Here is a 56233-nt window from a genome sequence, read left to right on the forward strand (position 1 = left end):
AAACGCAAGAACACAAACCACACGATAAAAGCTCATCACAAATACAATCACACACAAAAACACAAACGCCCCGTGCCAGAAATGACACGGGGCGTTTGTACGTTCTGGGGCATAGCGAGGCGGGAGAGGGGCGAGGACGCGCCACAAGCCGCCGCCCCAGGTCCAGGCCATACCTGAATGATGCCCGCGCGGCTTGGCAGGACGCGTCAGCTCTGTCCGACCTCCCCGAAGAGGGATCATGCCGAATGTCATTGAAAATGACTCTCGGCATCCCGCCTTCGAATTTCTCATGTCCTTGATGCAGATGAGAAATTCGAAATATCTTCAATGATCCGATGCGTCTGCATCTTGGGCAGAATTGGTATCACTCGGGCAGCGAGACGTTCACGAAGTCATCGTAGATCTCGACATAGATGATCGGCGTGCCGTTGACGATGGCAGAACGGGCGGCCGGCGTGACGGTGCCGGAGCGCAGCATGGCCTCGAGGTTGGCGCGGTTGGCCTTGGAGGCAAAGAACTTGTCGCTCTGGTCGTCGGCGTCGCGGATGCCGTAAGCGTGGAAATTGGCACGGTCCTGGCGAATGATCGCGGCGACGTCAGTGAGACGCTTGCCGTTGGAGTTGAAGTGATCGGCCGAGGACAGGCGGGCGAAATAGGTTTCAAGCAATTCGGACGCCGAAGCGGGGTAGGCGGCAAGCGCGATCCCGGCAGCGAGCAGATAGCGGAACATTTCAAACTCCCAGTTCTTGAAAATGCAAATGAGCTTCAACGTGAAGACCCCGGAGCTTAGATGCTGGCGGGCGATTTGTCCAAGCCTCGCGGCAGAGGGGGCGGCTCGCCCGCATTGGACTCGGTCGCGCGCAACGAGATCCCCGAGAACCGGACGGGGCGATCGCCTCCCCGCGAGGGGCACGGTGGAGGCTTCCCAGCGATGCAAGAATGCACCTTCTCCTCAGGGCATTCTCGCTTTATGGACATTTTGCGCATAGCGGAAAGCTCGGTCGAAAAGACAGGCGATGTCTTGCGCAGGCCAACGGGTTTCCTGAATTGGCAGAGATGGGACGCAGGGGCAGATATCGACGCGCTCTCTGGTGGTTGACGCCCTTGATTGGGCATCTATGTCAGTAACAACATAATCAATATTGTTGCCTATGCCTCGATGTCGTAATCAGCGACAGTTCAAACCTTTGAAATACTCAGTGTTGCAAATTGCGTCAGTGCAAATCAATTTAAGATGTTGATGATAATACGCATTTTCGGCTCTTGAGTTCTCGGGTATTACTAAGCCTACGGTGAATTGCTGGCGGGCTCGGGACATGACATCGGGAAACCACATATCAGAGCTGATGGACAGGGTGTTGGCGCGTACGGCGCATGCGCGGGCCTTCCAGCGGTTCCTCCCGGCTGGCCAACTCGTCTATGGCATGGACGAGGAGGAGAGCGAGGGCGTGATCGTGGTCCGCTCCGGGCGACTGCGTTGCTTCTCGTCCTTCGAAGGCAAGGAACTCACCCTCTTCATGCTGGACGCCGGCGAGGCCGTGCTGTTTCACGACGCCTCGATGTTCGAGGTGAAGTGGGATTGCGAACTGGTGGTGATCGGCATGAGCGCGCTGCGGCGCATTTGCCAGACCGATCCCGAGCTGAGTCTTGCCCTGCTGCCGGCGGTGGACCGCCTGTTGCAGCGGTCCATCCGCATGATCGAGGACATGGCCTTCCATGGCGTGAAGCACAGGCTGATCCGGGCGCTGTGCGACACGGCCGAACGGGAGGGACGCTTCGAGGGACGCAGCATCGTGCTCGACCGCCCGCCCAATGCCGAGGACTTCGCCATGCAGATCGGCGCGACGCGGCAGACGGTGTCGACGGTGATGGCCGAGCTGGTGCGCTCGGGCATCCTGCATCGCTTCGGCGGGTCGTCCATGGTGATTTCGGATATGCCGCGCCTCAGACAGGAACTGTCCGGCGTGCGTTGAGATGAGGAGTTGACGGCAATGTGCACGGCCTGTGGCTGCGGCGATCACGGACATTCGAAGACGGTGCCCGTGGTGCAGAACCTGCTCGACGAGAACGACCGGCTCGCCGCCCATGTGCGCGAACACCTCGATGCTCACGGTGTCCTCTGCATCAACCTCATGAGTTCGCCCGGCTCGGGCAAGACCCGGCTCCTGGAAGCGACCATTGCAGCGCTGCCGCCGTCGATCCGGCTGGCCGTGATCGAGGGCGATCTTGAAACCGAAAATGACGCCGAGCGCATCCGTCGCCACGGTATCCCCGCCGTTCAGATCACCACCGGCGTCACCTGCCACCTCGACGCCGTGATGGTGCATGACGCGCTGTCGCTGATCGACCTCGACGCGGTGGACATCCTGATCATCGAGAATGTGGGCAATCTGGTGTGCCCCGCCGACTTCGACGTCGGCCAGCACCGGGATGTGGTGCTGCTGTCGGTGACCGAAGGTGACGACAAGCCGGACAAATATCCGGTGATCTTCCGCGGCGCCGATCTCGTGATGCTGACCAAGGCCGACCTGCTGCCGGCCATCGAGGAGTTCAGCACGGAGCGCGCCCGCGCGTCCGTCGCCCGCGTCCGTGGCCCGGGACCGATCGAAGAGGTCTCCGCCAAGACCGGCCAGGGCGTCGACGCCTGGGTCGGATGGCTGATGGCCTGCCTGAGGTCGCACCGGGCGCTGCATGGAGAGCCGGAAGGCTCGGTGGCCGGAGCCAGCTGACTTGGGTTGGCAGGGTCATTCCTCGTAGTAGACAGCTCTCAGCTCCGACAAGTTTTGTCCGTGTTTCCTGGGTAGATCGCATTGAACGGTATAGGTGCTGAAAGGGCGCGGCGGTGGAACTTCAAGAGACATAGCGGTGATATGGCCTGAGACGCCGTTGATGGAACTACGGGCACCCAGTGTCGAGGTCCCATCCAGATGCGCCTCAAAGATGCGGCATTTCAAAGTGCCTCCGATGCCTGCGGTTGGATTTGTATCCTGAACCAAAACTTTGACATTGAAGGGCGCCGTTTCCGGCGAGTGCCTTGGCAATGGGCATGCAACTGTAATCAGGAAATCCGAATTATTCCAAATCGTTGCACGGGTGCTGGAAATAAGAGATCCAGAAGGAAGAACGCAACTGACAGCGGCCGGCAACAAGGTCGGGAGCCCCCCTTGGTTCGGGATGTCGATGGCATGGGCGGCGCTTGAGGCGGCGAGGGTGAACAAGAAGCTGGTTGCGAGTTTGAAGAACATTTTGTCTCTCCGTTGACTGGGGCTGAAGGGAGATTGCCTTGCTACGACGGCGGCCGCTGTTCCTTACGGAACCAGGGCGGTGCGGATTGCGCAAATCTGCCTTGCAGTGAAGAAGCCAAGACTTTGCATCCCTTGTCGGAGAGAGTTCACTCCTCGAAGTAGATGCCGACCAAGGCGGAGACGCTGGCGCCGTATTTGCGCGGCAAGTAGCAACTTACGCCGTAGGTGGCGTAGGCCTTGGCCGGCGGGACTTCCAGAACCAGCTCCTTTGCGTCAGCGGACGCGCCACTCACAGAGTTGGTGTGACCCGTGACAAAGCTGCCGTCGGGCAGGGATTGGACGGCATTGCATTTCAGCGTGCCGTAGATGCCGGCGGTGGGATTTTGGTCGCGGACGATGACTTTCAAATTGAGGGGGGCCGCATCGACCGAATGCATGGGCAAATGGCAGTTGGTGATCATGAGGCCGGTCGAGTTGTTCCTGATCTCGCCGACAAGGCCGGTTTGCACCTGGCAAGCGACGGCGGCCGGGAGATAGGTCGGCAGATTGCCTTCGGTCTGGGTATCTGCGGCGTGGCCGATGCCGGTGGTGGCGAGGATGACGAGCAGGGTGAGGGCGATCTTGCGGAACATTTTGGTCTCTCCGTGAGTGTCTGTTGAAGAGACATTGCCCGAAGCCCCGGTTGGCCGCTGTTCCGCGGGAAACACCGCGCGATCCTTTCCAGTTGCAGGTCAAAACAAAAGCGCCGAATCCCTTTAAGGATCCGGCGCTTTTTTTTCCAAAACTGACGCTGTTCACGCGCTCGGCTGGGGTTCCACGCCACTGCCGGGCTCTTCCTTGGAGCGCGGCTTGGTGGAGGGGACAGCGGAGCCGCGCGGCGGCGTCGTGTCGTCGAAGGTGTCGCGCGTCGGCATCTTGCCTTCCATGATGTTGCGCAGCTCCTCGCCGGTCAGCGTCTCGAACTCGAGCAGCGACTCGGCGATGGCGATGAACTTGTCACGGTTGTCGGTGATGATGCGGCGGGCGGACTGTTCGCCTTCCTCGATCAGTCGGCGGACTTCCTCGTCGATCAGCTTGGCGGTCTCGTCGGCCATGTTGGTCGACTGGCTGACGGAATGGCCGAGGAAGACTTCCTGCTCGTTGGAGCGGTAGCGGACGCGGCCGAGCTTTTCGCTCATGCCCCATTCCATCACCATCGAACGGGCGAGGCTGGTGGCCATCTGGATGTCGCCGGACGCACCGGTGGTGACCTTTTCCGGACCGAAGGTCTGGATCTCCGCCTCGCGGCCGCCGAACAGCATGGTCAGGCGCGAGATGGCCTTCTCATAGGTCCAGTTGTAGCGATCGCTCTCGGGCAGGGTCATGACCATGCCCAGCGCCCGGCCTCGGGGGATGATGGTGGCCTTGTGGATCGGGTCGATGGTCTTGTTGAGCACCAGCGCGATGATGGCGTGACCGGCCTCGTGATAGGCGGTGTTCTTCTTCTCATCGGCGGTCATGGCCAGCGACTTGCGCTCGGCGCCCATCATGACCTTGTCCTTGGCGTCCTCGAACTCGGCCATGGTGACGATTCGCTTGTTGCGACGGGCGGCCAGCAGGGCAGCTTCGTTGACAAGGTTCATCAGGTCGGCGCCCGAGAAGCCGGGGGTGCCGCGGGCAAGGGTCTTGAGATCGACGTCGGGAGCCATGGGCACCTTGCGCACATGGACCTTGAGGATCTTCTCGCGGCCGTTGACGTCCGGATTGGGGACGGTGATCTGGCGGTCGAAACGGCCCGGGCGCAGCAGCGCGGGGTCGAGCACGTCGGGACGGTTGGTGGCGGCGATGATGATGACGCCTTCGTTCTGCTCGAAGCCGTCCATCTCGACCAGCAGCTGGTTCAGCGTCTGCTCGCGTTCGTCGTTACCGCCGCCGAGACCAGCGCCACGATGGCGACCGACAGCGTCGATTTCGTCGATGAAGATGATGCAGGGGGCGTTCTTCTTGGCCTGTTCGAACATGTCACGGACGCGGCTGGCGCCCACGCCGACGAACATTTCCACGAAGTCGGAACCGGAAATGGTGAAGAAGGGCACGTTGGCCTCGCCGGCGACGGCGCGGGCCGTCAGCGTCTTGCCGGTACCCGGAGGGCCGACCAGCAGCACGCCGCGGGGAATACGGCCACCGAGGCGCTGGAACTTCTGCGGATCGCGGAGGAACTCGACGACTTCCTGCAGGTCTTCCTTGGCCTCATCGATGCCGGCGACGTCCTCGAAGGTGACGCGGCCGTGGGCTTCGGTGAGCAGCTTGGCCTTGGACTTGCCGAAGCCCATGGCCTTGCCGCCAGCACCACCCTGCATCTGGCGCATAAAGAAGATCCACAGGCCGAGCAGGATCAGCATCGGCAGCCAGTTGAGCAGCGTGCCGATCAGCGAGATGCCCTCGGTGGGCGGACGGGCGACGACGGTCACGTTGTTCTTGGTGAGCTCGCCGATATAGTCCGCGTTATAGGGCGCGAAGGTCTGGAAAGCCGCGTTGTTGGCGTTGAGGTGACCGCTGATCGACTGGTTGACGATGGTCACGTCCTTCACATTGCCCTGCTCCACATTCTTGATGAACTCGGAGAAGGCCATGTCGTTGCTGGGCTGGCGAGACCCGGTGTCCTGGAAGAGCTGGAACAGCGCCACCAACAGCAACAGGATGATGACCCAGAGAGCAAAATTGCGAAAATTAGCGTTCATCGTCGACCTTTGCAGCGCATCCGCGATGCGTGAGAATAGTCAGTTGAGCAGAGCCCAGATCCTGCAACACCCTAGCTCATGGATGATAAAGATAGGTTGTCACCCCCGGCTTGCCAAGGAGCAAGCCGTTCGCCGTGCGTATCAATATGGAACGGGGTAACGCGGCGGCGCGGCTTTCTCAAGGCGAAAGAGGAAATTTCGTTGCCGGGGCGATAACCACGCTTGCAGATAAGCCGGGAAAATCTCAGTTGGTTCCGACGATTGCGGGGGCGAGCGGGCGGACGAGCAGGCCCAAGGACGGCGGAGCGTCGCCAAGGATGCAGGGCAGTGAGGCGGCGGCGGCCTTGGGCAGGTCACTGCGCCGGTGCTCGCCGGTGGCCGGGCCGATTGCGACAGGGGCGTCAGGGCGGGCGGAGAGGGTGACCTCCAGGCGACCATCCCAGACATGCGGGCCGGGCGTCGCCACCAGCAAGACCTCGAAGCCGATGCGACCGGCCTCGGCATAGAACCAGATGCGATCCGTCGCGGCAGTGACGGTGACGCCGGCCATGGTGGCGCGCTTGGGCAGCTCGCCCGTGCGGAGGGCTGCGTGCCAGCGCTCAAGCGCCTCGGCGCGCGGCGGATAGGGCGCGGGACGGACCGCGCGCAGGCAGCGGACCATCAGGCGCAGGGCGATCTCGTCGGGGGCGGCGGACAGGGCGGCGCGGTCGACGGAGATGACGCCGCCGTGGTCGGTGGCGGCGAGATGGGCGAGCTGATCGGTTGCGCTCTCGAGGGCGGCGTCGGCGCGGGCCATGCGGGCGGCTGTCGCAGCAAGGGTCTCGGCATCAAGGCCGGCGGCGGCGAGATCGGGCAGCAGCTGGCGCAGGCGCACGCGCAGGAAGCGGTCGCGCCGGTTGGACGGGTCGTCGATGGCGGTGAGGCCGCGGCTGGCGAGGAAGGCAAGAAGACGGGATTTCGGCACGCCGAGGAGCGGGCGCAGGAAGCGGATGCCGTCGACGCGGCGCTCGGCGGGCATGGCCGACAGGCCGGCGACGCCGGAGCCGCGCTGCAGGCGCATCAGGAAGGTTTCGGCCTGGTCATCGAGCGTGTGGGCGAGGGCGACGGCGGGGATGGCGAGGCGATGCGCCTCGGCGGCAATCAGGGCGTAGCGGGCGGCGCGGGCGCGGGCCTGGATGTCCGAGGCCGGCGGCGGCCCGTCGTGCTGCCAGGTGAGCGCGGAGGCGGTCAGGCCGAGCGCCTCAGCCTGGGCGACAACCGTTTGCGCTTCGGAAGCGGATTCGGGGCGCAGGCCATGATCGACGGTGAAGACGTGCAGCCGGGGGCCACCCACCTGGCGGCGGGCCCAATCGGCCAGGAGGGTCATGAGGGCGGTTGAATCCGGACCGCCTGAAACGGCGATCCCGAGGGCGGAAAGCCCTGAGAAGGCAGAGAATAACTGATCGGTCTCGGCGACCGTGAATGCGGTGTCAGATGTCGGGCGGCGAGCCATGTCCGTCACTGGCAGGCGAGCTTGCTGCGCTCCCGGTCGACGCGGCTGAGCAAGGTCGGCTGGGCCTTTGGGAACTTCTTGGTGAGTTCGCCGAAGGTGGCGCAAGCGGCAGAGGTTTCGCCGAGCCCTTCAAGGGACAGGCCGAGCTTGTAGAGGCTGTCTGGCGCCTTCAGGCTCTTGGGATAGTCCTTGTAGGTGGTCAGGAAGCTGGAGGCGGCGTCGCGATACTGGCTGCGGGCATAATAGCTCTCGCCGAGCCAGTAGTTGGCATTGCCGGCCTGGGCGTCCTTGGGGAAGTCGGCGAGGAACTTCTTGAAGCTCTTCTCGGCCGTGGCGTAGTCGCCGGCGACAATGAAGGAATAGGCGCGCTCATAGGCGGCGCGCGGATCGGTGCTGCCGGCGTCGAGCGAGGCCACTTGCGTGTTGGCGACAGGGGCCGGCGTGCCAACTGTCGGCGGCGGGGCCAGTTCGGTGCCGGTGGAGACCGGCTCGGGCAGGGCGGAGGCCACCGGCGCGGCGAGGCCGCCGCCAGAGCTGACGCCCGGCAGTCCGCCGCCGATATCGGCCGGCGGAACGGTCGGCTGGTCGCCGCGCGCAATGGCGGACAGATCGAGCGGGCCGCTGACGGAGTTGTCGACGCTGGGGCCGGCGTCCGCCGACATGGCCCCCGGCAGGGTACCGAGGTTCTGCGGCGGTGCGCCCATGGAGGCGCTGCTGAGATCGCCGCCGCCGTCCATGGGGGCATCAACGGTGAAGCCGCTGCCGGAAAGGGTGGCGTCGGCAGTTGCGTCCATCTGCGGGGCGCTATTCGTTCCCACGGGATCGATCGGCGCGGCTTCAGAGCGCTTCTGCGGCTTGCCGCCTTCGAGCTGCTGGAAACGGAACTCGTTGTCTTCCTGGGCGCGCTTGAGCAGGTTTTCGAGAACCTGGATCTGATGGGTCATCTCGTCGAGACGGCCGTTCAGCTGGCGCATCTGTTCTTCCAGATTGCCGATGCGGACCGCCTGGCTGGCCGGGTCCATGGCTTGCGCCGTCTGCATGCCGGCATTGGGAATGTCCTGCGGCGGACTGGGGTCCTGGCTGAAGAAGCCGGCGGCAGCCGGCTGGGCAAAGCCGAGGCCGGCGGCAAGAAGCAGCGAGGCGGCAGCCATGCGGAGGGAAATGCGGTCCTGAAGACTATGACGATGGGCCATCGGTCAAGAAAATCCGTCTTTCATGCGAGGGAAGGCGGACACCGCCATGGCGTCCGGCTGCCGCAATTCACTAGCATAAACGCGCGGACTTCGGCGTATTTTTGGCTGCAAAGACAAAAATCCCGGAATCTTGCCGATTCCGGGATTTTTGCGCCTGGGGTGGTCGGCCTGGAGTGATCGAATGGACCAGGTCGAGGCTATGTTGTGAGGTCAGCTGCCGGTGTTGAGCACGGTGACAGCGCGGCGGTTCTGCGCCCAGCAGCTGTCGGCGTCGCAGAGGGCGACCGGACGTTCCTTGCCGTAGGAGATCGACTTGATGCGGGTCGAGGTGACGCCACGGGCCACGAGGAAGTCGACGGCGGCCTTGGCGCGGCGGGCGCCGAGGGCGAGGTTATACTCGCGGGTGCCGCGCTCGTCGGCATGGCCTTCGATGGTGACGGTGTAGCGCGGATAGAGCGACAGCCACTGGGCCTGACGGCCGAGGATGTTCTGCGCTTCGGTGTTGAGCGAGGAGGAGTCGGTGTCGAAGAACACGCGGTCGCCGACGTTCACCACGAAGTCCTGAGCGGAACCGGGCGTGGCAGCGCCGGCACCACCGGCACCGCCGGCCAACTGGCTGTCAAGCTCGCTCGGGCTCTTGGCGCAAGCGGCAGAAAGGAGGGCGAGAGCGAGGACAAGTGCCCCGCGGCGGCTGAACATGTTTGTCATGGTGGTCATGATTCCGGTTACCCTTGGTGACTATCAGACCGGAGGTCTCGGGGATTCTTGGTAAACGCATTTGGTTAAGCGTCAGTTCAAGGACATGGTTAATCGAAGGTAAACTTGCGATTTATTTCGATTCCCGCATGGCTGGTGCGATGGCATTGGCCAGATATGCAGCCATTACAGGCCAGTTCTTTCCGCTTCCGAGACTCCGTCGTGCGTGCCCGGAATGGGCGCAGCAACGTTGGTCGGGAGGAAATGCCGGAAATCCGGCAATTTTGAGGGGAAAAGCCGACGGTGAAAAAGATAAGGGCCCTGTGGCACACATGCCGCAGGGCCCTTGTCGGATCATGTCACGCTTTTTGGGTCGTCCGGTGGCCCGGACGGCACCAGAGATTACTTCAGCAGCGGCGACCAGGCGGGGTCGGAGGCGAAGTTCGGCGTGGGGACGCGCTGTTCGTTGCGACCGGTCAGGTCGACTGACCACAGCTGCGGACCGCCGCTCTCACCGCCCGAATCGCGGAAGAACATGATGACGCGGCCGTTGGGCGCCCAGGTCGGGCCTTCGTTGTGGAAGCCTTCGGTGAGGATGCGTTCCCCCGAGCCATCGGGCTTCATCACGCCGATGGCGAAGCGGCCGCCGATCTGCTTGGTGAAGGCGATGAGGTCGCCGCGCGGGCTCCAGACCGGGGTGGAATAGCGACCCTGGCCGAAGGAGATGCGCTGGGCTCCGCCGCCGCCGGCGCTCATGACATAGAGCTGCTGGTTGCCGCCGCGGTCGCTTTCGAAGACGATCTGCGAGCCATCGGGCGAATAGGAGGGGGAGGTGTCGATCGCCTGGGTATCGGTCAGGCGCGTGACGCCGCCGCCGCCGAGGCCCATGGAGTAGATGTTGGCGTTGCCGTTGTCCTCAAGACTCATGACGACGCGGCCGCCATCGGGCGAGAAGCGCGGCGAGAAGGTCATGTTCGGAAAGTTGCCGACCAGCTGACGCGATCCGCTGCCGATATCGAGCAGATAGACGCGCGGATCGGCGACGCCGAAGGACATGTAGGTGACCTGCTGGCTGGTGGGCGAGAAGCGCGGGGTCAGCACCAGGTCCTTGCCGTTGGTCAGATAGCGGACGTTGGCGCCATCCTGGTCCATGATGGCGAGGCGCTTGACGCGATTGCCCTTGGGGCCGCTCTCGTCGACGAAGACGATGCGGGTGTCGAAGTAGCCCGATTCACCGGTCAGCCGCTGGTAGATGGCGTCGGCGATGATATGGGCGATGCGGCGCCAGTTGTCGGGCGTCGTGGAGAACTGCTGGCCCGTCAGCTGGGTGGAGCCGAAGACGTCCCAGAGGCGGAAGTCGGCCTGCAGGCCGCCGTTGGCGCCAGCGGAGATGCCGCCGGAGACGAGCGCCTGTGCATTGATGGTGCGCCAGCTCTGGAAGTTGGGCATGGCGTTGGGATCGGTGATGCGATCGATGTAGGACGCCTTGTCGAGCACGTTGAACAGGCCGGAGCGCTGCAGGTCGGCGGCGATGACGCCGGCGATCTGCTGGCCCATGGCCGCGGCCGGGCCCTGACCGACGAAGTCGGGGATGGCGATCGGCAGCGGCTGCACGTTGCCGCCGTTGATGTTGATGGTGATTTCGGCGCTGGCCGGCGCTGCGGCCGCAAGGCTCGCCACTGCCGTCAGGGCAAAGACGATATTCCTGATCTTTTCGAGCATGCCTTCTGGCTCCCAATGAATGTTCGATGACGGCAGAAAGCCAGGCCATCGCTTGTCAGATTGCGGTCATCCTGCCGTGCTGTCGTGTCAATAAGACGGCGGCGGGCTGAAGTTCATGTTCACGACCTGCCAGCTGTCGTATTTCTCGGGCGGCAGGAAGCTGTAGGGTGCGCAGCGCTGAACCGCGCGCACGGCGGCGTCCGCCACGGCCTGTCCGGCCGGGCCGGGCGGAATGGACTTGACCTGCGGCGGACCGGCGAGATCGCCGTCCGGGGTGAATTCGACGCGCAGCGGCACCACCATGTTTTCGACGCCTTCCGCACCGACCGGCGGGTTGAAGCAGGCGGTGATCGCCGCCGTCAGGGCGTCAAGCTCGCTCTGCGTCATGTTGGCGACCGGGCCGGTCTTGTTCTCCGAGCCGAGCGAGGCTTCCTGGTCGGAGGCCTTGCCGCCACCACCGGACGGGTCGACCTTGTTGAGCAGGGCGGCCAGCTGGTTGGGGTCGAACTTCTCGGACTTGTCGTCGGTCGGCTTGGTGGGCGTCTCCGGCGTCGGCTTGGTATTCTTCTTGGGCGGCTTCTGCGGTTCGGTATCCGGCGTGGTGTCGGCGGTTTCCGTGGGCTTCGGCGGCTTGGGCTTGGAGGGCGGCAGCGTCGAGGGCGCCGGCGGGGCCGGCTTGGGCTGATCGTCCGCCGGCTTGTCGACGGGCTTGTCGGGCTTGGGGGCGATCTCGCCGGTGTCGGCCTTGGGCGGCGGGGCGTCGGGGACCTTCGGCGGCGGCGCCTTCTCGGCCGGCTTTTCGGGCGCGGGCGGCGGCGTCTCGGCCTTGGGCGGGGCGGGCGTCGGGGCCTTCTCGGGCGGCTTTTCCTGTGCCTTCGGCGGAGGCGGCGGTGTCGCTTCCTTGGCGGCGGCGGTGTCCGAGGCCTTCTCGGTGATCGGCGTGTTCTGATCGGTCGGCGCGGCGCCGACCTTCTGGGAGTCCGGTCGCGGCTTGGGCGGGGTCACCTTGGCCTGCGAGGCGGTGTTCTTCTTGGGCGCGGTCTTGGAGCCCTCGGAGATATTGCTGACGTCGGCGATCGGCACGAGGTCGACCGGCAGCGCATCGATCGCTTCCACGTCAAAGGGCTTCGCGCTCGGCAGGGCGATCAGCCCCCAGAGCAGCAAAGCCGCATGTGCCAGGACGGAAGTGGTGAAGCCTGCTTTCATCGATCAACCGGACGGCGTGGGGGCCGCTTGCCTGTCCTCTTGGGTGATGAGGCCGATTTTCTTGAAACCTGCCGCGGAGATGCGCGCCATGATGCGCATGACCGTGCCGTAGTCGGCTGCCTTGTCGCCACGGACGTAGATGCGTTCTTCGACGCCATTCTTGGCGATGGCCGTCAGCTTGGGCACGAGATCGTCATAGGAAATCTCGGCCTCCTGGATGAAGATCTTGCCGTCGGCGCTGACGGAGATGTTGATGGGATCGGTCTGGCCTTCCATGGGCTTGGCCGCCGTTTCCGGCAGATCGATCGGCACACCGACGGTGAGCAGCGGGGCGGCCACCATGAAGATGATCAAGAGCACGAGCATGACGTCGACCATGGGGGTGACGTTGATCTCGCTCATCACGGCGTGACCGCGCTTGCGGCCGCGCCTGCGCCCGCTTGATGCTCCGCCGCCTGGAACTCCCATGCCCATGGGTCAGCTCCTGTCGTCGATCTGGCGGGACAGGATCGCGGCGAACTCGTCGGCGAACCCATCCATGCGCGAGCCGAGCTTGGCGGCGTCGGTGGAAAGCTTGTTGTAGGCGAGCACCGCGGGAATGGCGGCGGCAAGGCCCATGGCGGTCGCCAGCAGCGCTTCGGAGATCGAAGGGGCGACGACGGCAAGGTTGGTGTTCTTGGAGGCGGCGATGGCCTGGAAGGAGGACATGATGCCCCAGACCGTGCCGAAGAGGCCGATGAAGGGACCGGCGGAACCGACGGTGGCGAGGAAGACGAGGCGCCCCTCGAGCCGTTCCATCTCGCGGGAGATGGTGACGTCGATCACCTTCTCGATGCGGTCGGTGATGCCGTGGAAGGAGATGCGGCCAGCCTCGTGACTGCGCTTCCATTCGCGCATGGCGGCGACGAAGACGGCAGCGAGACCTTCATTGGAGCGCGTGGTCAGCGAGCGGTAGAGCTCTTCCAGCGACTGGCCCGACCAGAACACTTTTTCGAAGCGATCCATGGAGGTCTTGGCGCGGCGGAAGGCGATGACCTTGTCGACGATGATGGCCCAGCACCAGATCGAGGCGCCGAGCAGGCCGAGCATGACCAGCTTGACGACGAAGCTCGCTTGCCAGAATAGGGCCCAGACGGATACTTCCACTGCAGGGGAGGCGAGGGCAGTCTGGGTCAGTTCGGCCGGGTTCATGGTCGGGTCCGTTATTCCTCTTGATGGAGCGCCGAGGGACGGCGGCGGGCGGGTGTCGCCCGAGCGAGGCGTTCGTTGCGAAGGTTCTACGCACCGAATGTCGCCCAAATTTGGCGAAAGCTGGACTTTTCAGCCTGATGATCCAGGGAATCGCAGGCCCAACGCCCTTTGGACGCGTGCAACGCACCCTAAGGGCAATAATCCTGACCCAGTCATCGTATGGTATGGTTAAGGAAGGGTTATTCCGCACCTGTCAAGCGGGCGCTGATCGCATCCGGTATGCGTTTTGGGCGCCCGTGACCGCCGACGGCCACCACAACGACGATGGCGGAGGCGATCAGCTCCTCGCCGCGCAGGAGTTTCTGCTCGAGATCGAGACGGGACCGACCGACCTTGAGAACGTGAGTCTCGACGGTGAGCAGGTCGTCGAGATGGGCGGGCTTGAGATAGTCGACCTCAAGACGCCGCACGGTGAACAGCAGGGCGTCCGGCGCCGACCGGTCAGCGGTGGCCGACTGGTGGATGCCGACGTGGCGCAGGAACTCGGTGCGGCCGCGCTCGAAGAAGCGGATGTGGCTGGCGTGATAGACGATGCCGCCCGCGTCGGTGTCTTCCCAGTAGACGCGGACTGGATGGATGTGGACGGCCGAGCTCAAAAGACGATGTCTCCGGAGTTGCGCAGCGTGACGTTGGCGTCGAAGGTGGACCAGACATGGCCGTGGTGGCGGACGATGGAGGCGGCATCGAGATGCGGCCGGTCGGACGCCGTATGGCCGTCGGCGATCACGGTGGTTTGGATGTCGCGGCTGGCGGCGGCGCGGACGGTGGTGTCGACGCAATAGTCGGAGGCGTAGCCGCCGACGATCAGCTCATCGGCGCCGAGGCGGGCGAGGACCGCGGTCAGATCGGTGTCGCGGAAACTGTCGCAATAGCGCTTGGCCACCACGCTGTCGCCGGCGCGCGGGGCAAGGCTGGGATGAAACTCCCAGCCGGGCGTGCCGCGCTCCCACTCGCAGCCGTCTTCCTCATGCTGGACGAAGATCACCGGCACGCCGGCGGCGCGGGCCTTGTCGGCCATGCCGGAGAGAAGGGTGGCGACTTCGTCGATGCGGTGGGCCTTCGGCGCGTCGAAGAGATTGGCTTGCACATCGATGATCACAAGGGCTTTGCTCATGTCTCGTCTCCGTTGGCGAAGAGGGTGAACTGGGCTTCCTGCGCGGTCTGCGGAACGGCGAGACCCATGTGGCGGAAGGCGTGGGGCGTCAGCACGCGGCCGCGCGGGGTGCGCTGCACGAAGCCGCGCTGGATCAGATAAGGCTCGACGATGTCCTCGATGGCGTCGCGTGGCTCGGCGATGGCGGCGGCGATGGTTTCGATGCCGACGGGGCCGCCGCTGAAGGAATGGGCGATGGTGGTGAGATAGCGCAGGTCGAGCGCGTCGAGGCCGATGGGGTCGACGTCAAGGCGGGTGAGGGCGGCGTCGGCGATCTGGGCGGTGATCTTCTCGGCGCCGGCGACAATGGCGAAATCGCGCACGCGGCGCAGCAGGCGACCGGCGATGCGCGGGGTGCCGCGCGAGCGCTTGGCGATCTCGTTGGCGCCGTCATCGGTCATGCCGATGCCGAAAATGCGGGCACCGCGCCGGACGATCAGCTCAAGCTCCTCGGTGGTGTAGAACTCGAGGCGGATGGGGATGCCGAAGCGGTCGCGCAACGGTGTCGTCAGCAGGCCGAGGCGGGTGGTAGCACCGACAAGGGTGAACTTGGCCAGATCGATGCGCACCGAGCGGGCGGCCGGGCCCTCGCCGATGATCAGGTCGAGCTGGTAGTCCTCCATGGCCGGGTAGAGGATTTCCTCGACCGCCGGGCTCATGCGGTGGATCTCGTCGATGAAGAGCACGTCGCGCTCTTCGAGATTGGTGAGCAGCGCGGCGAGATCGCCGGCCTTGGCGATGACCGGACCGGAGGTGGCGCGGAAGTTGACCCCGAGTTCGCGGGAGACGATCTGCGCCAGCGTGGTCTTGCCGAGGCCGGGCGGGCCGACGAAGAGTACGTGATCGAGCGCTTCCTTGCGCTGCTTGGCCGCTTCGATGAACACCTGCAGATTGGCGCGCGCCGCCGCCTGCCCGACGAACTCGGCCAGCGCACTCGGACGGATCGACTGATCGAGGTCTTCGGTGCGCTTCTCGCCGGAGACGATACGGGTGGACTCACTCATGGATCAGGGGCCCTAGGAGCGCATCTTGCGCAAGCAATGGATCTTGGAAACTCACCAGATCGGTCGGGATTGCCGTCCGATCGGGAAAGGCTCCGGCGCCGGCGAATCGAGGCGCGGCGGATTTTGTTCGCTTTTCGTTTTGCACGATTTCGGGGCGGAATCAAAGCGGCATCGCTTGCCGGACGGCTTTCGCGGGCGACATCCGCGGCGCAAGGGGGGACGGCAGGTTGCCTCGCCAAGGGAGATTGCCACTTGGATAAGCACGTTTGCTCGCGAACTGATCACAGTGCCGTGATGATGTGATTTGACTGTGATCACGGTCTGGTTATCTTTCTTAACAGGCAGAAAGATAATACCGCTGTCAGACGGGGACCGACATGATGTGTGAGTCTGTGACCGCTACTCTGGTTCGCTTGGTGCAAGCTGCTTTCCTTGTTCTTCTCGTCTCCCTGACCTCACTCATCCCGGCCAGAGCCGGGGATCTCTCCGCTTTCACCGACGCGCAGCTGATTGCCGGCTTTCGCAAGACCGTATTCGGTGCCGAGTTCGGCTCCGCGCAGTATGAGCGGATCGTGAAGAAGTTCGCCGGTCCTGTGCGCATGCGGGTTGTCGATTATTCGGGAACAAATCGTCATCGGCAGATCTCGGCCTTCGTGGCGTCGCTCCACTCCAAGGTGGACGGGCTCGACATCCGCATCGTCAACAGCAAAGCGCGAGCGAATTTCACGCTCTATGTGGTGGACCGTGCGTCCTATCTGGCAACGGTGCAGTCCAATGTGCTGGGGCTGCATTCCGGTGCGGCGCCGGGCCAATGCCTCGTCCGGCTGGTGCCGTCAGCGAGCAGCATCGGGTCCTCCACGGCGGTCATCGTGGCCGACGAAGGGGAGAGCGAGTTCCGCCGCTGCATGGTCGAGGAGATCCTGCAAGGGTTGGGGCCGATGAACGACAACTCCTCCCTGACCTACAGCGTGTTCAACGACAGCTCGAAGCACGCCGATTTCATGCCCTTCGATCGGGCGATCGTGTCCATGCTCTATGACCGCCGCATCCGTCCGGGCATGAATGTCCGCGAGGCTGAAGCGGTGCTGCCCGACGTCATCGCCGATGTGCGCAAGCGCATCCGCTGAGCGGGGCTTGCCGGCTTGCGACAGGTGAGCGGGATTGTGGCCTGATCGAGAGGTTTGTCAGTTTGTCAGCGGCTGCGGGGCAGGCTGACGGGCTGCGGCAGCCGCCTTGATGTCATAGAAGAGCCGGTTCTGGACATCGGCGGGCAGGGTCTCGGCGATGGACGTGATGCGATCGCGCAGCTCCGGCTTGCCGACGTAATAGTCGGCGAGGAACTTCGAGCCCTTTGCGCTCTGGACGAGAACGGCCAGATCGGCGTCGAACATCTGTTCGATGTCTGCGGCATGCTGGCCGGACTGGCGTTCGACGATCTTGAAGCGTTCGGCCGCCAGGGACTGCTGGGCCGGACCCGTCTCATGGCTGCGCAACAGGGCGGTCCACATCAGCTGCGTATCGCCGGCAGCTTCCGAGGTGACGGCCAGGCCGAGCCAGGCTTCCGACTTGGCCGGGGCGGCCGAGACGATCGACTTCATGCGCGTGTGGCAGTCGGCAATCAGCTTCTGAAAGCCCTCATCGCCGAGTTCGAGACCGGCGAAGCCGCCGGCAAGCTCCTTGCAGTCGTCGATATAGAGATCCAGCGCCGTGGAGCTCGAAAACCGGGGAACGGCGGGGGACTCGGCGATCCGCTCGGCTCGCGCGGCAATATCGCCGTTGGTTTCGAAAAAGGGGCGCGCTTCGGTCCAAAGGCCCTGAACGGCGAGTACAACAAGCAAACCCGACACACTGGCAATGAACGGCGTGGAAATCTTCAGTGGCTTCATCTTCTGGATCCGTACGGTCACAGCGAGCGGACCGAAAGTTGCCCCATGGCACTTTGCATAATGGAAAATACTCTTTGGTGAAACAATCGGGACTGTCAATGGTCGCAAGGTCGCGACCCCTAGGGCTGTCCCGATGGCCCTCCCGGGGCAAGCTGGCCAGGATCCAAGATAGCGCATGTGGCAGGCGCGCGGCAGGTTCCCTAAAATGATAAGCAAATTAACGTAAAATTTACATTTTGCCGCCGGTTGCACCTTTTGTTCCGAATTCCCATGTCATCATGGTAGTGGAAATTGTTGAATGCCTCGAAATGCAAAATGGCATGAGGGCGCAATGCCGTTGCGGGCATATTGGTTCGTTTGACAATCGTCCCGTAAGTTGCAGCGTGCAGCAAGGTAGTGAGTGGGAGACGAGATTTGGTCATCGGTGCCATCCGCAACCTCTTTGGCCGGAAAAGTCGTCCGGTCCAGGCGGACAACCGCCGGGAGCGTCTGGCCCTCCATAGCAAGACGACGCCGACGATCTATGCGATCGGCGACGTCCACGGTTGCTATGATCAGCTCATCGATGCCCAGCGGCGCATTCTGGCGGACGCCGCCAAGCACAAGCCCGGTCGGAGACTGATCGTCATGCTCGGCGATTACGTCGATCGCGGGCCGCGCTCCGCCGATGTGATCGAGCACCTGGCCCTGCCGCCGCCGGAAGGGTTCCTGCGGATCAGCCTGTGCGGCAACCACGACGACAGCTTCCTCAAGTTCATCGCCAACCCCATGGAAAACATGGAGTGGCTGGAATTCGGCGGCGATACGACGCTCGAGTCCTATGGCATCGACGTGGTGCGTCTGTTGCGTCACAACATGGGGCTGCGCAGTCTGGCGGGGTTGGTATCGGAGGCGGTTCCTGCCCATCATGTGGCGCTGCTGAAGCGTCTGCCCGTGGCGGTGTCGCTCGGCGACTATATCTTTGCCCATGCCGGAATCCGGCCCGGCCTGCCGGTCGACAACCAAAGCGAAGAGGACCTGATGTGGATCCGGGAGCCCTTCCTGTCACAGGGGTCGGGCCTGCCGCAGACCGTCGTGCACGGGCACACGGCGGCGAAGGAACCCGTGTTCGGCAAGAACCGCATCTGCATCGATACCGGCGCCTATGCCACCGGTCGGCTGACCGTGCTCAAGGTGCACGGCGAAGAGCGGCAAATCCTGGACTGACGTGCTTGATGCCCCCCGGCCGCGTGACACCGCCGGCCGGACATGGCTTGCCGGGGTTGATTACTTGCGCCCGGCGCGGCTCGGTTCCAGGTTCGAGAACCAGGCAAGGATCACGGCGAAGGCGATGGCCATCGGCCAGAGGGCCGACCATGAGACGGCGCGGGCCACGGGCATGACGCCGGCGCGACCTGTTTCGGACAGTTCAAACAACGACAGAAGGCAGAAGCCAACGGCTATGCCGACATAGGCGATGATGGCCAAAATCATCACGATCAACATGGAACTATTCCGCCTAACAGTGCCTGCCCACCACCCGATGCTGAACAAAGCATAGCAAATTTTGTGTCTGTCGTCCGCGTGAAAAACGTTTCTTGCATGTTATGCGTGTAAGCCTCTTCAGAAAACGTTCAGCAGGTTGACCATTCGACAGAGGATTTCTTGCGGGTAACGGCAGAAAAACGATGCGAATCTCTGCCACTATAATCCCAATTGCGGGAGAGTGTGCGGGTGTTTACCAAATCCGTCAAGAATCTGGACCGGACGATCGGAGCTTCCGCTCCGAAAAAGACGAGTGCATATGTGACCGGCTCTGGCGATCGCCGTTGCGCCGGATAGGCGCGGCAAGCGGCTGCGTCGATCCCAAGGTGTCCATGCGCGATCAACACCAGACGAAGCTCAGACGTCACTGATCACACGGGCCGCACGATCCTGCGCGCCCGGGCAATGCATGTTGTGGTCTTGGGGAAAGCGTCAGTTCGCCTCGCGTCAGCGGGAGGCGAACTGGTTGTCGGGCAGGAACTCGACGATGTCGTTGGGCGGCGTCACCTTGCCGGCGAAATGGGTCGCGGTCATGTCGCCATAGGGACGGGCGCCAAAGGAGGCGCTGGCGACCATGACAGGAGCGGCAAACAAGGGTGCCAGGTTCCGCTGGTTGGGGTGAGCCAACCGCGCGAAGGCGCCCCAATAGACCGACTGGCTGCCATCGAGCAGCGACGGGCTGCCGTCGCTGGTGGCGAGCGGGGCTTCGATATTGCCACCGAACATATCGGCCTTGCTGTCTGCCAGGGCCGACAGGGAGGCGGGACCGCCGGCGTCGAGACCGCGAACCAGCGGCTGCGGAGCCGCGGCCGGGCCGGTGAGGGAGGCCATCTGGACCGGAAGCCTGGGCTTGACCGGTGCAGGCTTCGGAGCGGCCACCGGGTCGGCGAAGGACAGCGCCGTTGCAGGCGACTGTGCCTCGGGGGCGGGCGCGGTGTCATGCGCCACTTCGGCCAGCGCCATCTGTGCGGCGATGGCGTCATTGCGCGGGTTGACCAGCGGACGCGGAGCCGGAGCCTCGGCAGAGGCGAGCGTCACCTCGGGCATGTCAGGCTTTTGCGGCGGCAGCACCGGCGGGACGGCGAGGGCAACTGTTGTTGCCACGTCGGCGTCGCCGAGCGAATCCGGACGGGCGAGCGGCAGCGGCGGAATATCGGCGCTGGCCATCTGGAAGGGCACCGACTGCGCGGCGGAGGCCGGCAAGGTGGCGTCGGCCAGCGATGTGACATTCTGCTGCGGCCGTTCCGGCGCAGGCAGCGGCCGAGGCGCGAAGGCGGCGACAAGGACGGGCTGTGCAGCCGGAGCTGCTGCGGGGGCGGCGGCGATCGCCGGAGCCGGCGTGTTGACCTGCGGCGCTGCGGCCACCGCGACCGGAGCCGCGGGCTTGGCCGGCTTGGCGCTCACCGGAACGCTATCGTCATCGGCCGCGCCGATTTCGGCGGAATCGTCTTCATTGCCGCCGAAGAGCATGGCGAGCAGGCCGCCGCTGCGCTTGCCAGAACCGCTGTCGGCCATCATCGTTGTCGACTGGCCGCCGCGCTTCTTCTGAATTTCTGCGAGCGCCTGCTGATAGCCGGGGAGCGGCTTGCCGTCGGCGGGGATGTGAGCGGTCTTGCCGTCCGGGAACAGGCTGACGAGCTGGGTCCGGGTCATGCGCGGCCAGGCACGCACATTGCCGACGTCGATATGGACGAAGGGGCTGTTGGCGTTGGGATACCAGCCGACACCGCCATTCTGCAGCTTGATGCCGATGGCGCGGATGGTGTTGACCGACACGCCGGGAATGTTGAGGTCCATGGCACGGCCGAGCGTGTGCTGGCTGTGCTCGGCCACGGCCGATGAACGCGACCGCAGCATGTTGTTGGTGGCCAGCGAACGGTAGCCGCAGACGACGTGCAGCGGCTGGCGCGCACCGGTCTTCTGGTAGACTTCCCATACCGCATCGAACAGGCGCGGATCCATCTTGATCACTTCATTGCGACGCCAGTCGCGCAGGAAGCGATTGAGCTCGGCCAAGGCCGAGGGAATGTAGCGACCATCCTTCTTGAAGGTGATGGTCAGCCGTTCCTTGGTGTGAATGTTGTAAAGGTCGAGCGTACGGGTCTCTGCTGCGGCGACCGAGGTCATGGCGGCGAAGATGCAGGCAGCACCAAAGGCGGCACCGATAATCCTGTTGCCCAGAGTACGCGGGCCGAACGCAACGTTATCCGTGCGCATCACCGGAACCGAAGACGGCTCACCGGTGCCTGTGGCGCGGATTCGAAGGGAATTCTTGGAAGAACGAAACTGTGTCAAGCGAGTCTGCCTGGAAATGGGGTTAAGCCCAGCCTTTCGGCATTATTGCGACCAACCATTAAGCAACGGTTTACCGTAACCGTCGCAACCGCGTCCAAATTCCTCTGCTCATGCTGCCCTGAAGCACGTCCCCCGAGCGTGGCGCCACAATACAGGCGTTGCCCGAAAACGCCAAGTGCGTAGTTTGGGAGATGCAAAACGCGAAAAATCCGGCCTCGTCACGCAGGGCGACCCGCGGGCAAAGCCAGATTCATCGAGCATTATGAGGGATTTACCTGATCAGGTGTCGGAGATCCCAAGCGCGGCCTTGATCTTGCGGACGTGGCCGTAGATGTCGTCCCAGGTTTTCACATTGCCCTGGTCATCCACAGCGACGGTGAAATAGGCAATGTGAACCTGAAGGTGGGTGGCGATGTCCACGCGCTGCTCAGGCCCGCCAAACAGGGACTCGAGCCTGGGCACATTCCAGTTGGGATCGCCCTCGAGGACTGCGCTGGCAAAGGACATGGGGTCGTCAACGCGGACGCAGCCGTGGCTGAAGGCGCGAACGTCGCGGCCGAACAATTTGCGCGACGGCGTGTCGTGCAGGTAGACGGCGTGCTGATTGGGGAACATGAACTTGATGTGGCCGAGCGCGTTGGCTTCGCCGGGCACCTGGCGGATGCCGACCGCCTTCACCGCATTCTCGTCCCAGATCACGGTGGCCGGATCGATCACCTGACCGTTCCAGGTGGCCTCATAGCCGTGGCGGGCGAAATAGCCGGCCGGATCGGCCTGGATGTCCGGCAGCATTTCCTTGATCTTGATGGACTGCGGCACGTTCCAGTAGGGATTGACCACGAGATACTGCATCTCGCCCGAGAAGATCGGCGTCTGGTTGGTGACCTTGCCGACGACGACGCGGGCTTCATGCACCTGCGTGCCATGACGGAACACGCGGACCATGAACTCGGGCACGTTGACGAAGACATAGTCGCGGCTCAGATCGCGCGGCATCCAGCGCCACATCTCCATGTTGGCGATGATGTCGCTTTCGATGTTCTGGCTGGCGGCGTTGATGATGCCGAGTGTGCGCGGTCCGACAACGCCGTCCGGCGTGAGATTGTTCTCGGTCTGGAAGGCCTCGACCGCCTGCACAAGCGCGTCGTCGTAGACGAGCACCTGGGTCGGGTCGGTCTGGTCGGGCAGCCTGAAGCGGGTGCGCAGGGCGGGCACGCCGACGTCGGACATGCCGGGCTTGATGGTCTTGGCAAGCGCAACCGGCGGCGGGGGCGTCGCGTGGTCAGCGGCACGCCATTCGGCGAGCTTGGCCTTGAGGCGCTTGAACTGCGGATTGGGTGGGTTGAAGCCGTCGAGTGCGGTGTCGACATCGGCGGCGTTCAGCGCGGCATAGAGCGCGTCCTGCGCCTTGATGCGCTGCGGCTTGCGGGTGATGTCCTTGTAGATCTGCGAGGGGACGATCTGGCCACCGGACGCCTGCTCGGCGAAAGTGACGAGGGCGAGCGACAGCTTGGCTTCCTCGGTGGCGAGCGCGGTGGCGTCGCTGCCGGCAGCCGCCTTGAAGGCCGGGTCGGGCAGCGTGAAGCTTGCCGGGTTCAGGCCGTCTTCCGCGGCGCGGCCGATGCGGGCGATGATCGCCTGGGCCTTGGTGGAGAAATGATCCCCTTCGACCCAGAGCGGCAGGTTGCCGCGGTCCTGGTAGAACCTGGCAATGGCCTCATAGCGGCGCTTGGTGTCTCCGGTCGCCTTGGCCTGATCGGTGCTGAGCAGGGCTGCAATGGCTTCGGGCACGGTGGCCGGCTGGGCCTGCTCGACGGGGGCAGCCTGATCGATGATCGTCTCGACGGCCGGGGCAGGCGCGGTCGGCGCCTGGGCCAGAGCGGCAATCGGCAGGCTGGCGCAGAGGGCGGCCAGAGCCAGGGAAGACAGCAGGGACTTTTTCAGCGAAGGCTTCATATTGCTCACCGGAGGCATTCCGAGAGCAGCTCGACGCCGCTCCCCGTCCGGAATGCGTTAATCAAACCTGTTGTCGGTTGGCGACTCGCCCTTTGGCAAGTGTCAACCGCGTGAGAGGGGCTTTTCCACTGCCGTTGTTACTCGGCAGCAACACCCGAGTCGTCGAGCTCCGCCAGCCCATATTCCTTGAGCTTGCGATAGAGCGTCGAGCGACCGATGCCGAGGCGGCGGGCGACCTCCGCCATGCGGCCACCGTAGTGGTCGATGGCCAGGCGAATCATTTCTTCCTCGACCTCGGTCAGGCTGCGCACATGACCGTCATCGGCGAGCGAGCGCATGAAGCCGAAGGGCGCCGGCTCGTGGCGACTGGGCTGGGTGACGGCGACGCCGATCATGTCGCCGGCGTGCGACGCGGCCGTATCGAAGGATTCGGTTGCGGCGAGGTCCTGCGGCGGCTGGGCCGTGCGGCTGTCCGGCTGGGCCACGTCGCCATCCTCGACGCGCCGAAGCGCCGAGACATGACCGACCTGAGCGGCGATCTGCGGGAACTCTCCGACGGTCAGCTCGTGGCCGTCGCACAGGATCATGGCGCGGAAGATGGTGTTTTCCAGCTGGCGGATGTTGCCGGGCCAGTTATAGGCCGACAGCATGGCGAGCGCGTCGGAGCGAATGCCGGTGACGCGGCGCTTGCCTTCTTCGGCACCGATGCGGGCGATGAAGTGATCGACCAGGGCCGGGATGTCCTCGCGACGGTCGCGCAGCGGCGGCACGAAGATCGGGTAGACGTTGAGGCGATAGTAGAGGTCTTCGCGGAAGCGGCCTTCCTTGACCATGTCGAGCAGGCGCCGGTTGGTGGCCGAGATCAGGCGGAAGTCCACCTTCTGGCTGCGGCGGGCGCCGACGGGCTCGATCTCGCCCTCCTGGATGGCGCGCAGGAGCTGGACCTGCATGTCGAGCGGCAGCTCGCCGACCTCATCGAGGAAAAGCGTGCCGGTGTGGGCTTCCTGGAACTTGCCGACGTGGCGGTCGACGGCGCCGGTGAAGGCGCCCTTCTCGTGGCCGAACAGGGTGCTCTGGACGAGGTTTTCCGGGATGGCGCCGCAGTTGACGGTGACGAAGGGCTTGGACTTGCGGTCGGAGGTGCCCTGGATGGCGCGGGCCACCAGTTCCTTGCCGACGCCGGACTCGCCCTCGATCAGGATGGGAATGCCGGAGTTGGCGGCGCGTTCGCCGAGGCGCAGCACGCGGGCCATCTCGGGACTGCGGGTGACGATATCCTTGAAGGTGAGCGTGCCGCCGGTGGGCTTGCGCGTGCGGCGGATCTCGCCCTCGAGGGCGGTGACCTTCAGGGCGTTCTGGATCGAGACGGCGAGGCGCTCATGGCTGACCGGCTTGACGATGAAATCGAAGGCGCCGGCGCGCATGGCGCCGACCACGGTGTCGATGCCGCCGCGCGAGGTTTGCACGATCACGGGAAGGGCGATGCCTGAACGGGAGAGGCGTTCGAGCACGCCCATGCCGTCGATGTCGGGCATGACCAGATCGAGGATCACGAGATCGAAATCGTCCCGCGCGCTCAGCATCTTGAGCGCCTGTTCACCGCCGTCGACCGTCTGGGCTTCGTAGCCAAGCCGCTTCACGGCTTCTTCCAGAAGCCGTCGCTGGATCGGGTCGTCGTCAACGATGAGGATGCGGCCTGCCATTGCGACTGCCTTGATTTGTTTAAGGTTGTGTATCAATTCGGGGCAGTGTGCGGCGCGATCGGTTAAGGCAAGGTTAGTAACGCGCCTTTTTCCGGATTTGGGTTGATTGCTCCACAGGGAACCCAATATTGACAGGTCACGGCCCGGGCCTGCAGGCTTGGGCGGACCAGTTGAGCGGACGGCCTGTCCGCGCATCCCGGAGTTTCTGCATGTATCGCGCCACCGATCTGCCCGCCTTCCTCGCCTCGCCTGCCGAACCTGCTGCTGCTGTTGCGGGCGAAAATCTGCCGGAATGGGACCTCAGCGCGCTCTATGCGTCGCAGGATGCGCCGGAGATCGCGGCCGATATCGAGCAGGCGGCCAAGCTGGCAGAAGCCTTCTCGGCCGACTGCAAGGGGCGGCTGGCGGCGATCGTCGGCAGTGCGAATGGCGGTGCGGCGCTGGCCGATATCGTTCGCCGCTATGAGGCGCTGCAGGACCTGATGGGCCGGCTGATGTCCTATGCGGGGCTGCGCTATTCGGGCGACACCACCGATCCGGCGCGCGCCAAGTTCTATGGCGACGTGCAGGAGAAGATCACGGCGATCTCCTCGGGCCTGCTGTTCTTCGAGCTGGAGCTCAACCGCATCGACGACGCCCTGCTCGATGCCGGCTTTGCCGATCCGGCGCTGGCCCATTACAAGCCCTGGCTCACCGACATCCGTCTCGAGAAGCCCTATCAGCTGGAAGACCGGGTGGAGGAGCTGTTCCACGAGAAGTCGATCACGTCCTACTCGGCTTGGAACCGGCTGTTCGACGAGACGATCGCCTCGCTGCGCTTCATCGTGGATGGCGAAGAGCTGACCATCGAGCCGACCTTGCATCTTCTGCAGGAGAGCGATCCGGCCAAGCGGCAGGCGGCGGCGGAAGCGCTGGGCAAGACCTTCGGCGCCAATATCCGCGTCTTCGCGCGCATCACCAACACGCTGGCCAAGGACAAGGAGATTTCCGACCGCTGGCGCGGCTTCAAGGATCTCGCCGACGCGCGGCATCTGTCCAACCGGGTCGAGCGCGAGGTGGTGGATGCCCTGGTCTCGGCCGTCCAGGCGGCCTATCCGCGGCTCAGCCATCGCTATTACAAGCTGAAGGCCAAGTGGATGGGCAAGGAAGTGATGCCCTATTGGGATCGCAACGCGCCGCTGCCCGGTGCCGTCAACCGCACGGTTCCCTGGGATGAGGCCAAGTCGACGGTGCTCGACGCCTATGGCCGCTTCAGCCCGCGCATGGCCGACATCGCCCGGCGCTTCTTTGACGAGAACTGGATCGATGCGCCGGTGCGCCCCGGCAAGGCGCCGGGTGCCTTTGCCCATCCGACGGTGCCGTCGGCGCATCCCTTCGTGCTGGTCAACTATCTCGGCCGGACGCGGGACGTGATGACGCTGGCCCATGAGCTCGGCCACGGCGTGCATCAGGTGCTGGCCGGCCAGCAGGGGGCGCTGATGTCGCAGACGCCGCTGACGCTGGCGGAAACGGCCTCGGTGTTCGGCGAGATGCTGACCTTCCAGTCGCTGCTGGCCAAGGCGGAAACCAAGGACGAGCGTCGCACCATGCTGGCCTCCAAGGTGGAGGACATGATCAATACCGTGGTGCGCCAGATCGCCTTCTATTCCTTCGAGCGCAAGGTGCATGCGGCCCGCCGCGAGGGCGAGCTGACGGCCGAGGACATCAACGCCATGTGGTTGAGCGTGCAGGGCGAGAGCCTCGGGCCGGCCATTTCCTTCGGCCCGGGATACGAGACCTTCTGGACTTATATCCCGCACTTCATCCATTCGCCCTTCTATGTCTACGCCTATGCCTTCGGCGACTGCCTGGTGAACTCGCTCTATGCGGTGTTCGAAAAGGCCGAGCCGGGCTTCCAGGACAAGTATTTCGCGCTGCTGGAAGCCGGCGGCACCAAGCATCACAAGGAGCTGCTGGCACCCTTCGGCCTCGATGCCACCGATCCGTCCTTCTGGCAGATGGGCCTCGGCGTCATCGAACGGATGATCGGCGAGCTTGAGGCGATGGAAGACTGAGCGCCTGAGCGGAGGGCATCGTGGCGTGGACAGGGGATTTCCGATCCGCTGTCCAGCTGTTGGACGAAACGTTCAACAGGATGTTGAATGCCGGGGTCTGGCTTGTTATACTGAATGTATAACGAAGCCAGACCCCGCAGGTGCGCCATGAAGCTCGAAGTCAAGAAGATCGGCAACTCCACCGGCTTGATCCTGCCGAAGGAGCTGATGAACCGGCTCAATCTGCAGCAGGGGGACTGGCTGCATGTCTCGGAACTGCCTGATCGTACGCTGCAGATAACGCCCTATGACCCTGATCATGAGGCCGCACTCAAGATCGCGCGCGATCTCTTCAAGGAGTACCAGGACACCTTCAAGGCGCTCGCCAAATGAGTGAGCCCAAATGGATATCTCGGGAACTTGCCCTGATGATCCACGGCGAGCAGCTTGCGATATTCGGCGGCGCCCCCGGACTGCGCGACGCTGGATTGCTTGAGTCGGCATTGGACCGTCCAAGGAACAAGTGGGCCTATGGCGTCGAGGAGCTGCCTGAGCTTGCAGGCGCCTATGCCTTCGGGCTTGCGCGCAATCATCCGTTCATTGATGGCAACAAGCGTGCGGCCTTTGCCTGCATGATGGTGTTCCTGCGCTGGAACGGCATTCAGTTTCGTCCATCGCCGCTGGAGGCAACCGCGGCAATCATGGCCCTTGCAGCCGGTGAGGTGGATGAGGACGGACTGGTTCGCTGGCTTCAGGATCGCCTTGCGGCGCAAGGCTAGCTGCGGCGGCTTGTACGCATTGTCCCTCATATGATTTTGCGCTACACAGGAGGCATCGGTGCGACCGTTTCCTGGAGGAGGGGATCATGGCTGCCAAAGAATCGAACGCGATGGACTATGCCGAGCATGAGCGGACCTATGCCGGCTTCGTCAATCTTTTCAAATATGGCACGATCAGCGTGGTCGTCCTTCTGGTGCTGATGGCGCTGTTCCTGCTTTGAGGGCTGGACACTTCGGGCTTTGGCTTCGCAGATCTTTCAAAGGCGTCGGACCTGCCGGTCCGGCGCCTTTGGTTCATTTGACTCCCGATAGCGCGGACATTTGGCACGCGATATCCGTGTGGGCGCTTGCCAGGCCGGTGAGTGACGCGGCGGATTGTGCGCGGGCGACCTCAGAATGCTGGTGGCGGAGGGGATCGCTCTTGAGACAACTGCCTTGCGTCTGGCGCAAGAGCTGCCCTTTTTCGAGGCACTTTTTCGAGCTTTTCCTGAGTGCTAACTATCAGAAACTAAAGCGATTTAGGGCGATATACATGCCTGATGCATGCGTAGTGCATCCATCGGTATAAGGTCGTGCACCCATTCGTAGTCTCCCCATTTCGTAAATCGATCTTTTGTGCTCATTGTCGCATGTGGAGCTTTGCGGTAAACGATTTCAGGGTCGGAATCGGCGGGGTGCACAGCCGAAACAGGAGTGATTGCGCGGGGTTGCGCAGCGGGCGGGCCAGCGAGGGGCGTTGTCAGGCGGATGGCCGCTTCGTGCAAGTTGCGTAAGGGGCGAGACGTATGCCGGCTGTCAGTAACCGTCTGATGTATAAGTATTTCCTGAAGTCCGTGAACTGAGAATCTGAGGCGCCGGTCGCGTCACGCGAACTTGGCACCGGCATGAGATGTGTTGGTTTCCATGGTGGCAATCTTCAACTTGGCGAGAGCGTCATGACATTGAACATCGGAATACCCAAAGAGACTTATCCGGGCGAACGACGCGTCGCCACGGTTCCGGAAGTCGTTGAAAAGCTGATCAAACTTGGCTTCACGGTTTCCGTGGAAAGCCACGCGGGCGAGGGCGCTTCCGTCTCCGACGAGGCCTTTGCCGCCGCCGGAGCGACGATCGCCGCCACTGCGGCCGAGCTTTATGCTGCGGCCGACATCATCTTCAAGGTGCGCGCCCCGAGCTTCGAGGAAGTGGCGCAGCTGAAGGCCGGCACGACGCTGATCTCCTTCATCTGGCCGGCGCAGAACCCGGAGCTGATGCAGAAGCTGGCCGACGCCAAGGTGACGGTGCTCGCCATGGACTGCCTGCCGCGCCAGCTGAGCCGCGCGCAGAAGATGGATGCGCTGACCTCCATGGCCGGCATCACCGGCTATCGCGCCGTCATCGAGGCGGCCAATGCCTTCGGGCGCTTCTTCAATGGCCAGATCACCGCCGCGGGCAAGATCCCGCCGGCCAAGGTGTTCATCGCCGGTGCCGGTGTCGCCGGTCTTGCCGCCATCGGTACGGCGGCCAATCTCGGCGCCGTGGTGCGCGCCAACGATACGCGCGCCGAAGTGGCCGATCAGGTCAAGTCGCTGGGCGGCGAGTTCGTCAAGGTCGACTATGAGGAAGAGGGCTCGGGCGGTGGCGGTTACGCCAAGGTGATGTCCGAGGGCTTCCAGGCGGCGCAGCGGCAGATGTATGCCACTGAGGTCAAGAATGCCGACATCGTCATCACCACCGCGCTGATCCCCGGCAAGCCGGCCCCCAAGCTGATCACGGCGGAAATGGTGCAGTCGATGAAGGCCGGTTCGGTGATCATCGATCTGGCCGGCGAGCAGGGCGGCAACTGCGAGCTGACGGTTCCCGGTGAATCGGTGGTGCGCCATGGCGTGACCATCGTCGGCTACACCGACATGCCGAGCCGCCTCGCCAAGCAGTCGTCGACGCTCTATGGCACCAACCTGCTGCGTCTCGCCGAAGAGCTGTGCAAGACCAAGGACGGCATTATCGACGTCAACATGGACGACGACGCCATCCGCGGGCTGACGGTGATCAAGGAAGGTGCGGTCACCTGGCCGGCGCCGCCGATCAAGCTGCCGCCCCCGCCGCCGCCCAAGCCCGCGGCTGCCATCAAGCCGGCCGACAAGAAGGGCGGGCATGGCCACGGCTCGAGCGAGCCGATGGATCTGAAGACGCTGAGCATCGTGTTCGGCGTTGCGGCCGTGCTGTTCGCGCTGGTGGGTGCCTATGCGCCGGCGGCCTTCCTCGGCCATTTCACCGTGTTCGCGCTGGCCTGCTTCGTCGGCTACATGGTGGTGTGGAACGTGACGCCGTCGCTGCATACGCCGCTGATGAGCGTGACCAACGCCATCTCCTCGATCATCTGCATCGGTGCGCTGATCCAGATCGCGCCGCCGCTCGCAGCCGGCATCGTCAGGCCGAACATCGTGATCGGCATCATCGCCTTCATCGGTATCACGCTGACGGCCGTCAACATGTTCGGTGGCTTTGCGGTGACCCGCCGCATGCTGGCGATGTTCCGCAAGTAAGGAGACCAGTACAATGTCCGAAGGTCTTGCGACTGTCTCCTATATCGGAGCGACCATTCTCTTCATCCTGTCGCTCGGCGGCCTGTCCAATCCGGAAACGGCGCGGCGCGGCAACTGGTTCGGCATCATCGGCATGGGCATCGCGGTGCTGGCCACCGTGCTCGGGCCGCGCGTGTCGGGCGGCGGCATTGCGCTTATCATCGTCGCCATGGCGATCGGCGGCACCGTCGGCCTCTACGCGGCCAAGAAGGTGCAGATGACGCAGATGCCGGAACTGGTGGCGCTGATGCACAGCCTCGTCGGTCTGGCGGCCTGCACCATCGGCTTTGCCAGCTATATCGACACGTCCACGGTGTTCGCGACGCCGGCGGAACAGTCGATCCACGAGGTGGAGATCTACATCGGCATCCTCATCGGTGCCGTCACCTTCTCCGGTTCGATCATCGCCTTCGGCAAGCTGTCCGGCAAGGTCGGCGGCAAGCCGGTCCTGCTCAAGGGGCGCCATTGGCTGAATCTCATGGCCCTGCTGGTGGTGATCTTCTTCGCCTTCGTGTTCCTGGGCTCGGACTCGGGCGCCATGCGCGGCATTTCGCTCGCCGTGATGACGCTGGTTGCGCTGGGCTTCGGCGTGCATATGGTGATGGCCATCGGCGGCGCCGACATGCCGGTCGTGGTGTCCATGCTGAACAGCTATTCAGGCTGGGCGGCGGCGGCCACCGGCTTCATGCTGTCCAACGACCTGTTGATCGTCACCGGTGCGCTGGTGGGCTCGTCGGGTGCCATCCTCAGCTACATCATGTGCCGGGCGATGAACCGCAACTTCATCTCGGTGATCGCCGGCGGCTTCGGCACCGGTGACGGCGCAAGCTCCGGAGCGTCGGCTGCGGCCGCGCCGCAGGGCGAGGTCAAGGCTGTCTCGGCTGAGGAAACCGCCGAGATGCTGCGCGAAGCCAAGAGCATCATCATCGTGCCGGGCTATGGCATGGCGGTGGCTCAGGCCCAGCATACGGTCAACGAGATCACGCAGAAGCTGCGTGCCAAGGGCGTCAACGTGCGCTTCGCCATCCATCCGGTGGCCGGCCGCATGCCGGGGCACATGAACGTGCTCTTGGCCGAAGCCAAGGTTCCCTATGACATCGTCATGGAGATGGACGAGATCAACGACGACTTCCCGAATACGGATGTGGCCATCGTCATCGGCGCCAATGACATCGTCAATCCGGCGGCCGAAGAGGATCCGAACAGCCCGATCGCCGGCATGCCGGTGCTGCAGGTGTGGAAGGCGCACACGACCATCGTGATGAAGCGTTCCATGGCCTCGGGTTACGCCGGCATCGACAACCCGCTGTTCTACAAGGACAACAACCGCATGCTCTTCGGCGACGCCAAGAAGATGCTGGAAGAGGTTGCCAAGGGGGTCTGAGATCCTGACCAGAAATTCTACTGGCGTGGACATCCGGCTCACGCCAGCGAATTTCAGATCAGACTCGGCGCTGTTGCCACATGGACGAATGCGAAAGGCCCCGGTCGCGGAGATCGGGGCCTTTTTCGTTTCGCATTATCCTCAAGACGGCTGGCGCCCGAAAGTCTGCGATGCCAGATTGATATCGCTGCCTGATTCCGCAAGGCCCAGCAGAAAGTCGCGCCGCATGTCCGAACTCCCGTCCGATCCCCGTCTTCTCGAAATGACCGTGCTGATGACGCCCGACATGGCGAACTTCTCCGGCAAGGTACACGGCGGGGCGCTGCTCAATCTGCTCGATCGCGTCGCCTTCTCCTGTGCCTCGCGCTACAGCCAGCAATATGCGGTGACGCTGTCGGTGGATCAGGTGATCTTCAAGGAGCCGATCCAGGTGGGCGAACTGGTGACCTTCCGGGCGTCGGTGAACTATGCCGGCCGCACGTCGATGGAGATCGGCATCCGCGTCGAGGCGGAGAATATCCGCTCGGGCGTGCGGCGTCACACCAACTCCTGCTATTTCACCATGGTCGCAGTGGACGACGCCGGCAAGCCGGCGCCGGTGCCGGCCTGGGTGCCGCAATCGGCCGTCGACCTCAGGCGGCACAAGGCGGCGGAGTTGCGCCGGACCTTGCGTCGCGAGTTTGCCGAACGGCTCGAGGCGGTGGCGACCCATGGCGAGGACGTGCCACAGGCTCGCTGACGCGGCGGCTCAGGCGGCGGCGTCCCATCTGGGGAAGGGATCGTTGAGGCCGCGCCAGCAGTCCGGGCGGAAGTTCTGCTGCGGGACCAGACAGGCGTCGAGCTCGGCGGTCAGGCGCACCTCGTCCATGGGGTCGATGCCGATGAAGACGATTTCCTGGCGGCGGTCACCCCATTCGGGATCCATGTAGGGCGCCATGACGGCGCGCCAGTCGGCGCTGTCGGGCCAGCGCTCGCGCGGCACGGAGGCCCACCACAGGCCGCGCCGGCCCGCCCGCACGAGCGCGCCCGACTGGGCGAGTTCGCCCACGTGATCGGGGCGGGACGCCAGCCAGAAGAAGCCCTTGGCGCGGATGACGCCGGGCCAGGGGCGATTGGTGAAGGCGTGGAAACGGGCGGGATCGAAGGGGCGGCGGGCGCGATAGACGAAGGAGCGCACGCCATATTCCTCGGTTTCCGGCACATGCTCGGCAAAGCCGTTGAGTTCCTTGAACCAGAGCGGGTGGGTCTGTGCCTTGTCGAAATCGAACAGGCCGGTGTCCAGCACCTCGGCGAGCGGCACGCGGCCGTGCGCGGCTTCGAGGATGCGGGCGTCGGGGTTGAGCGCGACGACGATCTTGCGGGCGGTGTCGAGGGCCGCAGTGGAGGCGATGTCGGCCTTGTTGAGGATCACCACGTCGGCAAACTCGATCTGCTCGACCAGGAGGTCGACGAGGGCGCGCTCGTCACTTTCGCCGGCGGTCTCGCCGCGGTCCTTCAGGAAGTCCTGGCTGGAATAGTTGGCAGTGAGCTGGGCGGCATCGACCACGGTGACCATGCAGTCGAGACGGGCGACGTCGGACAGGCTGCGGCCATCCTCGTCGCGGAAATCAAACGTGGCGGCCACCGGCAGCGGCTCGGCAATGCCGGTGCCTTCGATGACGAGATAATCGAACCGCCCCTCTGCGGCGAGGCGGTTGACCTCGGTGAGCAGATCGTCGCGCAGGGTGCAGCAGATGCAGCCGTTGGTCATCTCCACCAGTTTTTCCTCGGTGCGCGACAGGCCCCCGTCCTGCCGCACCAGTTCGGCGTCGATGTTCACTTCGCTCATGTCGTTGACGATGACGGCGACGCGGCGCCCCTCGCGATTGGCGAGAATATGATTGAGCAGCGTGGTCTTGCCGGCGCCGAGGAAGCCGGAGAGGACGGTGACGGGAAGCCGCTTGTCGGCCATTGCGGAAGCTCCTTGCTATGTGTAATGTTATAACGTTACATATGGCTATGACGGATAGCAGGTGTCCGTCAAGGGGCTTTGGGGCGCAGGCGTGCGGGCTGTGGGCAAGACAGGCAGCCCGGGCACAGGAATGGCAGGAGACTATGGATTGGCTTTCGTGAACCCCTTTGCGCCGAGGCGAGCCTCCATCAGCGACGAACGGCGCGAGGCCCTCAGGGCCGCGGTGCGGGCGCATGGCGATTGTGATGGCGCGACGATCACGCTCTCCGAGCTTGCCTGTCGCGACCAGGGCTGCGCCGAGGTGGAAACCGTGATCCTGATCACCGAAGCCAAGCGACAAAGCCGGGCTTTGCGGCTGCACAAGCGCCTGTCAGAGGTGACGGAAACCTGCATCCGCGAGGCGATTGACGCCGGCGGGCTGCGCACTCTGGAGTGATCGATCGTTCCTGAAAGGCGCCGACGGTTATTCCGCCGCCGCCGCGCTGATGCCGCGTTCGGTCAGTTCGATGAACCCGCCGCCGAGCACACGGGCTTCGTCGCCGGGAGCGTCGTAGAGGACGCAGGCCTGACCGGGGGCAATGCCATGTTCGCCGTCGATCAGGTCGACGACGATGCGGTCGTTGTCCTTCTGCAGCAGGGCGGCCTGGGGCGCGCGGGAGGAGCGGACCTTGGCGTAGATCACGCGCTGGCCGAGGGCGGCTTCTTCGAGCGAACCGCCGCCGATCCAGTTGAGATCGCGCAGGCGCAGGCGGCGTGTCATCAGCGCTTCGCGCGGGCCGACGATGACGCGGCTGGTGGCCGCGTCCAGGCGGATGACGAAGAGCGGTTCGCCGGTGGCGACGCCGAGGCCCTTCCGCTGGCCGACGGTGTAATGGATGATGCCGGTGTGGCGGCCGAGCACGCGGCCGTCCACATGGACGATGTCGCCGGCTTCCACCGCGTTGGGCTTCAGGCGCTCGATCACGTCGGCATACTTGCCCTCGGGCACGAAGCAGATGTCCTGGCTGTCGTGCTTGTCGGCGATTTCGAGGCCGAACTCGCGGGCGAGTTCGCGCGTCTCGGGCTTGGTGAGGCCGCCGAGCGGGAAGCGCAGGAAATCGAGCTGATCCTGCGTGGTGGCGAAGAGGAAATAGCTCTGGTCGCGGTCGAGATCGACCGGCCGATACATGCTGCGGTGGGCGCCTTCGAGGCGCGAGCGCACGTAATGGCCGGTGGCCAGCGCCTTGGCGCCGAGCGATCGGGCGGTGTCCAGAAGGTCGGAGAACTTGACCGTCTGGTTGCAGGCGACGCAGGGGATCGGCGTTTCGCCGGCAATGTAGCTCTGGGCAAAGCGCTCGATCACCTGCTCGCGGAAGCGGCTTTCATAATCGAGCACATAATGGGGAATGCCGAGGCGGGCGGCGACTTCGCGGGCGTCGTGAATGTCCTGTCCGGCGCAGCAGGCACCCTTGCGATGGATGGCCTCGCCATGGTCGTAGAGCTGCAAGGTCATGCCGACGACGTCATAGCCCTCGCGTTTGAGGAGGCCGGCCACCACGGAACTGTCGACGCCGCCGGACATGGCGACGACGACGCGGGTGTCTTCCGGACGTCCTTCAAGATCGAGGCTGTTCAACATCATCGCTATCCATCGCCGTCCGCCTGAGGCGGCACGGTGCAGCAAGGCGGCAGTGGCGCCGCAAAAACCACTCTTTTCATAGCCTGTTTGCCGCAAGGGCTCCAGCGGGAAAGCTGGATTGCAGACCGGCAGTTTCTGCCGGGCTCTCAGGAAACTCCTGCCGGGGCAGTCAGGCTGTCTGAAGCCGGCATATGGGATCAGGGGGCGGAAAATCAAGCTTTTCTGCCTCTCGAGCTGCCTGAGGGCAGTTGGCCCCGCTGTTGCAGAGAAAAGAGCGAGTCTTTGTATTCGCGCGAAACCCGGATTCCCATGTCGAGTGTAGCCCCTCTTCCTTCCCTGTTTCAGATGCCGGCCGCCCAGGGCGGTCTGATCGGCGATCTGACGGCTGTTCCGGCCGGCGCTGCGCCGTCGACGGGTGAGGGGGCTATCTCCTTCTTTGGCCTGGTTTCGGCCGAGGCTGCGTCCACGGCCGTGTCGGCCCCGGTGGGGGGCGTGGTCGAGGGACAAGTTGTGAAGACGGCGGACGCGACGCCGGTCGCGCCGGAACTGGCGCCCGAGCGGGCCGCAGGTACCGTCGATCTCGCGTCCTTGCTGGCGACCACTGAGGCGCTGGATCAAGGTGCCGACAGCGCGCCGAACTCTGCGGTGGCTGGCGATCCCGCGCAGCTTGCCTATGCGCAGCCGGTTGCGAGCGTTGACGCCAGCGTAGCGGCGGACACGCCGGTTGATGCACCGGTGGCGCAGCCATCGCAAACGACGGCATCCCTTCAAGTTCTCCTCGACCTGTTGCAGACGGCGCCGACTGAGGCTGTGGCGCCGGTTGTCGATGCGCCGGCGACGGTGCAGAGCCCCGTGGTAGCCGCGACCACCGCGGTGGTCGCAGCCCCGGAAGACGAGCCTGCCGTTGCCGCCCCGAAGGCCGATGCCGATGCATCCGTGACGCCCGTGGTTGCCGATCCGGCGGCACTGGTCGCGGCGCTTCAGTTGCAGATTCCCGTGGCTCCGAAGGCAGATTCGGTGCCGGTTGCTCCGGCCGTGGCGGCTCCTGATCGCCTTGGTGTTGAAGACGCGGTTCCAGCAGATCGCACCCCGGTTCCGTCTTTCGTGCCGGAGATGGCCGCCGCGCCGGTGCCGCAGTCGCCGATCGAAGAGGCGCCTGTCGATGCGGCTGCCAAGACCGATCGCGCAGCTGAGCGGGGCGAGTTTGTCACTGCCGCTTCGTCTGCCGTCGACCCGTCAAAGGTGCGGCCGGCGCCGGCAGCTCTGGCGCCCGCCGCCGAACAGCCGGTCGCGGCGCCTGCCGATGTGACCGCTCCCATCAATTTGCAGACAGTGGCGCCCGTTGTGGCGGCGCCGGCGGATGACGTGGTGCCGCAGAGCCAGCCGCTCAGCGCGGAAGCGGCGCCGGAAGCCGTCTCTGCCGATGCCGCGACGCCTGTCCAGGTTTCTGAGCAAGTTGCGCCGCAGGCGGCGCAGGACGTCTTGACCGAGGCGGTGGCCGAGGTCGCGGCTCCAAATGTTGCCAAGCCGGTTGCGATGCCCGCTGCTGCGTCCAGCGTCGAGGCTCCGGTGGTTGCGCCCAAGGCGGACCAAGTGGCCATGCCGGTGGTCGAGGCAGTTGCCGCCAACGTGTCGCCTGTTACCGCTGACGTGCCCCCCGTTGCCACTGATGTGCCCCCCGTTGTCGCTGACGCGTCCCCTGCTGTCGTTTCCGAAAAGCCGGTCGCGTCCCCGACGAGCGCTCCAAAGGCGGAAGTCTCTGTCGACGCGGCCATTGTTTCGGCTTCGGTGGCTGTCGATGCGCTGAAGGCGATGCCGGCCGTCGAACAGGCTTCCGTCACGGTGCCGGAGGCGGCGACAGTTCCGGCGGCGGTGCAGGAAGCAGTGGCTTCTCCTGCCCGTCCTGCCGAAAGCGATGACGATCAGACACAGGCTGCTGTTGCGCCGGCGGCGGTGCCGGCTACTCCGTCTGTGGTGGCGGTTGGCGACGTCGCGGCGCAGGTGGCGCCCGTGGCTCCGGTCGTGCCGACGGTGGCTGCACCCACGCCCCAGCCGGTGACACTCGATCTCGCAGAAGCCCCTGCCGTGCGGCAGGCCGCGCCTGTGGCCGCACAAGCGCCAATGCCGTCCGCCAAGGTGGCGGTTGCCCGGCTGGCCGCTGACGGTGAGTTCCAGGCCGCACTGAACACGCTTGCCGATGTCGCGGTGTCCGATGTCGCGGTGACCGTGACGCAGACGCCGGTGGCAGCGCCAGCGGTGGAAAAGCCTGCGGCGGCTCCCGTTGTCGCCGGTCCCGCCCCGACTGTTCCTGCGATGGTCCCGGCTCACGTTGCTGTTCCTGTTCAGGCCGACGTGCCCGCTCCGGCTCAGGCCAGCCCGCTTCCGACGGCGCCAGCCGAAACGCCGGTGGTGTCCGCTGAGCCGGTGGCGGCGGGTTCGGTGTCCGTGCAGGCGAATGCAAAACTCGATGAGTCGGCGGCGGCCCCGACAGTGGTGCCGCAGCCCGTGCAGCAGGCTGTCGCAGCGCCGGTTTCGGCCCCGGTCGATATGGCTGAGGCAGTCGGCCCGGCTGTGACGCTCGTGGTTCCAGAGCCGGTTTCGCCAGCAACCTCCGAGGCCCCCAAGGCCAATGCGGCTCCGCAGCCCGTTGCTCCAGTGGAGCCCCGGCCGGCCCAGACCGCAACCCCACAGCCTTCGGTTGACCGCCCCGTGACGGATGCGGTCGGTGTGCCGGCACAGACGGCTCCTGTTGTGGCCGTGGCCAATGCCGCGCTGCAAGGGCAGGCGGGCGATGCGGACGTCGCCAGCACCGATGTTGCGACGGCCACAGCCGCCAGCCTCGCCACTGCCGCCGTGCAGGTGCGCCTGACCAGCGATCGCCGCGCCAGCACCGAAACGACCTCGTCGACCGTGTCGGACGGCGTCAGCGCGTCGACGGGCGGTGCCGTGGGGACGTCGGCCTTCGGTCTCGCCGAGCGCAAGACGGTGACCGGAATTTCCAATGCCGCCAAGGCCTTCGTCGAGCGCCTGCGGCAGGGGACGCAGGATACCCCGATATCGGACAAGGGCAGCGACACAGGCGTAACAAACCTGGCCGGCCTGACAGGAAGTCAGCAATCCGCGAATGCCCCGACAGCCCCGGCAACCGCAGAAGCGGGCGGGGCTGGCTTCTCTCGCGCGGTTCCCGTGGCCCATGTGGGAGCCGAGATCGTCCGGCAAGCGACCAGTGGCGAGACCAGCTTCTCGGTGCGGCTGCATCCGGAAGAGCTCGGCCGGATCGACGTGAAGCTCGACTTCGGTTCGGATGGCTCGGCCAGGGCACATCTGACGGTTGAACGCGCCGACACGCTGGACACGCTGAGCCGCGACCAGCGCCAGATCGAACAGACGCTGCGCGACGCTGGCTTCAGCACGCGTGACGGATCGGTGTCTCTCTCGCTGCGCCAGGATGGCGGCGGCGATCGCCCCAATCAGGGGCAATGGAACCAGCAGCAGGGCGAGAATCGCCCGCGCTACTACGCTGATGCAGCGGGCACCGAGGGCGATGCGTCGACCTCGGTGGTCGCGGACGTCTACCGCGGGCGGCGTGACGCCCTGGTCGACATGAAGGTTTGAGGACGGTGACGCCATGAGCACAGTCGGCTCCACCAATACCGCCACCAGCGGCAGCCTGACCGGCAACAAGACCACCGGTTCGTCCGCCACAAACGCGATGATGGCCAACTACAACACGTTCCTGTCGTTGTTGACCACCCAGCTCAGGACGCAGAACCCGCTGGAGCCGATGGACGCTGACAAGTTCACCCAGCAGCTGGTGCAGTATTCTGCGGTCGAACAGCAGATCCAGACGAACGACAAGCTGACCAACATGCTGTCGACGCTGACGTCCAACGCCGCCTTGCAGCTGGTCAACTATCTTGGCAAGGACGTTACCGCCTATTCCGACACCACCAAGTTCCAGTCGGGCAAGGCGAGTTGGTCGTTGAACTCGGGCGAGGCGGTGACGGGCGCCGAGGTGACCATTACCAACTCGGCCGGCGCTGTCGTTTACAAGGGGACGACGGCCCTGACAAAAGGGGCGAACAGCTACAGCTGGGACGGCAAGGGAACCGACGGGACCGATTGGTCGAAGTCAGACGATACCTATACCATTTCCGTTTCGGCAACCAATTCCAAGGGCACGGCGGTGGACGTGACGACGGAGATCTCCGGCACGGTCAAGCGGGTCGATACCTCGTCGAGCCAGCCTTTCCTGGAGATCAACGGATCGCTTGTCCCGCTCTCGAGCCTCATCTCCATCGGAACGACGTCGTAACAGGAGCGTTCGAGCCCTTTCCCGAGGATGGAAGCCTGTTCGTGAAGCCCGCCCTGGCGCTTCACGACGGGTTTTTGTCGTTGGTTGCAGGAGATCACCGGTTGCCAACTTTTCTGCAAGACCGGCGAAATTTTTGTTTTTTCCTCTTATTCTTGAGGGACTTAAAGAAGCCTGCAATTGGGACAGGCCGTTAACCTTTACAGGGCTGAAAAGCGGACAAATGGCTGAAATCCAATTGCCAATTCCTAATGGAGAAGACGATATTTTATCTGGCAAGTTATTATAATTATTACCGATTTCTTGCAGTCGGGTTAGGCGAATTTTAAAAGCCTTGGGGTAGTCTCTCTCACTGAAGGTCAGATTTGTGTGAGAGTAAGATGACCGAACAAATGCGTCCCCGAGTAAAATACGTCATCGGACCCGATGGGAGTCCTTTGACGATTGCAGATCTGCCTCCTGAGGGTACCCAGCGTTGGGTCATCCGCCGGAAGGCAGAAGTTGTCGCCGCCGTCCGCGGCGGGCTTCTCTCCCTGGAGGAAGCCTGCAAGCGCTATACCCTGACGGTGGAAGAGTTCCTGTCCTGGCAGCAATCCATCGACAAGCACGGTCTTGCCGGTCTGCGCGCCACTCGGGTGCAGCAGTATCGCCCCTGAGGGCGCTACCGACGATTTGCCATTCATCGACAGCCACCATGCGGCCCGTCCGCGTGGTGGCTTGTTGCGTTTCGGGCCGAGGCGTCGACGGTGACCGCGGCGATCCATGTGGCCCACACCGCGAGTAGCCGGCGCTGATGCCCGGCAGGCGGGGTCAACGCACCGAGCCGTGCCGCATCCCGATCGGCCCGATCGACGTTCTCCACAGTCACTAGGCAAAATTTGCCGCGTTGCGTTGAAATATCCTCAACCAAAAATCCCGGAATTCCGCCACTCCGCTAAAAAGGTAAACGCGCGTTAATAACTTGTTTACCATGTTCATGCGGAAATTCTTGCCGAGTACGCTAGCTTGAGGCCGGCGATTCTATTCAAGTGCGAGCGGGGCGTTCGGAGTGTCCGGAATCACAGATTTCTTGAAAGCCTTGGGACCTAGCCGCATTGCGGCCATGGGCGCCGTGGCCCTGGGTCTCGTCGGCTTCTTCGCCTTTGTCGTGATGCGGTTCAACGAGGTGCAGCAGGTTCCGCTCTACACCGGGCTGAGCATGGAAGATTCCTCGGCGATCGCGCAGGAGCTGGAATCGTCGGGTGTCGCCTATACGCTGCAGAACAACGGCTCGACGATCCTGGTGCCGGAAGCGAACGTGCTTGCGACACGCATGAAGCTGGCCGAAGCCGGCCTGCCGTCGGGCGGCGGTGTCGGCTATGAGATCTTCGACAAGACCGATGCGCTCGGCACGACGTCCTTCGTGCAGTCGGTCAACGCGTTGCGGGCGCTCGAAGGGGAACTGGCCCGCACCATCCGTACCATCCGCCAGGTGGACCAGGCGCGCGTGCATCTGGTGTTGCCGGAAAAGCAGCTGTTCAAGAAGGACGAGCAGAAGCCGACGGCGTCGATCGTGCTGAAGACGCGTGGCACGCTCGGCCCTGAACAGATCCGCGCCATCCAGCATCTGGTGGCCTCGGCTGTGCCGGGGCTTGATCCCTCACGCATTTCCGTTGTCGACGAGACCGGTCGCCTGCTGGCGCAAGGCGGCGGTGACGACAGCGAGGCCTATCTTGCCTCCACCGCCGATCAGCGGACACAGTCCTATCAGCAGGAAGTGGAGAGCCGGGTCCGCGACATCGTCGAGAGCGTGGTCGGTGCCGGCCGGGCGCGTGTGCGCGTGGCGGCGGAGATGGACTTCAACCGCATCTCGCAGACCAAGGACGTGTTTGACCCGAACGGTCAGGTGGTCCGCTCGACCCAGACGCGCGAAGAGCAGGCGCTCAGCCAGGATACGGCGGGCAGCGGTCAGGTGACCGCCGGCAATCAGGTCCCGAATGCCAACACCAACGGCAGTCAGGGCGGCGCGCAGTCGAATGTGAAGGACAACTCGCAGACCACCGAGGAAACGGTCAACTACGAGATCTCCAAGACGACCACCACGCAGGTGACAGAGGTGGGCGGTGTCAAGCGTCTGTCGGTGGCGGTGCTGGTGGATGGCCGCTATGCGCCGGACGCCACGGGCAAGATGGTCTACGCACCGCGGCCGCAAGCCGAACTCGATCAGATCTCGACGCTGGTGCGGACGGCCATGGGCTTCGACCAGAACCGTGGCGACCAGTTGCAGGTGGTGAACCTGCAGTTTGCCGACGCGCCGCCAGCCCCCACCGATCCGGCCGCTCTCGCGGCGCCCGGCATGTTCGACTTCTCCAAGGATGACATCGTCCGCTTTGCGGAGATGGGCGTGCTGTTCCTGGTGTCGCTGCTGGTCCTACTGTTCGCGGTGCGGCCGCTCATTCGCCGGATCGTGACGCCGGACATGGATGAAGAGCCCGAGCACATCACCGTGCCGCAGATCACCGATGCGCTGAACGAGGCCGCCTCGACGGGCAAGAATGCCATCACCGTGGTGCTCAACTCCGACGGCAAGCCGGTGATCGCCGAGGTTGGACCCGATGGCAAGCCGCTGACGCCGCCGGAGGCCACCTCGCCGGCAAATACCCGCATCGAGGAAGCCAAGGCGCAAGGCGCCATGCAGATGGACCAGGTTCGCAAGGTGGGAACACTGGTGGAAGAGAACCCGAACGAAGCCGCGATCCTCATTCGCAACTGGCTGACGGAGGCGGTGGCAGCCTGACATGGAACACCATAATCTTTCTCCCACCGCCCTTGTTGCGCATGGCAACTCACTGACGATCTCCTCGGCGTCCGAACAGCGTGAGCTGACCGGGCCCGAAAAGGCGGCGGTGATGATGCTGGCGCTCGGCGATCGCTACGGCGGGCCGATCTGGAAGCTGCTGGACGAGATCGAGATCAAGCAGCTGTCCATTTCCATGTCCAAGCTGGGGCCGATCACGCCGACCATGCTGGACGATCTCTTGGTGGAGTTCGTGACCAAGGTGTCGTCGTCGGGTGCGCTGCTCGGCAACTACGACACGACCGAGCGACTGCTGCTGTCGGTGCTGCCGGCGGACAAGGTCAACGCGATCATGGACGAAATCCGTGGTCCGGCTGGCCGCAACATGTGGGAAAAGCTCTCCAACGTGCAGGAGACGGTGCTCGCCAACTACCTCAAGAACGAGTATCCGCAGACCGTCGCCGTGGTGCTGTCCAAGATCAACTCCGACCATGCCGCGCGCGTGTTGTCCAAGCTGCCGGACGAGTTCGCGCTGGAAGTCGTCAACCGCATGCTGAAGATGGAAAGCGTGCAGAAGGACATTCTGGACAAGGTGGAGCAGACGCTGCGCGTCGAGTTCATGTCCAATCTGACCAATACGCAGCGGCGTGACGCCCACGAACTGATGGCGGAGATCTTCAACAGCTTCGATCGCAACACCGAGGCCAAGTTCATCACCGCGCTCGAAGAGAACAATCGCGACGCGGCCGACCGCATCAAGGCGCTGATGTTCACCTTCGACGATCTCGGCAAGCTCGACGCCAGCGCCATCCAGACCATTCTGCGCGCGGTGGAAAAGGACAAGCTGGGTCTGGCGCTGAAGGGCGCCAAGGAAGGTGTGCGCGAGCTGTTCTTCGCCAACATGTCCGCGCGCGCCTCGGCCATGCTCAAGGAAGACATGGAGGCCATGGGGGCGGTGCGTCTGCGCGATGTGGATGACGCGCAGGCCAGCATGATCAATCTCGCCAAGGACCTCGCCGCCAAGGGCGAGATCATGATTTCGAAGAACAAGGGTGAGGACGAGCTCGTCATGTGACGAGCCCCTCGAAAGGACCAGATCTCATGGCCGCACCGGCCCGCTTCCTGTTTGATACCGATTTCTCGGCGCCGCTGCCGCGGCCCGAGCCCGTTGCGCCGCCCGAACCGACCGTGATGCTCCGGGATCATGAAGCGGCGCTGGCGGCGGCGGAGGCGGCCGGATATCAGCGCGGGCTCGCCGAAGGGCGGGAGTCGGCCGAAGCGCGTTCGGCCGGGCGCCTCGTCGAAGAGGCGACGCGGCTCGCCAATGCGGCGCAGTCGATCCTGGCGGTGCTGGATACCGAGCGTTTCAGGATCGAGGCGGAAGCCATGCGTCTTGCCGAGGTGATCGGCCTCAAGCTCGCGGGCAGCCTGATCGAGCGGCAGCCGCGTGAGCTTGTGCTTGCGGTGATCGAGGACGCCTTCGTGCCTTTGCGCAAGGCGCCCCACCTCGTCGTGCGCCTCGCCAAGGAAGACTCGGCTGCCATTCACGACGAACTGACGCGGCTCGCCCGCGAACGGGGTTTCGAGGGCCGTCTGGTAGTGCTCGGCGAAGCCGACATGGCGCGCGGCGACTGCCGGATCGAATGGGCCGACGGCGGCATGATCCTGGATCGGGTCGCCACGGAAGCGGCGGTGGCGCGGGCGATCGAGAATCATCTGTTGCCGAGCCTGGCCGGCAATGACGCTGACAAGAGCGAAACGGGAGAGCCGTCATGAGCGCGGGCGCTGACGAGCCTTCGGGCTTCGACCTGGAAAACCATCTGACCGAGCGCCGCCGCGGCGGCGACGGCGAGGATCCCAATGCCGCCCATACCGCGGCGGAACTTGAGGCGGTGTTCGACGTTCCCGTGCGCGTGTCGGCCATTCTGGGGCGCGCGCGCATGCCGGTGCATGACCTTCTGCGGCTTGCGCCGGGGTCCGTGCTGGAACTCGACCGCAAGGTGGGTGAGGCGATCGACATCTATGTGAACAACCGTCTCGTTGCCCGCGGCGAGGTGGTTCTGGTGGAAGAAAAGCTTGGCGTGACGATGACCGAAATCGTCAAGAACGAACGCGGATAAGGATTGAAGCCATGCGCCTTCTGATCGTTGGCTCGCTGAACGGGCAACTGACCGCGGCTTCCCGCATCGCCATGGACAAGGGGGCGTCGGTGTTGCAGGCCGATACCGTGGACATGGCGCTCAAGACGCTGCGCTCGGGCAAGGGCGCTGATCTCGTCATGATCGACGTTTTGCAACCGATCAGCGCCTTCATCGCCGCGCTGGAAGAAGAGCGCATCCACGTGCCGGTGGTCGCCTGCGGCATCGCCACGGACGCCAAGGCGGCGGTGGCGGCCATTCGTGCGGGCGCCAAGGAATATATTCCGCTGCCGCCGGACGCGGAGATGATCGCTGCCGTGCTCGCCGCCGTCAGCGCCGACAGCCGCGAACTGGTGGTGCGCGACGAGGCCATGCTGGCGGTGCTGAAGCTGGCCGACCAAGTGGCGCCGTCGGAGGCCTCGATCCTGATCACCGGCGAGAGCGGTACGGGTAAGGAAGTGCTGGCGCGCTATGTGCACCGCAAGTCGTCGCGGGCGGACAAGCCCTTCGTGTCGGTGAACTGCGCCGCCATTCCGGAAAACCTGCTGGAATCGGAGCTGTTCGGCCATGAGAAGGGCGCCTTCACCGGTGCCGTGGCCCGGCGCGTGGGCAAGTTCGAGGAAGCGACCGGCGGGACGCTGCTGCTCGACGAAATCTCCGAAATGGACGTGCGGCTGCAGGCCAAGCTGCTGCGTGCCATCCAGGAACGGGTGATCGACCGCGTCGGCGGCAACAAGCCGGTGCCGGTGGACATCCGCATCATCGCCACCTCCAATCGCAACATGATGGACGCGGTGCGCGAGGGCCACTTCCGTGAGGATCTGCTCTACCGGCTCAACGTGGTCAATCTGAAGATCCCGCCGCTGAGGGCGCGCCCGGCCGACATTCTGGCGCTGGCCGAGCATTTCTGCCGCAAGTATGCCGAGGTGAACGGCATGCCGCAGCGGCCGCTCGCGGCGGATGCCAAGCGCGAGCTGATCGCGGCGGGCTGGCCGGGCAATGTGCGCGAACTCGAGAACACCATCCATCGCGCCGTGCTGCTGGCCTCGGGCATCGAGATCGGCGTCGACGCCATCCGCTCGCCGGATGGTGCACGCTTCGACAGTCCGGCGAGCGGGCGCACCGGGGATGCTGCCGCACGCGCCGCCGAGACGGCGCAGGCGATGACGCGGGCGCTGGTGGGGCGCACGGTGGCCGATGTGGAGCGCGAGCTGATCCTCGATACGCTCGACCATTGCCTTGGCAACCGCACCCATGCGGCCAAGATCCTCGGCATCTCGATCCGTACGTTGCGCAACAAGCTCAACGAGTATGAGGCCGAGGGCGTCGACGTGCCGGAGCCCGGGACGGCGCGGGTGGCGATGGCGTGATGCTAGCGTGATGCTGGCGCGGTCATGCCGCCGGCCTTTTGCATTTTGCGAAAAGAAACCCGAGAGCCTCACCGATGTTTCGCCTTGAGGGCATCGCCACGGTCGAGCAGGTGGTGAAGAAGAGCCGATTTCGGGCGATTGCCGTGCCGGTGGCCAGCGAGGCAGAGGCCAAGGCCGCCTTGGCCCTCCATGGGGATGCCGACGCCAACCACAATTGCTGGGCCTTTCGCATCGGCGCGACCTATCGCTTCTCCGACGATGGCGAGCCCTCGGGCACGGCGGGCAAGCCGATCCTTGCCGCCATCGATGGGGCCGAGGTCGACCATGTTCTGGTGATCGTGACACGCTGGTTCGGCGGCATCCTGCTCGGGGCCGGCGGGCTGGTGCGCGCCTATGGCGGTACGGCCGCGCAGTGCCTGAGGGAGGCCGAGCTGACGGCCTTCGTGCCAAGCGTCCTGGCGCGGGTTCACCTCACGTTTTCCGAAATGGCGCTGTTCAAGGCCCGGCTTGCCGCGCTTTCCGGCACGGAAGTGGTGGACAGTGCCTTTGACGAGGCCGGTTGCCTGCTGACGCTGCGGCTGCCTGAGCCCGCGGTTGAGGGCGTCGGGGATCTTGTTCGGGACCTGACGCGCGGCCGCAGCAGTCTCGAATGTGACGACTGACGCTGCCTGCGTTTTCCCTGCCCCAAGTGATCTCTTTGGGGACGGTGAAGGTGGATCAGCAAAAGTTAACCGGCCGTTAACCATATGCCCGGCAAATTCTGCCTAGCTGGATCCCGCGTCGGGGCCGGCCGTGATTTGCGGGTGTATTTGCGTTGGCCGACACGTCCACCAGTTCCGAGCCCACCGCGTCAGGCTATCCGCTCGGCATGAGCGTGCCTTCGATCGACACGCTGCGCTCGACGGTGTTCAGGGGCGATGTAGGCCTTGCCGTCGGCATCATGGCGATCATGGTCATCCTGATCCTGCCGATGCCTTCGATGCTGCTGGACTTCATGCTGGCGTTGTCGATCATCTTCTCCGTGCTGATCATGATGACGGCGCTGTTCATCCAGACGCCGCTGGAATTCACCTCCTTTCCGACCATTCTCTTGATCTCGACCATGCTGCGCCTGTCGCTCAATCTGGCGTCGACGCGCCTGATCCTGAGCCATGGGCATGAGGGCACCGATGCGGCCGGCCACGTGATTGCCGCCTTCGGCAACTTCGTGATGGGCGGCAACTTCGTCATCGGCATCATCGTCTTCGCCATCCTGGTGATCGTCAACTTCGTCGTGATCACCAAGGGTTCGGGCCGCATCGCGGAAGTGGCGGCGCGCTTCACCCTCGACGCCATGCCCGGCAAGCAGATGGCCATCGACGCCGACCTGTCGTCGGGGCTCATCAAGGAAGACGAGGCGCGCAAGCGGCGGCGGGACCTGGAAGCGGAAAGCGCCTTCTTCGGCGCCATGGACGGTGCCTCCAAGTTCGTGCGTGGCGACGCCATCGCCGGATTGATGATCACCTTCATCAACGTGATCGGCGGCATCATCATCGGCACCATGCAGATGGGGATCACGCTGTCGGAAGCGGGACATTCCTATACCGTCCTGACCGTCGGTGACGGTCTTGTCAGCCAGATCCCGGCGCTGATCGTGTCGACGGCGGCGGGCCTTCTGGTGTCGAAGGCGGGCGTGAGCGGCGCGGCCGACAAGGCGCTGAGCGGGCAGCTCGCCGGCTATCCGACGGCGCTCGGCATGTCCTCGGTGGTGATGGGCCTCCTGTCGGTGCTGCCGGGACTGCCGTTCCTGCCCTTTGCCTCGCTGGGGGCGGGGGCCGGGGTGCTTGCCTTCCTCGCCAACAAGGACAAGAAGGCCAAGGCGGAGATCAAGGCGGCGGAGAAGGCTGCTGCCGAAGCCCCGCCGGCGGCGCCGGCCGAGGAGCCGGTGCAGACGGCGCTGAAGATGGACGATCTGAGGGTCGAGCTCGGCTACGGCCTCTTGCCGCTGATCAACGACAACTCCAAGGGCGAGCGGCTCAGCGATCAGATCAAGGCACTGAGGCGGCAGATCGCCACCGATCTCGGCTACATCATGCCGCCGGTGCGCCTGCTCGACAACGTGCAGCTGGGCGCCAACGACTATGTCATCAAGATCAAGGAAGTGGAGGCCGGGCGCGGCACCATCTTCCCCGGCCAGTTCATGGTGATGGATCCCATGGGCGGCAAGGTGGGCATTCCTGGCACGCAGACCGTGGAGCCGACCTTTGGTCTGCCGGCCACCTGGGTGGAAGCCCGCCTGCGCGAGGAAGCGGCCATTCGCGGCTATACGGTGGTGGACCCGGCGACGGTGCTGTCGACGCATCTGTCGGAGACGCTGAAGAGCAACGTGGCGGAAATCCTGTCCTATTCCGACGTCAAGAAGCTTCTGACCGAAGTGCCGGCCGACCAGGCCAAGCTGATCGACGAGATCGTGCCGGGGCAGATCACCGTTTCCGGCATCCAGCGCGTGCTGCAGCTGTTGCTGACCGAACGTGTGTCGATCCGCGACCTCGGGACCATTCTCGAGGGGATCGCCGAGGGGGTGACGGTGTCGCGCTCGACGCAGATGATCGCCGAGCATGTGCGCGCCCGCCTCGCGCGGCAGATCTGCGCCGCCCACATCTCGCCCAACGGCTATCTGCCGCTGATCAACCTGTCGCCGGCCTGGGAGCAAGCCTTCATCGAGAGCATTGTCGGCGAAGGCGACGACAAGCGCCTTGCCATGGCGCCGAGCAAGCTGCAGGACTTCGTGATGCTGGTGCGCGACCAGTTCGAAGACGCCGCCAAGAAGGGCGAATTGCCGGTGCTGATGACCTCGCCCATGAGCCGGCCCTTCGTACGCTCCATCGTCGAACGCTTCCGGGCGCATACCACGGTGATGAGCCAGGCCGAGGTGCACCCGAAGGTGCGGCTGAAGACAGTGAGCTCGATTTGAGGCAACCCTACCAGCCGATCGTCAGATCGCCGTATTGGAGTATGGCGGCGTCATGGGTTACGAGGTGCATCGGTTCGTGGTGTGCCTGGGCGAGCAGCAGCCGGTCGAAGGGATCGGCATGCAGCGGAGGCAGTTTTTCCACGGCGGCGGCGTGCAAGGCCGTGATGGGCAGAAACGCATAGCCGGCTTCACGGAAGTAGCCGACCGCGTCTTCCCCTGAAAACGGCGGTGCGCTGGCCTTGCCGAGCTGGTGCTTGATCGATATTTCCCAGACGCTCGCAGCGGATACATGAATCTGGTTGTCGCCGTCGGCGATCAGGTTCCGGATATGCGCAGGCAGCAGCCTGGGGGACACCAACGCCCAGATGGCCACGTGCGTATCGAGCAACAGGCGCATCAGGATTGGTCCCGGCCTAGGAACAGCGAAGCAATCTCCTGATCATCACCATTGAAGAGAGCAAGATCGAGGTCGGGAAACCTGCCTTCCAGCAGGCCTAGCCGCTTGCCACTCTGCCGTGGCTCCTGAAGCGGGACCAGACGAGCCACGGGGCGACCGCCCCGCGCGATGATCACTTCGGTTTCAGCTCCGGATTCCACCTGCTGGACGAGCTTGGACAGGTTCGTCTTGGCTTCGAGCATGTTGACGGGCAACGTCATATGCGCCTCCTGGCTAAGTCTGACCAAGATAGGCAATGTGGCCCGGCAGTGCAAGCTTGTCTCCCGTCGTTAGCATTAACGCCCCGTTAGCGGGGATGGTGGCATTTTAGGCCATCATGAAGCCATCTCGTTTCGCGTCCGGTCTTCTCGTGCTCGTTTATCCCGCGCTGCTCGTCGGCTGCGGCATGTTCGACTTTGAGGAACGGGAACCGTGGCGGGCGCAGGCGGAGGCGGCCTGCTACGCGCGCGGACTCGTCAAGCTGACGACGCTGATCAAGGAGATCGGGCCGATCGAAGGCAAGGGCATCTGCGGCATCGATCGGCCGCTGAAGGTTGCGGCGCTTGAGGACGGCACGGTCAGTCTTGGCAATCGCGCGCTGGTGATGTCCTGTCCGATGACAGCCGCACTGGAGCAATGGGTGCAGACCTCGGTGATGCCGGCAGCCTATGCCCACTATGGCTCACCGGTGGTCGAGATCAAGAATTTCGGCACCTATAACTGCCGCACGCGCAACTCCGTTCCCGGTGCCCGGCTCAGCGAGCATGCCTTTGCCAATGCCTTCGATTTTGCCGGCGTGACACTGGCCAACGGTTACACCGTGACGGTGAAGAAGGGCTGGCGCGGCAACGAGACCGATCGCGCCTTCCTGCGCGAGATCGATGCCGGGGCCTGCGGGCCGTTCACAACGGTGCTCGGGCCCGGCTCGGATGGCATGCACGAGGATCATTTCCACCTCGATCTCGCCCATCACAATGCGCAAGGCACCTATCGCTACTGCAAGCCCAAGCCGAATGTAACGCCGTCGGCCATGGTGGCATCCAATGTGCCGATGGCACCCATGGAGATCCCGAAGGACGAGCAGGTGTGGCCGAAGGTGCTGCCGCAATCGATCGAAGCAGCCGACCGGCAGCCGCCGCTTGGCGGGCAGGGTGCCAGCGGCTTCGATCAACCCTTGCCGCCGGCGCCGGTGGACCAGGGCGGCTATCCGAACCAGCCGCTCGTCTATCCGGCAGCCCAGCAGGGCTATCCGGCTCAATCGGCGCCTGTGTCCTATCCGGCGCAGCCGGTTCAGCAGCCGGCGGCTGCTTGTCCGCCGGGCTATATCTGCACGCCGGTCGGGGCCAACTCCGTGCCGCCGCAAGTGGGGACGGCACCGGGATGGAACGTGGGCGCCCAGCCCGTGCAGGGCTATTCGTCGGGTGACATCACCGGCTCGATCGGCGGATATTCGGACCAGTGATCGGCGTGCGAGGGCGCCGAGGCTTCGCGCAGTAGTGCGTGATCACGATTTGATGAATCGATCAAATCAGGCTTGGACAACGGCTGCGGCGATGGTTATGAACGGTAGCGCAGGCCGCGTCTCTTCATGGGATTTGCGAGTCCCGGCATTTTCCGGGCCCTGCGCAATCCTGGACTGAAGTCATGCAGACGACTACGAGCCCCGCGCCCCGCTGGCCCGGCTTTGGCGAAACCGTTGCTCTTATTGCTGCCCTGATGGGCATGACGGCGCTGGCCATCGACACGATGCTCCCGGCCCTGCCGAACATCGGCGGCAGCTTCGGCATTGCCGAACAGAATAACCTGCAGTTTGTCGTTTATGTCTACATGGGCGGATTTGCGCTGGCGCAGGTGATCTATGGCCCGCTGGCCGACATCTTCGGGCGGCGGCCGGTGCTGCTGACCGGGCTTGTCATTCTGGCGCTTGGGGCGGTTCTGGCGTCGCTGGCGCCGAGTTTCGAGCTGCTGCTGGCCGCGCGCTTGCTGCAGGGCGTGGGCGCTGCGGCGCCGCGCGTGCTGGCGGTTTCCATCGTGCGCGACCGCTTCGCGGGGCGCGAGATGGCGCGGGTGATGTCCTTCATCATGATGATCTTCATCATCATTCCGGTTCTGGCGCCCAGCCTCGGCGGCTTCATCCTGCTCGTCGCCAACTGGCGGCTGATCTTCACGATGATGGCGGTTCTGTCGATCGTCACCACGCTCTGGTATGCCGCGCGCATGCCGGAGACGCTGCATCCGGAATACCGGCGCCGCTTCTCGCTCCACGACATTCTCGGGGCCGGAAAGCTCTGCGTTACCAACAGGATGGCCTTCGGCTACGCCACGGCGCTGTGCCTGATGTTCGGCACGCTGATGGCCTATATCGGCTCGGCCGAGCAGATCCTGGGGTCCGACGGCTACCGGCTTGGTACCTATTTCCCGCTGGCCTTTGCGTCGGTGGCGCTGTTTGCGGGCTTCAGCAACTATCTCAACTCGCGTCTGGTGCAGCGTTTCGGCATGCGGCGATTGTCGCATTCGAGCCTGATTGCCTATGTGATCGTGACCGGATTGCTGCTGGCGGTGACGCTGCTGAGTGGCGGAATTCCGCCACTTCTGCTGTTCATGGTCCTGCTGGGATTGAGCCATTTCTGCTTTGCCAACATCACCTCGAACTTCAATGCGCTGGCATTGGAGCCGCTCGGGGCGGTGGCGGGAACGGCCTCGTCGCTGATCGGCAGCTATACGACGCTGGTGGGTGCCTTCCTGGGCGCGCTGGTGGGACAGGCCTTCGACGGCACGGTGATCCCCTATGCCCTGGGCTGTTTCGGCCTGTCGGCGATTGCGCTCGGCGTGGTGCTCTGGACGGAAAAAGGCAAGCTGTTTCAACAGCATCACCACGCGCCGGCCGCGACCGTCAAGCCCTGAGGGCCGGCTCTTCGGGCCTATTTCAGCGCGGCGATGGTGGCCTTGTCGGGGTAGCAGGTGACGGGAAGACCGTGGGCTTGCTGCCAGCGACCGATGGCGACGCGGGTGCGGAAGCCGACGAGACCGTCGGCGGTGCCCACGTCATGGCCCATGGCCTCGAGGCGTTTCTGCAGGCTGCGCACGTCGCCGCGGCTGAAGCCCTGGGGCGGCGACCATGTCGCGGTTATGACGCTTTTGCCGACGAGTTTGTCGCCCACAAGTCGCACCCAGAGTGCATAGACATCGGACTCGTTATAGGTCTTCAGCACATAGAAATTGTCCGACACCAGGAAGGCCGGTCCGTAGCGGCCGGCCGGCAGCAGCAGGTGTCCGACAGGTCCGACGTCGGCTGAAGTGACGGGGCTGCCGTCGGCGCGGGTCACGTCGGCCCCGGTCCAGCTGGCGATCGGCTGGCCCTGGTCGGGACCTTCGAGCGTGCAGGAGACGGAGGGCGGCAGGCGCACCTCGGTCCCGACGGGTACGCCGGCCTTCCAGCCGTTGAGGGCGAGGAAGTGGGCGATGGAGCCGAGCACGTCAGGGGTGGAGGTCCAGATGTCGCGGCGACCGTCTCCATCCTGATCGACGGCATAGTCCCTGAACTTCGACGGCATGAACTGCGGCTGGCCAAGCGCGCCGGCCCAGGAGCTCTTCATGGCCTTGAGGCTGACCTCGCCGCTGTCGAGGATCTGCAGTGCTGCGATCAGTTCGGGCAGGAACTCGGCCTTGCGCGAGCCCATGTAGGCCTGCGTCGCCAGGGTGCGGATGGCGCTCTTGGGGAGCGCGGCGGCGCCATAGGCGGACTCCTTGGCCCAGACCGCGACGACGATGCCGGGCGGCACGCCGGTGGCCTTCTGGATGGAGGCGAGGACATCCTTGTTGGCCGCCACTTTCCTGGCGGCGATCGACCGCTGGGCGGCGAGCTTGCCAGCGTCGAGATAGCCGGCCGGACTGCGGAACTCGGCCTGAAAATCCGTGGCCTTGGGCCCGAGATCGGGCAGCCCCGTGTCGGGCGTCAGGCCGGCGATGGCAGCGTCGAAGGTGGCGCGGCTCACCCCAGCCGACTGCGCCTTCGGCCAGACGGTGGCGGCCAACCATGCCTGGAAGGGATCGGCGGCCCGGGCGGGGCAGGCGGCGAGGGCGAGGAGCAGGCTGAGGGCGAGGCGCTTGATCATGGGCGGAGTTGAGCATGTTTTGCCCATCCCCGCCAAGCGGCGTTGGTGGGGATGGCCTTGCCTTTGGCTACCTACTTTTGTGTGTCCGTATTGGAGGTCATGAAGGGTAATGGCAGGCCAAAATCGACGCCTACGCGCTGGGAAGCCGCCACAAGTAATTCCATCGCTTGGGTCACGGAGATTGGCCTTGCCGTACCATCAAAGGCATCGTCAAGGATTACGTCGCGATCGACAGCGCACCAGCCGGATTTTGGAAGCCCTGTTGACGCGTTGAGGACATAGGCGTCCGGTCCCGAAATCACCGCAAGGCGGTATTCCCATGTGTACCAAACAGCTGTGGAGCCGGGCGTCCTATCAGGAAAGGCAGACATTTCGGTCTCCGCAGTAAACTCGTGTCTAGCCCTTATTGCTCAGAGCCAACAGGTCTTCTCGCAAACGCACGGGTATGTTCATGCGTTCGTGCAGAATGCTCATGACACCAATTGCGCCATCGTCGAGGAGTCTGAAGAACACGAAATGGTGCTCATAGCGACTGAAATAGGCGTCTCGCGCCAGTTCGGGCGGCACCGTCAACTTGCGTGGCAACCGCCGCCACAACATGCGGTTCGAGGCTAATTTCTGCAAATACATATGGAGGCCCCGGATATAAGCCTCGGCCTGATCCTCGCCCCATTTTTCAGCGGTGTCCCGGTAAATCTGGTCCTGTGCCGCGTCGGCGCGGCCAAAAAACCGATAGCCGGCCATGCTCAGCGGCTCTTGTTGCGCTTGATGACATCCTCTGCCGACACTTCGACAAACTGGCTGTCGTCAGCCCACAGGGCCGGCGCCAACTCGCGTTTCAGCTCGTCCCATGCGGCATCGCGGCTCTGCAGGTCGTTGCGGATCAACGCACGCACATATTCGCTGGCGTTCTCGTACAGGCCGTCTTTGCCAATCTGGTGCTGAATGTGCTCTTGCAGCACACCCGAGACCTTCACGTGGATGCTTCCCGATGCCATGGCGATGACCTTTCCCAACCCTGGTATTGTGGGTAGCGTGACACATATTGTCAATCTTCTTCACGCCGCGGCGCCGGTCGGCTGTGGCGTGCCGGTCGCTGCGGCCAGGCTTTCGGCTGGTGGGTTGGTTCGGTGATGGGGTGCGGATCATTGGTACCGTCCTGTTGCGGCAGGTCGGTGCGTCTGCTCTTCTGGGGGCGGCAGGCCCTTGCGGTTTGTCGTTGCGGCGGTCGAAGTCCTTGAGATGTCCGCTGAGGGAGACAAGCCCCCTCCCGCCGCAACCTTTTCCATTGGATGCCGATGCTGCCTGTCCGGCTTCCCGTTACCGGCTCGGGCCCTTGCGTTCGGCCGAGGCGGCCCAGAGGTTGACGTTGAGATCAGGCGCGCGGCGGGCGAGTTCGGCCATCTCCGCGTCGGAGAAGGCGAGGTTCTGAAGCGCGCCGACGCAGTCGATCACCTGTTCGGGGCGGCTGGCGCCGATCAGGGCGGAGGTGACGCGGCCACCGCGCAGCACCCAGGCGAGCGCCATCTGCGCCAGTGTCTGGCCGCGGGCGGCGGCCATGTCGTTGAGGGCGCGGATGTGGCCGAGGTTCTCGTCGGTCATGAAGAAGGGCTTGAGCGAACCCTTGCGGGCGGCACGGCTGTCGTTGGGCACGTCGCCGCGCAGATATTTGTCGGTGAGCATGCCCTGGGCGAGCGGGGAGAAGGCGATGCAGCCGACGCCGAGATCGTCGAGCGTGTCGAGCAGGCCGTCGTCCTCGACCCAGCGGTTGATCATGGAATAGCTGGGCTGGTGGATCAGGCAGGGCGTGCCGAGGTCTTTCAGGATGGCGACGGCCTCGCGGGTGCGCTGGGAATTGTAGGAGGAGATGCCGGCATAGAGCGCCTTGCCCGAGCGCACGGCGCTGTCGAGCGCGCCCATGGTCTCCTCGAGTGGCGTCTCGGGATCGAAGCGGTGCGAATAGAAGATGTCGACATAGTCGAGGCCCATGCGCTTGAGGCTCTGGTCGAGGCTCGAGAGCATGTATTTGCGGCTGCCCCATTCGCCATAGGGGCCGGGCCACATGAGGTATCCGGCCTTGGTGGAGATCACCATCTCGTCGCGATAGGCCGCAAAATCGGTGGCGAGGATCTTGCCGAAGGTCTCCTCGGCGGTGCCCGGAGGCGGGCCGTAGTTGTTGGCGAGATCGAAGTGGGTGATGCCGAGATCGAAGGCGGTGTGGCAGATGGCGCGGGCGCGATCGAGCGGCGCCGTCTCGCCGAAATTCTGCCAGAGGCCGAGCGAAATGGCCGGCAGTTTCAGGCCGCTGCGGCCGACCCGGCGGTATTGCATGGCATCATAGCGAGCGGGAGCGGCGGTATAGGGCATGGGAGAATCCTGAATCGATTTTCGTTCGGAGCCTAGTGAGTAGCGCGGTTGGTGGGGGCTGGCAATCGCGATTTGCCATGGGGGATGGGGGGAGACGCGCAAGCGTTCGAAGGCGATTGCTGTGGTTTACCCCCCCTCTCCAGCTCTTCCCCTCAAGGGGGGAGAGAGAGCAAGGCGCTAACCGGTTCAAACCTTTGTCAGCTGTTGCGCGAGAACCGAGTTGGGGTCTTGGCCTGCCGGACACAAGGCAGGTGATCGGGCTCGCAGAGAGGGAGACGGCGTCTTGTTTCGGCCAGGAAGTGCCAGTGATTTCCTTGGGGTCCCGAGGGGAGGGTGACAGGAACGACCTGCGGTCGATCCAGTCACCGGCCTTCGGGGTGTCCGGTCATTC

The 56233-nt window shown here is 64.3% G+C and carries 52 protein-coding genes; 24 read left to right on the forward strand and 28 right to left on the reverse strand.

Translation table 11 applies throughout. The features are described 5' to 3' along the window. Positions 1-364: 364 nt before the first annotated feature. Positions 365-730 (reverse strand): hypothetical protein, encoded by a 366-nt coding sequence (locus tag L2I41_RS15055; RefSeq protein WP_237154400.1) that lies wholly within the window; start codon positions 728-730, stop codon positions 365-367. Positions 731-1358: 628 nt separating this feature from the next. Between L2I41_RS15055 and L2I41_RS15060 the strand changes: the two genes are divergently transcribed. Both L2I41_RS15060 and hypB read left to right on the forward strand, forming a co-directional pair. Next, a complete protein-coding gene (locus L2I41_RS15060; RefSeq protein ID WP_237154401.1) occupies positions 1359-1973 on the forward strand; it encodes a Crp/Fnr family transcriptional regulator in 615 nt (204 codons plus the stop codon). A gap of 18 nt (positions 1974-1991) precedes the next feature. After that, complete coding sequence (gene hypB / locus L2I41_RS15065) at positions 1992-2729, forward strand: hydrogenase nickel incorporation protein HypB (RefSeq protein ID WP_237154402.1); 738 nt, start codon at positions 1992-1994, stop codon at positions 2727-2729. 15 nt (positions 2730-2744) lie between these two features. Here the strand turns inward: hypB and L2I41_RS15070 are convergent, their stop codons facing one another. The 13 genes from L2I41_RS15070 to ruvB form a co-directional block, all read right to left on the reverse strand. Beyond that, a complete protein-coding gene (locus L2I41_RS15070) occupies positions 2745-3245 on the reverse strand; it encodes a hypothetical protein (protein WP_237154403.1) in 501 nt (166 codons plus the stop codon). A gap of 146 nt (positions 3246-3391) precedes the next feature. Further along, positions 3392-3877 carry a hypothetical protein gene (locus L2I41_RS15075; protein ID WP_237154404.1) on the reverse strand — a complete coding sequence of 162 codons (486 nt, stop codon included), beginning with the start codon at positions 3875-3877 and terminating at the stop codon, positions 3392-3394. A 162-nt stretch (positions 3878-4039) separates the two neighbouring features. Next, positions 4040-5965: an ATP-dependent zinc metalloprotease FtsH gene (gene ftsH, locus L2I41_RS15080; protein WP_237154405.1), complete on the reverse strand. Its 1926-nt coding sequence runs from the start codon at positions 5963-5965 to the stop codon at positions 4040-4042. A 244-nt stretch (positions 5966-6209) separates the two neighbouring features. After that, complete coding sequence (gene tilS / locus L2I41_RS21550) at positions 6210-7457, reverse strand: tRNA lysidine(34) synthetase TilS (RefSeq protein ID WP_304610559.1); 1248 nt, start codon at positions 7455-7457, stop codon at positions 6210-6212. Positions 7458-7462: 5 nt separating this feature from the next. Further along, positions 7463-8650, reverse strand: a complete 1188-nt coding sequence (ybgF, locus tag L2I41_RS15095) for a tol-pal system protein YbgF (protein WP_237154406.1) — start codon at positions 8648-8650, stop codon at positions 7463-7465. A gap of 210 nt (positions 8651-8860) precedes the next feature. Next, positions 8861-9367 (reverse strand): peptidoglycan-associated lipoprotein Pal, encoded by a 507-nt coding sequence (pal, locus tag L2I41_RS15100; protein ID WP_237154407.1) that lies wholly within the window; start codon positions 9365-9367, stop codon positions 8861-8863. Positions 9368-9748: 381 nt separating this feature from the next. After that, positions 9749-11068 carry a Tol-Pal system beta propeller repeat protein TolB gene (gene tolB / locus L2I41_RS15105; RefSeq protein ID WP_237154408.1) on the reverse strand — a complete coding sequence of 440 codons (1320 nt, stop codon included), beginning with the start codon at positions 11066-11068 and terminating at the stop codon, positions 9749-9751. 87 nt (positions 11069-11155) lie between these two features. Continuing rightward, positions 11156-12274, reverse strand: coding sequence for a cell envelope integrity protein TolA (gene tolA / locus L2I41_RS15110; protein WP_237154409.1), 1119 nt, complete (start codon positions 12272-12274; stop codon positions 11156-11158). Between the two features lie 3 nt (positions 12275-12277). Next, a complete protein-coding gene (gene tolR, locus L2I41_RS15115) occupies positions 12278-12748 on the reverse strand; it encodes a protein TolR (protein WP_237154410.1) in 471 nt (156 codons plus the stop codon). Positions 12749-12751: 3 nt separating this feature from the next. Beyond that, the gene (tolQ, locus tag L2I41_RS15120; RefSeq protein ID WP_237154411.1) at positions 12752-13465 is read right to left on the reverse strand and encodes a protein TolQ; all 714 of its coding nucleotides are present in this window, start codon (positions 13463-13465) and stop codon (positions 12752-12754) included. A 239-nt stretch (positions 13466-13704) separates the two neighbouring features. Further along, entirely contained in the window at positions 13705-14121 is a 417-nt protein-coding gene (gene ybgC, locus L2I41_RS15125) for a tol-pal system-associated acyl-CoA thioesterase (protein WP_237154412.1), read from the reverse strand. Beyond that, entirely contained in the window at positions 14118-14639 is a 522-nt protein-coding gene (locus tag L2I41_RS15130; RefSeq protein WP_237154413.1) for a cysteine hydrolase family protein, read from the reverse strand. Before L2I41_RS15130 ends, ybgC begins: the two co-directional genes overlap by 4 nt. Then, a complete protein-coding gene (gene ruvB / locus L2I41_RS15135; RefSeq protein ID WP_237154414.1) occupies positions 14636-15682 on the reverse strand; it encodes a Holliday junction branch migration DNA helicase RuvB in 1047 nt (348 codons plus the stop codon). The genes L2I41_RS15130 and ruvB overlap by 4 nt, the downstream gene beginning before the upstream one ends. A gap of 416 nt (positions 15683-16098) precedes the next feature. Here ruvB and L2I41_RS15140 point away from each other — a divergent pair, with 416 nt between their 5' ends. After that, positions 16099-16809, forward strand: a complete 711-nt coding sequence (locus L2I41_RS15140) for a DUF2927 domain-containing protein (protein ID WP_237154415.1) — start codon at positions 16099-16101, stop codon at positions 16807-16809. 57 nt (positions 16810-16866) lie between these two features. On the opposite strand, the gene L2I41_RS15145 is transcribed toward L2I41_RS15140, so the two are convergent. After that, on the reverse strand, positions 16867-17568 hold the full coding sequence (locus L2I41_RS15145) for a hypothetical protein (protein ID WP_237154416.1): 702 nt from the start codon (positions 17566-17568) through the stop codon (positions 16867-16869). Positions 17569-17982: 414 nt separating this feature from the next. Between L2I41_RS15145 and L2I41_RS15150 the strand changes: the two genes are divergently transcribed. Next, positions 17983-18774 carry a metallophosphoesterase family protein gene (locus tag L2I41_RS15150; RefSeq protein ID WP_237154417.1) on the forward strand — a complete coding sequence of 264 codons (792 nt, stop codon included), beginning with the start codon at positions 17983-17985 and terminating at the stop codon, positions 18772-18774. Between the two features lie 60 nt (positions 18775-18834). Here the strand turns inward: L2I41_RS15150 and L2I41_RS15155 are convergent, their stop codons facing one another. From L2I41_RS15155 to L2I41_RS15170, 4 genes are all read right to left on the reverse strand, one after another. Beyond that, positions 18835-19053, reverse strand: coding sequence for a hypothetical protein (locus tag L2I41_RS15155; protein ID WP_237154418.1), 219 nt, complete (start codon positions 19051-19053; stop codon positions 18835-18837). Between the two features lie 486 nt (positions 19054-19539). Next, positions 19540-21309 carry a peptidoglycan L,D-endopeptidase MepK gene (gene mepK, locus L2I41_RS15160; RefSeq protein ID WP_237154419.1) on the reverse strand — a complete coding sequence of 590 codons (1770 nt, stop codon included), beginning with the start codon at positions 21307-21309 and terminating at the stop codon, positions 19540-19542. Between the two features lie 357 nt (positions 21310-21666). After that, a complete protein-coding gene (locus tag L2I41_RS15165) occupies positions 21667-23343 on the reverse strand; it encodes a L,D-transpeptidase family protein (RefSeq protein WP_237154495.1) in 1677 nt (558 codons plus the stop codon). A gap of 137 nt (positions 23344-23480) precedes the next feature. After that, the gene (locus L2I41_RS15170; protein ID WP_237154420.1) at positions 23481-25046 is read right to left on the reverse strand and encodes a sigma-54-dependent transcriptional regulator; all 1566 of its coding nucleotides are present in this window, start codon (positions 25044-25046) and stop codon (positions 23481-23483) included. Between the two features lie 209 nt (positions 25047-25255). On the opposite strand from L2I41_RS15170, the gene L2I41_RS15175 reads away from it, so the two are divergent. The 7 genes from L2I41_RS15175 (at position 25256) to L2I41_RS15205 (ending at position 32545) form a co-directional block, all read left to right on the forward strand. Continuing rightward, the gene (locus L2I41_RS15175; RefSeq protein WP_237154421.1) at positions 25256-27100 is read left to right on the forward strand and encodes a M3 family oligoendopeptidase; all 1845 of its coding nucleotides are present in this window, start codon (positions 25256-25258) and stop codon (positions 27098-27100) included. Positions 27101-27247: 147 nt separating this feature from the next. Continuing rightward, positions 27248-27472, forward strand: coding sequence for an AbrB/MazE/SpoVT family DNA-binding domain-containing protein (locus tag L2I41_RS15180; RefSeq protein ID WP_237154422.1), 225 nt, complete (start codon positions 27248-27250; stop codon positions 27470-27472). Then, positions 27469-27858: a type II toxin-antitoxin system death-on-curing family toxin gene (locus L2I41_RS15185; protein WP_237154423.1), complete on the forward strand. Its 390-nt coding sequence runs from the start codon at positions 27469-27471 to the stop codon at positions 27856-27858. The genes L2I41_RS15180 and L2I41_RS15185 overlap by 4 nt, the downstream gene beginning before the upstream one ends. Positions 27859-27944: 86 nt before the next feature. After that, the gene (locus L2I41_RS15190; protein ID WP_237154424.1) at positions 27945-28079 is read left to right on the forward strand and encodes an aa3-type cytochrome c oxidase subunit IV; all 135 of its coding nucleotides are present in this window, start codon (positions 27945-27947) and stop codon (positions 28077-28079) included. Between the two features lie 714 nt (positions 28080-28793). Further along, positions 28794-30383: a Re/Si-specific NAD(P)(+) transhydrogenase subunit alpha gene (locus tag L2I41_RS15195; RefSeq protein ID WP_237154425.1), complete on the forward strand. Its 1590-nt coding sequence runs from the start codon at positions 28794-28796 to the stop codon at positions 30381-30383. Positions 30384-30396: 13 nt separating this feature from the next. Beyond that, positions 30397-31806 (forward strand): Re/Si-specific NAD(P)(+) transhydrogenase subunit beta, encoded by a 1410-nt coding sequence (gene pntB, locus L2I41_RS15200; RefSeq protein WP_237154426.1) that lies wholly within the window; start codon positions 30397-30399, stop codon positions 31804-31806. A 226-nt stretch (positions 31807-32032) separates the two neighbouring features. Continuing rightward, positions 32033-32545 (forward strand): acyl-CoA thioesterase, encoded by a 513-nt coding sequence (locus L2I41_RS15205; protein WP_237154427.1) that lies wholly within the window; start codon positions 32033-32035, stop codon positions 32543-32545. Between the two features lie 9 nt (positions 32546-32554). On the opposite strand, the gene zigA is transcribed toward L2I41_RS15205, so the two are convergent. Next, positions 32555-33757, reverse strand: coding sequence for a zinc metallochaperone GTPase ZigA (gene zigA / locus L2I41_RS15210; protein WP_237154428.1), 1203 nt, complete (start codon positions 33755-33757; stop codon positions 32555-32557). Positions 33758-33905: 148 nt separating this feature from the next. Between zigA and L2I41_RS15215 the strand changes: the two genes are divergently transcribed. Beyond that, entirely contained in the window at positions 33906-34193 is a 288-nt protein-coding gene (locus L2I41_RS15215) for a nitrate reductase (protein ID WP_237154429.1), read from the forward strand. A gap of 27 nt (positions 34194-34220) precedes the next feature. Here the strand turns inward: L2I41_RS15215 and mnmA are convergent, their stop codons facing one another. After that, the gene (gene mnmA, locus L2I41_RS15220) at positions 34221-35372 is read right to left on the reverse strand and encodes a tRNA 2-thiouridine(34) synthase MnmA (protein WP_390634299.1); all 1152 of its coding nucleotides are present in this window, start codon (positions 35370-35372) and stop codon (positions 34221-34223) included. A gap of 312 nt (positions 35373-35684) precedes the next feature. Between mnmA and L2I41_RS15225 the strand changes: the two genes are divergently transcribed. The 10 genes from L2I41_RS15225 (at position 35685) to flhA (ending at position 48924) form a co-directional block, all read left to right on the forward strand. Further along, the gene (locus L2I41_RS15225) at positions 35685-38990 is read left to right on the forward strand and encodes a flagellar hook-length control protein FliK (protein WP_237154430.1); all 3306 of its coding nucleotides are present in this window, start codon (positions 35685-35687) and stop codon (positions 38988-38990) included. Between the two features lie 13 nt (positions 38991-39003). After that, a complete protein-coding gene (locus tag L2I41_RS15230; protein WP_237154431.1) occupies positions 39004-39690 on the forward strand; it encodes a flagellar hook assembly protein FlgD in 687 nt (228 codons plus the stop codon). A gap of 377 nt (positions 39691-40067) precedes the next feature. Continuing rightward, positions 40068-40343, forward strand: coding sequence for a CtrA inhibitor SciP (sciP, locus tag L2I41_RS15235; RefSeq protein WP_026784035.1), 276 nt, complete (start codon positions 40068-40070; stop codon positions 40341-40343). Positions 40344-40756: 413 nt separating this feature from the next. Continuing rightward, a complete protein-coding gene (gene fliF / locus L2I41_RS15240) occupies positions 40757-42463 on the forward strand; it encodes a flagellar basal-body MS-ring/collar protein FliF (RefSeq protein ID WP_313791143.1) in 1707 nt (568 codons plus the stop codon). 1 nt (position 42464) lies between these two features. After that, positions 42465-43538 carry a flagellar motor switch protein FliG gene (gene fliG / locus L2I41_RS15245; RefSeq protein WP_237154432.1) on the forward strand — a complete coding sequence of 358 codons (1074 nt, stop codon included), beginning with the start codon at positions 42465-42467 and terminating at the stop codon, positions 43536-43538. A 26-nt stretch (positions 43539-43564) separates the two neighbouring features. Next, positions 43565-44239, forward strand: coding sequence for a FliH/SctL family protein (locus L2I41_RS15250; RefSeq protein WP_237154433.1), 675 nt, complete (start codon positions 43565-43567; stop codon positions 44237-44239). Next, the gene (fliN, locus tag L2I41_RS15255; protein WP_237154434.1) at positions 44236-44583 is read left to right on the forward strand and encodes a flagellar motor switch protein FliN; all 348 of its coding nucleotides are present in this window, start codon (positions 44236-44238) and stop codon (positions 44581-44583) included. Before L2I41_RS15250 ends, fliN begins: the two co-directional genes overlap by 4 nt. 11 nt (positions 44584-44594) lie before the next feature. Further along, a complete protein-coding gene (gene flbD / locus L2I41_RS15260) occupies positions 44595-45971 on the forward strand; it encodes a sigma-54-dependent transcriptional regulator FlbD (protein WP_237154435.1) in 1377 nt (458 codons plus the stop codon). Between the two features lie 74 nt (positions 45972-46045). Then, complete coding sequence (locus tag L2I41_RS15265; RefSeq protein ID WP_237154436.1) at positions 46046-46633, forward strand: IMPACT family protein; 588 nt, start codon at positions 46046-46048, stop codon at positions 46631-46633. A gap of 206 nt (positions 46634-46839) precedes the next feature. Beyond that, positions 46840-48924 (forward strand): flagellar biosynthesis protein FlhA, encoded by a 2085-nt coding sequence (gene flhA / locus L2I41_RS15270; RefSeq protein ID WP_237154498.1) that lies wholly within the window; start codon positions 46840-46842, stop codon positions 48922-48924. Positions 48925-48931: 7 nt separating this feature from the next. Here the strand turns inward: flhA and L2I41_RS15275 are convergent, their stop codons facing one another. Both L2I41_RS15275 and L2I41_RS15280 read right to left on the reverse strand, forming a co-directional pair. After that, a complete protein-coding gene (locus L2I41_RS15275) occupies positions 48932-49321 on the reverse strand; it encodes a type II toxin-antitoxin system VapC family toxin (RefSeq protein WP_237154437.1) in 390 nt (129 codons plus the stop codon). Then, positions 49321-49581 (reverse strand): type II toxin-antitoxin system Phd/YefM family antitoxin, encoded by a 261-nt coding sequence (locus L2I41_RS15280; RefSeq protein ID WP_237154438.1) that lies wholly within the window; start codon positions 49579-49581, stop codon positions 49321-49323. Before L2I41_RS15280 ends, L2I41_RS15275 begins: the two co-directional genes overlap by 1 nt. A gap of 116 nt (positions 49582-49697) precedes the next feature. Between L2I41_RS15280 and L2I41_RS15285 the strand changes: the two genes are divergently transcribed. Together L2I41_RS15285 and L2I41_RS15290 are read left to right on the forward strand one after the other, a co-directional pair. Next, positions 49698-50822: an extensin-like domain-containing protein gene (locus L2I41_RS15285; protein WP_237154439.1), complete on the forward strand. Its 1125-nt coding sequence runs from the start codon at positions 49698-49700 to the stop codon at positions 50820-50822. Positions 50823-51004: 182 nt separating this feature from the next. Further along, complete coding sequence (locus L2I41_RS15290; protein WP_237154440.1) at positions 51005-52264, forward strand: multidrug effflux MFS transporter; 1260 nt, start codon at positions 51005-51007, stop codon at positions 52262-52264. 17 nt (positions 52265-52281) lie between these two features. Here L2I41_RS15290 and L2I41_RS15295 read toward each other — a convergent pair whose 3' ends face one another. The 5 genes from L2I41_RS15295 to mgrA form a co-directional block, all read right to left on the reverse strand. Further along, positions 52282-53475: a lytic murein transglycosylase gene (locus L2I41_RS15295; RefSeq protein WP_237154441.1), complete on the reverse strand. Its 1194-nt coding sequence runs from the start codon at positions 53473-53475 to the stop codon at positions 52282-52284. 71 nt (positions 53476-53546) lie between these two features. Further along, positions 53547-53846, reverse strand: coding sequence for a hypothetical protein (locus L2I41_RS15300; protein ID WP_237154442.1), 300 nt, complete (start codon positions 53844-53846; stop codon positions 53547-53549). A 25-nt stretch (positions 53847-53871) separates the two neighbouring features. Further along, a complete protein-coding gene (locus L2I41_RS15305) occupies positions 53872-54219 on the reverse strand; it encodes a type II toxin-antitoxin system RelE/ParE family toxin (RefSeq protein WP_237154443.1) in 348 nt (115 codons plus the stop codon). Positions 54220-54221: 2 nt separating this feature from the next. Beyond that, entirely contained in the window at positions 54222-54473 is a 252-nt protein-coding gene (locus L2I41_RS15310) for a ribbon-helix-helix domain-containing protein (protein WP_237154444.1), read from the reverse strand. Positions 54474-54795: 322 nt separating this feature from the next. Then, the gene (mgrA, locus tag L2I41_RS15315; RefSeq protein ID WP_237154445.1) at positions 54796-55842 is read right to left on the reverse strand and encodes an L-glyceraldehyde 3-phosphate reductase; all 1047 of its coding nucleotides are present in this window, start codon (positions 55840-55842) and stop codon (positions 54796-54798) included. Positions 55843-56233: the final 391 nt, after the last annotated feature.

This window comes from Oryzibacter oryziterrae (genome assembly GCF_021864535.1).
In the GTDB taxonomy this organism is placed as follows: domain Bacteria; phylum Pseudomonadota; class Alphaproteobacteria; order Rhizobiales; family Pleomorphomonadaceae; genus Pleomorphomonas; species Pleomorphomonas oryziterrae.

Bases quoted from the DNA above. Each gene is read 5' to 3' on its own strand.
- L2I41_RS15055 (WP_237154400.1), bottom strand. From the start codon at position 730: ATGTTCCGCTATCTGCTCGCTGCCGGGATCGCGCTTGCCGCCTACCCC.
- hypB (WP_237154402.1), top strand. From the start codon at position 1,992: ATGTGCACGGCCTGTGGCTGCGGCGATCACGGACATTCGAAGACGGTG.
- L2I41_RS15070 (WP_237154403.1), bottom strand. From the start codon at position 3,245: ATGTTCTTCAAACTCGCAACCAGCTTCTTGTTCACCCTCGCCGCCTCA.
- L2I41_RS15075 (WP_237154404.1), bottom strand. From the start codon at position 3,877: ATGTTCCGCAAGATCGCCCTCACCCTGCTCGTCATCCTCGCCACCACC.
- ftsH (WP_237154405.1), bottom strand. From the start codon at position 5,965: ATGAACGCTAATTTTCGCAATTTTGCTCTCTGGGTCATCATCCTGTTG.
- tilS (WP_304610559.1), bottom strand. From the start codon at position 7,457: ATGGCTCGCCGCCCGACATCTGACACCGCATTCACGGTCGCCGAGACC.
- ybgF (WP_237154406.1), bottom strand. From the start codon at position 8,650: ATGGCCCATCGTCATAGTCTTCAGGACCGCATTTCCCTCCGCATGGCT.
- pal (WP_237154407.1), bottom strand. From the start codon at position 9,367: ATGACCACCATGACAAACATGTTCAGCCGCCGCGGGGCACTTGTCCTC.
- tolB (WP_237154408.1), bottom strand. From the start codon at position 11,068: ATGCTCGAAAAGATCAGGAATATCGTCTTTGCCCTGACGGCAGTGGCG.
- tolA (WP_237154409.1), bottom strand. From the start codon at position 12,274: ATGAAAGCAGGCTTCACCACTTCCGTCCTGGCACATGCGGCTTTGCTG.
- tolR (WP_237154410.1), bottom strand. From the start codon at position 12,748: ATGGGCATGGGAGTTCCAGGCGGCGGAGCATCAAGCGGGCGCAGGCGC.
- tolQ (WP_237154411.1), bottom strand. From the start codon at position 13,465: ATGAACCCGGCCGAACTGACCCAGACTGCCCTCGCCTCCCCTGCAGTG.
- L2I41_RS15130 (WP_237154413.1), bottom strand. From the start codon at position 14,639: ATGAGCAAAGCCCTTGTGATCATCGATGTGCAAGCCAATCTCTTCGAC.
- ruvB (WP_237154414.1), bottom strand. From the start codon at position 15,682: ATGAGTGAGTCCACCCGTATCGTCTCCGGCGAGAAGCGCACCGAAGAC.
- L2I41_RS15145 (WP_237154416.1), bottom strand. From the start codon at position 17,568: ATGAAGCCACTGAAGATTTCCACGCCGTTCATTGCCAGTGTGTCGGGT.
- L2I41_RS15155 (WP_237154418.1), bottom strand. From the start codon at position 19,053: ATGTTGATCGTGATGATTTTGGCCATCATCGCCTATGTCGGCATAGCC.
- mepK (WP_237154419.1), bottom strand. From the start codon at position 21,309: ATGCGCACGGATAACGTTGCGTTCGGCCCGCGTACTCTGGGCAACAGG.
- L2I41_RS15165 (WP_237154495.1), bottom strand. From the start codon at position 23,343: ATGAAGCCTTCGCTGAAAAAGTCCCTGCTGTCTTCCCTGGCTCTGGCC.
- L2I41_RS15170 (WP_237154420.1), bottom strand. From the start codon at position 25,046: ATGGCAGGCCGCATCCTCATCGTTGACGACGACCCGATCCAGCGACGG.
- L2I41_RS15175 (WP_237154421.1), top strand. From the start codon at position 25,256: ATGTATCGCGCCACCGATCTGCCCGCCTTCCTCGCCTCGCCTGCCGAA.
- L2I41_RS15180 (WP_237154422.1), top strand. From the start codon at position 27,248: ATGAAGCTCGAAGTCAAGAAGATCGGCAACTCCACCGGCTTGATCCTG.
- L2I41_RS15185 (WP_237154423.1), top strand. From the start codon at position 27,469: ATGAGTGAGCCCAAATGGATATCTCGGGAACTTGCCCTGATGATCCAC.
- L2I41_RS15190 (WP_237154424.1), top strand. From the start codon at position 27,945: ATGGCTGCCAAAGAATCGAACGCGATGGACTATGCCGAGCATGAGCGG.
- L2I41_RS15195 (WP_237154425.1), top strand. From the start codon at position 28,794: ATGACATTGAACATCGGAATACCCAAAGAGACTTATCCGGGCGAACGA.
- pntB (WP_237154426.1), top strand. From the start codon at position 30,397: ATGTCCGAAGGTCTTGCGACTGTCTCCTATATCGGAGCGACCATTCTC.
- L2I41_RS15205 (WP_237154427.1), top strand. From the start codon at position 32,033: ATGTCCGAACTCCCGTCCGATCCCCGTCTTCTCGAAATGACCGTGCTG.
- zigA (WP_237154428.1), bottom strand. From the start codon at position 33,757: ATGGCCGACAAGCGGCTTCCCGTCACCGTCCTCTCCGGCTTCCTCGGC.
- L2I41_RS15225 (WP_237154430.1), top strand. From the start codon at position 35,685: ATGTCGAGTGTAGCCCCTCTTCCTTCCCTGTTTCAGATGCCGGCCGCC.
- L2I41_RS15230 (WP_237154431.1), top strand. From the start codon at position 39,004: ATGAGCACAGTCGGCTCCACCAATACCGCCACCAGCGGCAGCCTGACC.
- sciP (WP_026784035.1), top strand. From the start codon at position 40,068: ATGACCGAACAAATGCGTCCCCGAGTAAAATACGTCATCGGACCCGAT.
- fliG (WP_237154432.1), top strand. From the start codon at position 42,465: ATGGAACACCATAATCTTTCTCCCACCGCCCTTGTTGCGCATGGCAAC.
- L2I41_RS15250 (WP_237154433.1), top strand. From the start codon at position 43,565: ATGGCCGCACCGGCCCGCTTCCTGTTTGATACCGATTTCTCGGCGCCG.
- fliN (WP_237154434.1), top strand. From the start codon at position 44,236: ATGAGCGCGGGCGCTGACGAGCCTTCGGGCTTCGACCTGGAAAACCAT.
- flbD (WP_237154435.1), top strand. From the start codon at position 44,595: ATGCGCCTTCTGATCGTTGGCTCGCTGAACGGGCAACTGACCGCGGCT.
- L2I41_RS15265 (WP_237154436.1), top strand. From the start codon at position 46,046: ATGTTTCGCCTTGAGGGCATCGCCACGGTCGAGCAGGTGGTGAAGAAG.
- flhA (WP_237154498.1), top strand. From the start codon at position 46,840: ATGAGCGTGCCTTCGATCGACACGCTGCGCTCGACGGTGTTCAGGGGC.
- L2I41_RS15275 (WP_237154437.1), bottom strand. From the start codon at position 49,321: ATGCGCCTGTTGCTCGATACGCACGTGGCCATCTGGGCGTTGGTGTCC.
- L2I41_RS15280 (WP_237154438.1), bottom strand. From the start codon at position 49,581: ATGACGTTGCCCGTCAACATGCTCGAAGCCAAGACGAACCTGTCCAAG.
- L2I41_RS15285 (WP_237154439.1), top strand. From the start codon at position 49,698: ATGAAGCCATCTCGTTTCGCGTCCGGTCTTCTCGTGCTCGTTTATCCC.
- L2I41_RS15290 (WP_237154440.1), top strand. From the start codon at position 51,005: ATGCAGACGACTACGAGCCCCGCGCCCCGCTGGCCCGGCTTTGGCGAA.
- L2I41_RS15295 (WP_237154441.1), bottom strand. From the start codon at position 53,475: ATGATCAAGCGCCTCGCCCTCAGCCTGCTCCTCGCCCTCGCCGCCTGC.
- L2I41_RS15300 (WP_237154442.1), bottom strand. From the start codon at position 53,846: ATGTCTGCCTTTCCTGATAGGACGCCCGGCTCCACAGCTGTTTGGTAC.
- L2I41_RS15305 (WP_237154443.1), bottom strand. From the start codon at position 54,219: ATGGCCGGCTATCGGTTTTTTGGCCGCGCCGACGCGGCACAGGACCAG.
- L2I41_RS15310 (WP_237154444.1), bottom strand. From the start codon at position 54,473: ATGGCATCGGGAAGCATCCACGTGAAGGTCTCGGGTGTGCTGCAAGAG.
- mgrA (WP_237154445.1), bottom strand. From the start codon at position 55,842: ATGCCCTATACCGCCGCTCCCGCTCGCTATGATGCCATGCAATACCGC.